Origin of the sequence: Candidatus Villigracilis vicinus (genome assembly GCF_016702885.1) — a bacterium.
Lineage (GTDB): Bacteria > Chloroflexota > Anaerolineae > Anaerolineales > Villigracilaceae > Villigracilis > Villigracilis vicinus.
This window is the reverse complement of the sequence record NZ_JADJDD010000013.1, coordinates 1-57,671: the sequence shown is the minus strand read 5'-3', so window position 1 is coordinate 57,671 and position 57,671 is coordinate 1. Positions and strand designations below refer to the sequence as shown.

The window sequence follows — 57,671 nt, the reverse complement described above, 5'->3', positions numbered from 1 at the left end:
GATGGGAAGGAGTGCGGGTCGGTGTTGCGGTAAATCCCGCCCCATTCGCCTTCAGGACGTTTGCGTTTGAAGAGGAACTTGACCGCCAGCACCACGACTGCCAAACCGGAGAGACCGAAGAACTCCACGGTTTCCCAGTGCCGCCATTCAGAGCTGCTGAAGAACCAGATGATGATGAGTGCCGCCGCCCAGAACCAAGAGTCGCCGGAGTGCGCGAAGAAGATGGCAAGGTTGCGCAAAAAACCCGGCTTTTCAGCAACGCGCATCTGACTGGAAAGTCGGGCATCGAGTTCGAGGATGGAACGCAGACTCATTTTTTCGCTGCCGCCCTTGCTTTGGCTTTTTCAGAACGGATCTGGCGGGTGAGGTCTTCGCGCATCAGTTCGAGTTGATGAGGTTTGTCCACATCCATACAGGGTTCGGCTTGCTGCCAGACAATGGCGCGACCTTTGATGCCGATGCGCTCTGAGGCACGCTCAACCAGACTTTCAAGGGTGAATTGACGGGTGGCAAGTTGAAAGAGGGTGTCGAAGCCGATAATACCAGCCTGGCGCATGGGACTTTTACGGTTGCCGATGAGGGCTTCCCAAACATCCATATGTTCTTTGATGATACTGATACGGGTGATGTTGATATCTGCGCCGCAAAGTTCAATGTCTTTGAGTTTGGTATATGTTCGTTTGGATTCGGGATAGCGTGCTTCCATCACTTCTTTGGGGCACACGCCGTAGTACAGGTCATCTTCGGTTTGCATGGCGGTTTTGACGAGCCAATCCACCATGCTGCCGCGCAAAGCGGGAATGTCTGCAGAGCAGACAAGCAGGTGATCGGTATTGGGTTTCAACTCAAACGATTTTTCAGAACCGGCAACAATATTCGCCAACATACGTCCTTGATTGGAAATATAGTGTAACGGTTTGGAGCAGGCTAACTCGCTTTTTTGTGAAAGACCGATGATAATGATCTGGTCCACCGATTTGGATTCAGCAAGCGCGTCCACGATCCACTGTACCATGGGCTTGCCTGCCACATCGATCAATGCTTTGGAGCCGCCTTGCGAGTAGCGATACAACGGCTCATTGGGTTGCGGGATGCCCCCAGCGAGGACAATGGCATTCATCTTCATACGTTAGTTTAACTCCTGCAATTGGGGTTCAAAACCAAGTTTGATCAGCATTTCATCCAGCTCTGCAAAGGAGAGCGGGCGGTTTTTACCTGAGATGGCAACCAATGCCGCTTCCATCATGTTCGTACCGAAGGAACGTCCTTCTAATACAGGCGTGGTGGTGATGAGGTATTTAATACCGCACTTCTTGAAAAATGCCACATCGTCAGGCGTGGTGGTGTTGGTGACAACCACTTTGCCTTCCATGTCGAGGGGCATATTGCGTTTGATGTAATGACAGTCACCGGCAATGACAGTTGCCCAGTGATAGTACTTCTCCCACTTGGGGGTATGTTTTTCCTGCTTCTCGCCGGTGGGATAGATCCAATCGAAGGGCAAACGTCCAGCGATCGGCATGAGCAAAGCGGCAACGGTCTTTAATTGGCTTATTTTATGAATGGCGATCGGAATATCCAACCCGAACATGAGGTCACCGAAGACGGTTTCATACCCGGCATCTGCAAATGACTGCGACATCCCCCAGCGATCCACACCAACCGTGACCAACACCTTACGCCCGCGCTGGCGGATGTATTCGCCGATCTTCGCATCCAAAAACGCCGGGGCTTTATTTTCCAACGTATTCTTTAATCCACCGCCATCTACAAGCGGCGTCTTCTTTACAAAACGCACCATCGGTTGTACAGAATATAAGGGATACCATTTGCCGTCTGCCAATGCCCCCAAGTCTGCACCACCAACACCGAATGCATCCACTTTTCCGTCCAGTTCCTGATATTTGAGTGCGGCAGCTTCCATATCCCCATCCGTGCCAATGCGTTCGATGCGTACGGTCTCGCCCAAGAGAGTAACTTCCACAGACTTATTTCGTTTCGATGATCCAATGCTGATGCTGACCGCATGTTTCATAAAAAATCCTCCAAGGAAATGTATTGTCAGGTCAGTTATATCACGATTCAGCTTTCGGGTTCGGCAGACGGCGCTTCAGCAGATGGCAGGGTAAAGTAGAAGGTAGACCCCTTTCCCGGTTCACTATTGACCCAGATCCTGCCATTATGGATCTCAATAATTCGTCGGACGAGAGCAAGTCCCACCCCGGTGCCTTCCGAATCGGCTTCCAATTTGTTAAATAACCCAAAGATGCGTTCATGATGAATCGATGGAATTCCAATTCCGTTATCGCGGATGTAGAAGATCAGCATACTGCCTTCCTGACCCAATTGACCGATCTCGATCCTTGGATTTTCGCTCACGAACTTTGAGGCATTATCGATCAAATTCTGTACAACCTCCACCATCCGCTGGCGATCCACATAAACAGCATCCATGTCTTCCTGGATATGCACCTGAACACGACTGGTTTGGATGCGTCCTTGCACTAAGTCAAGTGCGTCGTAAACGATCTCATTGAAGGGTACCAATTTCGGCGGGTTGACCAAACGCCCGATCCGCGAGAGGTCGAGCAGTTCATTCAACAGGGTTTGCATCTTATCCGTTGCATCTGAAATTCTTTTTACATCCCCACGCAGCCTTGGCAGGTTACCGGTGAGTGCATCCTGTTCAAGAAAACCAAGAAACCCGCGGATGGTGATGATCGGGGATTTGAGATCATGCGAAACGGTATAGGTAAAACGCTCCAATTCGGCGTTTTTTCCTTCAAGTTCCTGGATTAATCCCTTTCGAGCAACAAGCTCTTTTTGTACCTCGCTGAAAAGACGGGCATTTTCCAAAGCAATGGCGACCTGATTGGCATAGGTTACAGCCAATTCGGCATCTTTTTCGGAGAACTGACTAACACTATGCCCATCAAGGACGATGATGCCAATAACATTCCCCTTCACTTTTAACGGAATAGCAAGCCAGGATCGAATGTGCGGATTCGGTCGGTCCCCTTTTTTGAAGGTTGGCATGGAAACTTGAACATCCTCAACAAGGATGTAAGGCGCTTGCCCCACGATCAATGGATAGGATGGTTCATCCAAACTAACCTCGAATTTTCGTCCTATATGTTCTTCGGGCGGGTCCAACCTGCGGATACTGACGATCTCCAGCACATCTGCCCTGAGCAATTGAACGGAAGCACTATCGTAGGGAATTACTTTTTCAAGCTGTTCGAGGATCAGGCTGACTGCCCGAGTCTCATCAAGCGTTTCAACGATGATCGCCATGCTTTCGCGCAGAGTCTCTGATTCAGCATTCTTATCCTCCAGTTCCTTGATCAGTTTCTCGCGCTCGGTCTCCACCCATTTTCGCTGGCTGATATCACGCACCATGATAATGGCAGATTCAGAGGTGACTGGTGCCACACGCGCTTCAAAGAACTGGATCTCCTCCCCTGGCGGCATACCATACTCAAAGGCATGGACTTGTCCCGAAGAGAGGGCGCGCTCCAATGCGAACATGGTTTGCTGTAAGATACCCGCCGGGAACATATCCTTGATATTCCTGCCAATGAATTCGTGCGGTTCCATAATGGGCACCAGATCAGCAGACGCCATAAAATCCAGGAAGACACCGTCTTTTGATATCTCAAAGATCATATCCGGGATCGAGGCAATAATGGCGCGGGTACGCTCCTCGCTTTCCTTCAGATTACGCAGCGCCTGGCGTTTATCAGAGACATCATAGAACATGCAAAGAATACAGTTCTGATTCTTAATATTGATCAATTCATAGTAAGCAATGGAAGAACGGGTCTCGCCATCCTCGCCAGTGAATTCCACTTCGACGTTTTCAAGCGAACCATTCTCCAGCAAGTCTTTTATGAACTGTCCGCGGGCTTCTTCATTCTGCCAGAAATGCAGGTCAAGAGCAGATTGTCCCAGCGCTTTTTCAGGAATCAGGCTGGACAATTTCCAGAAAGCTTCGTTCGCTTCAAGAAAAACACCTTCATCCAAGGTCACAATGGAAATGGCGATGTTACCGTTGTTAAACACCTTACGGAAGCGGTTCTCACTCGAGCGTAATGCCTCTTCTGCAGCTTTCCTTTCGTTCAGTTCGCGCTGCGCTTCTTCATATAAACGAGCATTATCAATGGCAAGAGATGCCAGCGCCGCCAGTTTCTCGAGCGCAGAAACCTGCTCTAAATTAATGCGATGTTCATCTACTGTCGTGGCAACAAGCAGTACACCAAGGACTGTATCCCCAGTTTTTAGCGGAGCACCCGCTACAGATAATATTCTTTCATCAATGCCTTTAGGGTCTCTCCCCTCCCATGATTGGTATTCTTGCACCAAAACGGTTTCGCCGCGCTCCCAAACTTGGCCAGCGACGTCAACCCCTTTTTCAATAAGAACGCCATTTCGCTCTTCGTAAATCCCATTTCCCAACTCCTGCCTGAGGCTGGACCCATCCGGAAGGATAAGGTCAATACCAACATTGGGTGTACCAAGCAGGATACTAACCCGGACAAGAAGGGATTCGAGCAGCGGTTTTAATTCAAGGCGGTTAAGCAAGCCAAAGGTCGTTTCGTGAAGTGCAGTCAGGTAACTGGCTTGAACCTGCAGTTTTTCATCTGCGCGCAAACGCTCACGAAGTTCCAAACGCGCATCAGAAAGCGAACGGTTCAAACGCCGGATCAGAATATAGGTCAACACACAGGTGATGATAAAAACAGCGGAAAGATCGCGGGCATAGCTCAGCGGTGGGTCAATGCTGTATTGTCGAATCCCCATATATTCCTGGTACGCAAAGAACCAGATCACCCCCAGACTAAGCAACCCTGTAAAAAGTCCTTCCATCCACCCAAGCAACAACGCTGCCAACAACACAAGAATAGAGTAGGCAAAGACGGCTATATCCCGCAACCCGTCTGCTTCGACCGCCTGATAGGTAAGTGCTGACCAAATCAGAACGACCATAAAACTGCCAGCCGTACGCACATGCCCCTTGCGGATCAAGACCTGGGTAAAGAAAAGGATAAAAAGTAAAGCTGGAAAAAATAACCTGGAAGAGACGCTTAGCCACTCCCCCGAAACCATACGGGAGATTGTCAGCAGAAGAACCATAAAAAACGCAACCCACCCAAATGTATTCAAGGTTTGAGCTGTGCGAGTCTTTTCTTCGTCTTCAAAAATAGATGGCGCAAACAAACGCCGAAACATATTTCGCATCAAGGTCATTATAAAACAATAGGCATTAGTAAGAAACGATCAGATTAAATAAAGAGGCGGAATGCATGGCATTCCGCCTGGTCGTATTAGTAAGGCTTTTCCAGCAGTTGATCTAAAACTTTTCTGGAGGCTTCATCAATGACCGTATGCTGGCTGCCGCCATGCGAATCCATGGTGACGACAACCGGGAAGTCTTTGACCTCGATCAGCCACATGGCTTCGGGAACACCAAACTCCATTTTGAACACACTGTGGACCTTGGTCACCGTTTGCGCAAGAAAGGATGCCGCGCCGCCGATGGCATGGAAGTACACACTGGGTGTTTCCTGACAGCCTTTTAACGTTTTTGCGCCCATGCCGCCTTTGCCGATCACACCTTTGACGTTGAAGTGTTTCATGACATCTGCTTGATACGGCTCTTCACGGATGGATGTAGTTGGACCCGCAGCGATAAATTTATATTCTTTGGTATCCAGCCCGGCAACCACGGGACCGCAATGGTAGATAACGGCACCATTAAGCAGTTTCTTCAGTTCTTCATACACTTGCAGGTCATCACCCTGGGGTGGGCGGGTCTTTTTGATGAAGGTATCGATCATCCATTTATGCGCAGCGTCGCGCCCGGTAAGCATCATACCGGAGATAGCAACGGAGTCGCCAACCTTTAGGTCGCGGATGGCTTCATCACTAACAGGAGTGGTAATTTTTTTCATGATCCAAGCTCCTTACGCATCACGCAGTGAGTGATGCGTAAATGGAATTCATCAATCGTACACGATCTCGTCGCCCTTCACTGTCAACTTACGGCGGCGATATGCCCAGCACATATAAGATACAGAGACAAAGTAGGACGCCGGAAGGCGGCTTAAGCCGACGATCTTGGTATCGAGGACGGTAGTCTTGCCGCCAAATCCCATTGGACCGATGCCCATTTCATTGGCTTCCTTTGTCAGGCGTTCTTCCAGTTCGGCGAGTTTCGGGTCCGTATTACGGGTGTCCATTTCGCTGAACAACACTTCTTTCGACTTGATATAGGAAGAACCACGGTCACCGCCAATGGAGACTCCCAATACACCCGGCGCACACCCCTGACCTTGAGCCTTCTGCACCGCATCCAGCACCACCTTGCGGACACCAGCCAAGTCGCGCCCGGCACCGAGAGAATTCTCTGGCAAAGAATATTGGCGACCAACATTCTCACAACCGCCGCCTTTGAGCATCAACTCAATGACAAGTTCATTCCCTTCTGTCTCTTCAAAATGAATATAGGGGAAATCGTCGCCGCCCAGGTTGTTGCCGGTGTTCTTGTCGTAGATGGCATCCACTGCATTGGGACGCATAAAAGATCGCTTGGTCGCTTCTGCCATCGCCGCTCGGATCTGCTTCTTAAGCTGGATCGTAGACCAACCGACAGGGTAATGCACTTGAAAAATGGGCGTGCCCGTATCCTGGCAGATCGGCGTGGAATTGGCGCGAGACAGGTCGATATTCTTAAGAATGGTCTCCAAAGCACCGCGCGCCGCCGAACCCGGCTCTTCCTTTTCGATAGACTCTTTTAATCGTTTTTCCACATCAGGCGGCAGGGAACTGGATGTGCGCCGGATGAGTTCAAGGATTTCATTGGTTAGATCTCGCATGGGTACCTCCGATACAGGTATTTATCTTACTCCCGAAAAGGGGATTTTGCAAAACAAAAAGAGACCGTCGTTTTCAACGACGGTCTCTTTAGCAGGTCACTTGAGGATTAGTCTCGCCCGCATCACAAAGCGATTAACGCCCCCCAGGCGGTATTTGTAATCTTCGTCGCCACGCATAAAGTCGAACTCATGCCGATTGTTCTCACAACACCATTGAATGGTATTTGCCATTAAGACCCAACCGGGGGAAAGCTCCATGTGCGCTCGACTAACGCCGGAGTTGTACCCCCAGAATTTGCCGTTGTAATCGAAGTTTAATGAGGCGGCAGTTTTTACGCCATCGATCTCCAGAAAGCCAAGCCAGAGATAACCACCTTCATGTGCAGCACGTAAAAAGGCGGTCATTTGCTCACGCATGGCAGGATGCAGGAAGGTCGCTTTGTTGGAATCTTGCACCATCAGGTCGAAGAAGGCATTAAGTTCAGGCTCGATATCCGCCGATTGGTCGACGATCACGAAGCGCACATTCAAATCAGACTCGGCAGCACGGCGCATTTTGCGGCGGATCTCGTGGCGTTGTTTCTTTTCGATATTAGCAAGATAATCCTCAAAATTTCCATTGAGGGCAATGCGCGGCGTGGGGCGGTACATCTCTTCGAGGTGAGCCCAGCCGCGTTTCTCAGATTCCGCTTTGAGCGCGGCAAGAGTCGGAGAGTCGTCGGGGAGGTTATACCAATCGAGTTTGGACCAGTTTCCGGCCAGGGATGAAGCGAGAAAATCCAACAAGCCAGTGACGAATTGAGCATGGTCATCCTTGCGGACGATCAGGTCCAGATAGTCTGAAATTTCGATACTGCCATTGAGCAGCAGCGCGGGCTGACCTTCATATTCTGCGATGAAGAGCGGAGCGATGCCAACGAGCCGATCCCCCTCACGTGCAGAAACAAGGATCAGTTGAGCGTTCTTCCATTCGCCGCCGCCACGATGCTCCCACCAAAGGCGTTGATATTCATGACGAAGAAAGGGCGTATCGCTGATGGACTCTTTGAGAAGTGCATTCCATTCGTGCGCCTGTAATTGAGAGAAATCGTTGAGAAGGGTATAGTCCATAGCCGTCGAATTTTACCAGTTTGTATGTTTATCTTTATATGTTGACCCAGAAAAAAATTCACCCCTGAAATCAGGGGTTTTTCTGATGATAAATCTTTAAAAATCGGCACTCCCCAAATTTCGAGGGCGGAAATAGCAGGGACGTTACCAGTTATAATGAAGGCGACACAAGCGGTTATCTTACATGCCTCTCGACATCAATCTTTCACCTTTATACCGAATACAGGGTCAGGAACCCACAGAAATGCCCGGCGTGTTGGCAGTAAACCCGCCCAAAACCGCCGCGCGTGGACGCGAGCAGGATCGTCTGGTCGTTTACCTTGCCCTAACAGGCAATGCCACCATCACCACCACCGAATACCGCAAATTTGCTGAAGATATTGCCAATGTCTTTTATCAAACACCGCGTGCTGTAACCAGCGCCCTGCGCGCCGCTGCCGATTCGCTTAACCGCATCCTACTTGAGCGCAATATGGGCAGCACCAGCCGCGGACAATACACGCTGGCATGGCTGGCACTCGCCGCTTTACGTGAAAATCAATGTATCTTTTCACTCAGCGGACCCATGCACGCCTATTGGTTCGGCGCAAACGGGTCGCGCCATTTTTTTGAGCCATCGATCTCCGGCAAAGGCTTGGGTTCAAGCCAGACGATCAACATCCATTACGCGCAAACCGACCTCGTCACCAATGACCTGTTGCTTTTCTGCGGACGTGTACCCAACGCCTGGGTCACCCCGCTTGAAGACGCCCAGCCCTCCTCCTTTGATGCAATGCGCCGCCGCCTGACCTCACTCACCGGCGAAGATTTGAATGCTGTCCTGATCCAAACCACAGAAGGTACAGGCACGGTTAACCTCTTTCGCGGCGCAGCACCCACACCACAGATCGAGCCGGCAGAACAACCCGAACAACAACCCGTAGTCGAAGAAGAAAAGATACAGGATGAAGTGCCCGCGCCTCCTGTTCTGGAACCAGACCTGCCTGCCACCAATCAAGAAGTTGAATCTACGCCTGAAACAGGTGCCCATCTTCTTCAACCTTCGGCGTATGCAATACCGGTGCAGCATGAAGACATGCCGCCTGCTGTTTCAACACCGGCTGCCAGCCCGTTGGCGAGTCTCCCACAAAAGACCATACCGCGCGATTTTCCTGCATCCATTCCAAGAGCGAAACCAAAAACAGAAAACGACCCTATCCCTACACCTGCTCTTGTTTTGAATGAAACACAAGTTGCTCCGGCAGTGCAACAAGAGATCGCCGAACCCGAACCAACAAGTGAACCTGTTTCCGAGATCGCCAGCCAACCGGAAGTAAAGCCGCCGCCCGCTCCACGCGAGCCTTCACCACAAACGCGCCAGGCAGCAAAAGCCGTGGTCAACGTCATGCAAGCGATTCGCAATGGCGGTGCCTCGCTTGGGGAGCGCTTTCGAAACTTCCTGCCGCGCCTGCTACCTGCTGAATCGCCGGTATCAACGACTGTCTCATCGACCGCATTCATGGGCTTCATGGCGGTTCTAATTCCGCTGATCGTAGTCACGCTTTCCGTTGTGGTCTATTTACGCTATGGGCGCAACGAACAATACGATGTGTATTACAACCAGGCACTGCAAACAAAACAACAGGCACTCACCCTCACCAATCCCGTCGAACAACGCATTGCGTGGGAAAATGTCATTGCCAATGCGGAACGGGCGGAGGAACACCGTCAGACCAACGATACGATCAACCTGAAAAAAGAAGCGAACGCAAACCGCGATGTATTACTGGGCATCACCCGTTTACAATTCAACCCCGCGTTCAGCTCAAAACTCGGCGTAGACGTCAGCCGCATGGTGGCAAGCGAGAATGACCTGTACCTGCTCAATGCCGCCAATGGCGAGATCATGCGCGCCATCCCCTCTGGCAGCGGCGGCTTTGAATTGGACACCACCTTCGATTGCAAACCCGGCAGCAACAACAGCGCCGGACCTCTGGTGGATATCCTTGCCCTGCCCATTACGAATATTTATGGCGCAACCGTGCTCGGCATTGATGCGTCTGGAAACCTGCTCTACTGCAAACCCGGCGGACCTCCACAAACCGGTCTGTTGCCCGCTCCCGATACAAACTGGGGACGCATCACCAGTTTCATTCTGGATGGCGGTAATTTATACGTTCTTGATGCCCCCTCTCGCGCTGTATGGGTCTACACCGGCAAGGAAGCTGCTTTTGTAGACCGCCCGTATTTCTTCTTCGGTCAACAAACCCCCACACAAGATGTGATCGACTTCCTCGTCACCGGCGATGAGATGTACCTCCTACATGCAGATGGGCGCATCTCAAACTGCTTCTTCAGCCGGGTCGATACCGCCGCTTCAAAATGTCAGGATCCGCTTGTGCGCGTGAACCCCTTCCCTGCATATTCAGACATGGACCTGTTCAGCACGGCACATTTCACCCAGATCCTTTTTGCCGCCCCGCCAGATCCTTCCATGCTCCTTCTGGATTCGGATGGACAAAGCATTATGCGCTTCGCCCCGCGCTCGATGGAATTACAAAACCAATTTCTCCCCACATCAGATGGAAACCCCGTTCCACGCGGACCTGTAGGCGCCGTAGCGGTCAGCCCGGATCATGTGTTGTATATTGCAGTGAACGGTCAGGTATATTTCGCAGTCAACATGCCTTGAAACAAGGAGTGCTCCATGCCCACTGTATTGGATTCCATTTTTAACATTTTTCGCCCGGCAAGTTACCCTAAAGACAACACTACCGAACCCGCCCAGATCACCCGCAGTAAGGTATTGGTCATTGTCTACGACCCGATCATGGACAAAACCACCGGGGTGAAACTTTCCAAATACCTGAAGTGGTACGACCCCTCAGACCTGCTTGTTAATTTCATTTCCGATATTACCGAAGTCAGCAAGGGGCTGGTGCGGTATGAGATCGTTCAGCGCATAGACGTGAACGAATTCCCCGCCAAAACAGACGGCTTCCGTTACACACCGCAAACTTTTTTGGATGTCTGGAATCGCACTGCCGCTCCGCACACGCCACAGGAAGTCAACTATGCCGCCATCCTGACCCAATTCAACGTCCTTAATCGCATCGCCCGCAGCGAGATCGACGAAGTATGGATCTTTGGCTTTCCATATGCCGGGTTCTATGAATCCACCATGGGCGGACCAGGCGCCTTTTGGTGCAATGCCCCTCCACTGGCAAATACCGCCAATAGCAAACGCCGCTTTGTAGTGATGGGATTTTCGTACGAACGCGGCGTCGGCGAAATGCATGAATCATATGGGCATCGCGCCGAATCTATTTTGGAAAAAACCTTCAGCAAATTAACTGGTGACGCCAATTTGTGGCAGCGTTTCATTCGCTACGAAAAATCAGCACCGGGCAAAGCCGCCTGCGGCAACATCCACTTTGCGCCGAATAGCCAGGTCGATTATGAGTGGGGAAACATGACCCCGGTCAAGAGTGAATGCTATGATTGGTTACTAAACTTCCCCAACTTCAAAGGAGATACCCGCATTGTGGATGCCTCCGAATGGGGCGGCGGGGAAATCCGCGCCCATCACAAGTGGTGGTTCAGACATTTCCCGCGTGTGATGGGGCGTAAGAACGGCATCCACAACAACTGGTGGCAGTATGTGGCTGCGCCGCAACAAGTGATTTTATAATAGAATTGCGTTTCGTATCTTTTTATACGCGGGGCGCAATATTTTTGAGTCCACTAAAAGTATTGCAAATCTTCACATTGTTATCATGTAAAAAGCGCTGTAATAAAATTACAATGATATAAAGCAATGTTCAATTCTGGTTTTCTTATCCCATTCATTTATGTCCTGGCGGCGATTTTCTATGCGCTGCTGGGTTTGTATGCATGGAGGAAGCGGCCCGTCGTAGCGGTCATTCCATTTGCATGGGCAATGCTCTCCATATCCATATGGTCGTTTCTGTATGGATTGGAGATCTTTTCCCCATCCCTTAACACCAAAATCTTAATCATAAACCTTGAATATATTGGCATCATTGGATTGCCTGTCTTTTTATTTTTCTTCGCACTGGAATACACCGGCAGAAGCCACCTGATCACACTACAGGTACGTGTGTTGACATGGATAATACCCGTCATTGTATTGCTGCTAGTCTGGACAAATCCACTTCATCATTTTATGTGGGATAGTGAAACCGTTTCACACCAAAGCTCATTGTGGTTCTTCAAAGTTCATTACGGAGTTGGCTTTTGGATCCACATATTCTTTTCCTTTGGTCTGACCCTGGTAGCCAGCATTCTGATCCTGATAGATTTTCTGCAAAGCCCCCGTGCGCTGCGGCTGCAGGTCAGTCTGGTCATTTTTAGTATGCTGTTCTCAATATTGGGAACAGTGCTATTCGTTTTCGACATTAGTCCCATAAAAAACCTGGACTACACTCCGCTATTCTTTTTGCCTACTGCCAGCAGCCTCGCATGGGTGACATTGCGCTACCGCCTTTCGGATATCCTGTCGCTGGAACACATGACGGTTCTAAAGAATATGCAGGATAGTGTAATCGTGTTGAATGATCAAAAGCGCATTCTGTATATCAACCCGGTCACTGAAAAATTGATAAAACGCACAGAAAACGAAGCCATCGGTCAACCCTTCAATCATGTGGCAGGCGCGTTTGCGCAAATCTTGCACCCGCATTTGAGAGACAGCGACTACCGTGCCGAGATAGAGATCGACGATAACAACAATACAAAAACCTTCGAAGCCGCCATATCCACAGTCACAGCAACCTCACGAGGCACATCAAATATCGTTATCACGCTGCATGATGTCACCGAACGCAAGGAAAAAGAAGAGGAGTTAAGCCGCCGCAGTTCGATCATGTCTGCCGTCAGCCGGGCTGCCGAGAAATTCCTCAAGGCAGCAGATTGGCAACAAAACATAGAAGCCGTATTAATGGATCTTGGACTGGCAGCAGATGTAAGCCGGGTGCAGTTCATCTTAAATTCCACAAACAGCCAGCTCGCAGTCACATCCAGCCTGAAGTATGAATGGACAGCAAATGGAATTTTGCCTCAGATTGAAAACCCCGACCACCAGAATATCCCTCTCGAAGCAGCAGGACTTGGCAGATGGCTTGACGACCTGTCAAATGGATACCAGATCCATGGGCTGGTCAAAGATTTACCCATAGCGGAACAAAGACTGCTCAACCAGATGGGCAGCCTGTCCATTGCAGTGGTACCTATTTTTGTAGATAATGAGTGGTGGGCATTCATGCTATTCGATGAATGCAGGGCGGAACGTCAATGGACGGGCATGGAATTGGATGCATTCCAAACTGCTGCAAATATTCTAGGTGCAGCAGAATCGCGTACTCGAACCGCTCTGAAATTATCCCGCCGCCAACTTGCCATGGGGCTATTGCAAGATATCGTAACTGTATCTCTTCAGGCGGCAAACAAGAACGAAATGGCTGAGATTGTGGCAACGCATTTAGCAAAACTGATCACCGCAGATGGCTGTTTCTTAACCTTATGGGACGATGTCAATGAACAAACCATCCCATTTGCCGCTTACGGGAAGATGAAAGACACCTACCCAAAAACTGCGATCAAACCAGGCGAAAAGACCTTCACTCGGTCTGCCCTTGAGCTCGAACACACCTTAGTCATCGACGATGTAAACAACACCCCATATGCCACGTCGTCCGTTACCGGGTTATTTCCCTCAAAATCCATTCTTGTTCTCCCGCTCATCGCAAAGAAAAAAAAGCTGGGGGCTGTGTTGGTTTCCTTTGAACAATATCACCAATTCAATCCAGAAGAAGTGCAGGTTTGCGAACAAGCCGCCTCTCTGATCGCGTTGGCGCTTGAAAAATTCCAGGCAATGGAAGATGCCAACCGCAGGGCAGACACTTCCGAATCCCTGCGCAAAGCTGGTATCGCCATTTCTGAACAAATGGAGCTTAAACGCGCAGTCAACCGGGTACTCGAACAGCTAAAGCAAATGCTGCCATATGATAGCGCCTCAGTACAGCTGCTGGAAAACAATGAGCTGCACATCATTGGCGGCAATGGCTGGGAAAACGAAGAAGACATTCAGGGGCTGCGCTTCTCTGTTCCGGGAGACAATCCAAACACGGTCGTACTCGAAAGAGGTACTTCCTACTACCTCCCCGACGCAGCACTGGTATACAAACAATTCCTTAATCCTCCGCACAACCACATCCGTTCCTGGCTTGGAATCCCCCTGATTGTGCAAGAGAAAGTGATTGGGCTCCTGGCAATCGATAGCGCAAAACCGAACGACTTCAGCGAACAGGAGATCATGATCGCCACTGAATTCGCGAACCAAGTCGCTATTACCCTCGAAAATGCCCGAATTTTGGAAGAGACTCAAAATCTTGCCATCACCGATGCACTTACCAATATTCACAACCGCCGCGGGTTGTTCCAATTGGGCGAATATGAATTCCAGCGCTCGCGCCGTATCAACCGCCCCTTCAGCGCCATCATGTTCGACATTGACCACTTCAAACAGGTCAATGACCGTTATGGTCACGCCGCGGGAGACCAGATTCTCTATCAAATTGCTCAACTTTGTTTGAGGTCATCACGGACTACAGACCTGGTTGGCAGGTACGGTGGCGAGGAATTTATTATCCTGCTCACAGAAACGAATCTCGAAGCAGCCAGATTTATCGGTGAGCGCCTGCGTCAATCCGTCATGAATACACAGTTTCATACAGAGGTGGGTGCGATCACGATCACATCCAGCATTGGCATCGCTCAGGCAAAAAATGCCGATACGCTCAACTCTCTAATCAAGCGAGCAGACGCCGCACTATATCAGGCAAAGAACGCCGGGCGCAATATTGTTATTGTAGACGACTGATCAAGCGTTCACCCAAACCTGATACAACCCCAACCTGCCATTTTCCCCATCGGAAAAAAAAGACGCTTCAACCTGCATTTGAACCTGCTCTGCCAACTCATACAGTTCCTTAGCTGAAAACTGATGCGCATACCGCAAGCCCACGCCGCCACTGCGCCAGTCGAGCAAACAATCTCCTTCATCCACATCTGAATCTGAAAGCCCCGCCTTCTCCCACGGCTGGACTCTGGCTTTTAACTTTTCACTGTTTAAGAACTGCCAATTAGAGAGATAAAATTTTCCACCTGGCTTCAACACCTTTTTCACTGTTTGCAAAATATCCAAACGCATTTCTTTTGATGGAATGTGATGCATGGTCGCAAACATCGTGATGACATCCCAGCCGCCTGCTACTGAAAGCTGATCGCTAAATCTCGAAAGCTGCATGAGATCCAGTTCTCTGAACTCAACTCCCGGCGTGGATTCGGCTTCTTGCAGCAGAGGCAGGCTAAAGTCTGCGCCGAGAAGCGTGGCTCGGTGAGCCCGGTCATGCAGCTCGCGCAGAAAAAATCCATTGCCACAACCCAAGTCCAGCACGGATTCATCCGCATTAATTGATTCGAGAATCTTTTTTACACCCGGCTGCAAACGTTGACGGGTGGCAGAAAAAGAACCGCCGAACTGGTCATAGAACTTGCGATTCAATTCGATCAATTGCATGGCAACATTGGAATTCATAATGCGATTATAACGTCGGACTGGGTATAATCTTTTCATGCTTTCTGCACTTGAGATCGCCAAACTTTCTGAAGAATTTGAAACGAAGACACCGCAAGAGATCATCCACTGGGCAGTGAAAGAGTATTTTCCTGCTGTGGCAATGAGTTCATCCTTTCAAACCCAGTCCATGCCGCTTTTACACATGGCAAGCCAGTTGGAACACCGCGTGACCGTATTTTTCATCGATACCGGTTATCACTTTTGGGAGACGCTGATGTTCCGCGAACAACTCGCCGCTGAGTGGAATCTCGATGTCGTTGACTTGCATCGCGACCCACGCTGGGATGTATTTGTGTTGCAAAACCTACGCAGGCTGCCACTCGAAGACCCCAACCTGTGCTGCTACCTTCATAAAGTTCAGCCAATGCAAAAGGCTTTGACCGGCACTAAAGCATGGGTATCGGGCATCCGGCGCGACCAAACCTCCGTGCGCTCACAGGCTCAGATACTGGAACTACAAGACGATGGCTTGTTGAAGATCAATCCACTATTGAATTGGACAAAGTCTGATGTGCAAAAATACGCCCAGGAGCACAACCTGCCCTCACACCCGCTGTTGGAAAAGGGTTACCGCAGCGTAGGCTGCGCGCCCTGCACCATTGCCATCGGCGCGAATGAGGATGAACGTTCCGGTCGTTGGGCTGGACGCGGCAAAACTGAATGCGGGCTGCATACTGAAATGTTCGAAAAGAAGAAATTAACGGAAGTAAAGCAGGAATTTAATTTAGAGATAAAATAAGATGTGCTGGTTACTTTATAGGCTGTAGATGGAATTCGCTGAAAAACGACAACTCTGGAAGAAGATCAACGCGCTAACCCCAAAGAAAATGGAGTTGGCGCATTTTCTGCTTAATAAAATCCGCGAGGGTGAAGATGTGATGACGCTCATCCGGCGGCATCCGCTTGAGGGCGGTGGATATTTGAACAAGGCGGCTCTTGTGGCTGCTTATGAGCAGTTGATCGCAGCAGGCAGCATGGAAGCGGATACCGCCCTGCTGGAGCGCATCCGCATGAAACCGATGCGCACGCTCTCTGGTGTGACCACGGTGACGGTGCTGACCAAGCCCTATCCCTGCCCGGGCAAGTGCATCTTCTGCCCTACCGATGTACGCATGCCCAAGAGCTATTTACCCGACGAGCCCGGCGCGATGCGTGCGCTCGAACATAAATTTGACCCGTATGAGCAGGTGACGAACCGCATCCGCGCCTTGAAAAATTTAGGACACCCGACTGATAAGGTCGAGTTGCTGATTTTAGGCGGCACGTGGTCTTCGTATCGCCGTGATTATCAGGAGTGGTTCATTGGCAGATGTTTCGACGCCATGAATGAACTCGAAAGCCTTCCGGCTGTGGAACCACAACGGCAGGAGATGTTGGACTCTTCCAAACTTCCTGGTATCCATTCGATTAATGAAAGCGCTCCGCACCGTAACGTGGGACTAGTCATCGAAACGCGACCCGATGAGATAAATCCTGATGAATTGCGCTGGCTGCGTCACCTTGGCGTGACCAAAGTACAGATGGGTGCACAAAGTTTCAACGATCATATTTTAGAAATCAACAAACGCGGGCATGATGTGGAAAGCACCCGTCAAGCGACGGCATTACTGCGCGCTGCCGGGTTCAAGATCGTTTTGCATTGGATGCCGAATCTGTTGGGTGCTACGCCTGAGTCAGACCGTGAAGATTTCGCAAAACTATGGAATGACTTCTGCCCCGATGAAATAAAAATTTACCCAAATCAACTTCTTGCCAATGCCGAGTTATACGAATACTGGCAGCGCGGCGAATTCAACCCTTACACCACCGATGACCTCGTCGAACTCATCGCGGACATCAAACCGTCCATTCCAAAGTATTGCCGCGTGAACCGCGTCATCCGCGATATTCCGAGCACCAACGTGGTGGAAGGCAACCGTCGCACCAGTCTGCGTCAGGATATTCAGGCAATCATGAAGAAGCGCGGCACGAAATGTCAGTGCATTCGCTGTCGTGAAGTGAAAGGCAAGGTCGTCGAGTTATCGTCCCTGCAATTGGATGACCATGTCTATCAGGCTGGCAGTGCTGAGGAACATTTCATTTCCTTCGTCACGCCCGAAGATGGGCTGGCGGGATTCATTCGCCTCTCTCTGCCTTCCAATGCATCTCCCGCTACGGGCATGGATGATCTGACTGGCGCGGCGCTCATCCGTGAAGTGCATGTCTATGGACAGTCGCTTGGCGTAGGCGTAGAAAAAACAGGCGCGGCTCAGCACGTTGGGCTGGGCACACGCCTGCTTGAAGAAGCAGAACGAGTTGCAAAAGAAAAAGGTTTTGAGAAACTTGCCGTCATTGCGGCGGTGGGCACACGCCAGTATTATCTGGATCGCGGCTTTGAACGTGGGGAATATTATTTGGTGAAGGATGTCATTGCGAGGAGCGCACTTGGGCTTCGCGACGAAGCAATCTCATAATTCAAGAGATTGCTTCGGGCGGAAAACACCGCCCTCGCAATGACATTAACTTAACTCTTTCATCCGCTTCATTCTTTCAGCTTCATTCGCCATCATCCACTCATCCTGACTCAACAACTCATACGCCTTGGCAAAATAAGGCTTGGCTTCGCTTTCGCGCTTCAAAAGCAACAAACATTCCCCGATCTCTTCGTCTACATAACCATCGCTGCCGCCAATAGAATCAAACTCGGCTTTCAATGCCATCTGTTTGGAGAAAGCTTCTTCGATGCGATTCATCGAACGCAGACAGCGTGCCACTGTCCATTTGGCGATACGCAGCCGGTCTTCGCGTCTCACTTCGCCGAAATAGGATTCGGCTTTCTGGAAAATTTCCAACGCTGATTCATACTCGCCCATGTCGTGATATGACCAGCCGGTGTTGTTGTAAAGCGAGCCAAGCCAGCCGCGGGCTTTTTCGTCAGCGGAGGATTCAGCCATTTGGATGGCACGCAGATTCCAGTTTAGAGAAGAGGCGGGGTCAGCGATGATCGCCAGCATGTGAGCCGCATCCACGGCGTAGAAATCCTCGTTCAATTCCTGTGCCATGGTCATTGCTTGTTCAAAGAACGGACGGGCTTCTTCGGGATGCTTGGATGAATTGAAGACGCGCCCGCGTTCCAGCAAATAACGAACTCGCGCACGTGAAGACTCGATGCTCAGTTGATTTTCCACCTGGTCGAGGGTGAGATGCGCATCATTGAATTCTCTTTGTAATCCTTGTGCGCGCGCGATTTGAGTCAATAGCTCCAAACGGGCGGGGTCTTCTTCGGGAAACTGCGGAAGAAGCTCAAGGAATTTTGTTTCGGTCTGATCAGGATGTGAATAATCCCAGAGCGAGTCAAAATCAGGCAGGTTCGGTTGTGACATGGCACATCTCCTTTTTTACGATCATTCCACTATAAGAAACACGATGATAACGGCGAGATACAAAACGTACAACCTTCCGCGGTGGGGTTGACATCTCTTGAAAGGACAGTGATACACTCTCGCCTTCCATAAAACAAGCAAGAATCGGGTAGGAAAACAAAAGCCTGCCAGCTACAATGTTTGGCAGTTAAACAAAGGAGTTAAATTGAAAACAAAACATTGGGTGATCTTTATCACCCTCGGCTTGATCTGGAGTTCATCCTTTTTATGGGTCGAACTTGCTTTGCGTGAAGTAGGTCCGATTACGTTAGTCGCTTTCCGTGCTTTCTTTGGTTTCTTGTTCGGTGTGGCAGTTGTGGTGACTCAGCGCATCCCCCTGCCGCGCACATGGAAAGAATGGGCTCCACTCATCGTGCTCGGGCTGACCAATATCGCCATTCCCTTCTTCCTCATTTCCTGGGGACAAAAATCCATCGACTCAGGTGTGGCTTCCATTCTTGATGCCACCGTGCCGCTCTTCACCATTCTTGTGGCGCACTTCATGTTGCACGACGATAAGATGACAACGCCCAAAGTATTGGGCTTGCTGACCGGTTTTGCCGGTGTGGTCATTCTGATGAGTAAAGATCTTGGCGCTTCCGCCAGCTCTTTGCTTGGGCAATTGGCGGTCATCTTGGCTTGTATCTTTTATGCAGCAAGCTCCATTATTGCACGCGTATATACAGAAGGCACATCCGCGACCATGCGCGGATTGGGTCCGCTTGTTTCTGCGTCGGCTGTCATGATTACATCCGCTTTCATCTTTTGAAGCGCCGATCAAGATTCCCACTCTGCCCATTACCTGGGTCGCCTTGTTGTGGATGGGTATCCTCGGTTCGGGATTGGCGTTCATTATGTTGTTCTATCTCATCCATGAAATTGGTCCCACCCGCACCACCATGGTTACCTATCTTTTCCCGCTGGGCGGCGTTACACTTGGTGTGATCTTCCTCAACGAAGCACTGACCTGGCAGATCATTACCGGCGCGGTGCTGATCATCAGCAGCCTCGCCATAGCAAACTGGAGTCCCAAACAAGCATGACCCATCGTTCCGGCTTTATCGCCATCATCGGACGCCCCAATGTGGGCAAGTCCACCCTGATCAATGCGATCCTCGGGCAGAAGATCGCCGCCGTTTCGCCCCGTCCGCAGACCACGCGCAAAAAACAGCTCGGCATTTTCACGGTCGAGAATGCACAGCTCATCTTCGTCGATACGCCCGGCATTCACAATGCCAAACACAAACTCGGTGAGTTCCTAAACTCCGAAGCCGAAGAAGCTCTCACAGGCGTGGATCTGATTCTCTGGCTGGTGGATGTTTCCTCCTCCCCAACCGAAGAGGACAAGAATATCTCGACTCTCCTCCACGGAGTCTCGCCTCGGACTCCCCGCATGCTGGTCCTCAACAAAACAGACCTGGTGCAACCCGACGAATTATCTGCCCGCGAAAAAGAGTATGCCGCGTTGGTGAACAATGCCAGCATTGTGAAAGTCTCTGCGGCGCGCAGGCATGGGGTTGGCGAACTGATCGAAACGCTGATTCAAGCCGTCCCTGAGAGAGAGGCGGAGTATCCCGATGAGCAGATCACGGACTTGTATGAAAAAGAAATTGCGGGAGATTTAATCCGCGAAGCCTGTCTCATCAAATTACGCGACGAAGTTCCGCATGGCATGGCGGTGCGCATTGACGAGTTCAAGGAACGCGAGAACGGCATGGCATACATCGCCGCGACGATCTATGTGGAACGCGAGTCGCAAAAAGGGATCGTGATCGGCGAAGGCGGCAAGATGCTGAAGTCGATCGGTTCGGCGGCAAGGAAAGAGATCGAAGACATGGGCGGGCACCCCGTCTATTTAGAACTACGCGTGAAGGTCTCAAAGGACTGGCGCAATGATGCGAATATGTTGAAGCAATTGGGGTATGGGAAGAAGAAGTAAGAGTTCGTCATTGCGAGGGCGCTCTTGTTCTTCGCCCGAAGCAATCTTCAAGGAAGAATATAAGATTGCTTCGCCGCAAAGAACGCGGCTCGCAATGACGGGATTATCTGCCTTTGAGCGGCTTGAACCCCTCACCCCAAGCCTCATGTGCCACACCAATGACGAGAAATGATTCGGGGTCACTTTCATGGACAATGGCTTTGAGGGTCGCCACTTCGGCGCGACTGACCACACAATATAGAACGGGGCGCGAGTTGCCCGTATAGGCGCCACGACCTTCGAGCCAGGTCACACCGCGTTCCATTTCTTCCATGATGCGGTTCGACACATCGTCAGGCTTGCCCGTCACGATCATCGCCGTGCGGACGGTTCCGCCGCCTTCGAGCACCGTCTCTGCAACCAAGCCGCTGATGTAGAGTGTGATCATGGCATACAAGGCTGCCTTCCAACCAAAGACAAATCCCGCCGAGAGGATCACCACTGTATCAACCATGAGATAACTTTGGGTCATGGGAATCCCGCGCCAGTTGTTGAGGATACGTGCGAGAATATCCGAGCCGCCGCTGGTACCGCGCGCGCGATAGACCAACCCATACCCTACACCGCTGACGATGGCGCCATATAACGAGTTAAGAAAAATATCGCCTTGCAAGTCGTTGATGAGCAGTTGGGTGTATTCCACAAAGGCAGGGATCTTCATCAGCAAGTCTGTAAACAGCGAATACGTCACAATGGCAACAGCCGTGCGCATGGCAAATTTAAATCCGCCCAAAAAACGCCAGCCTAATAGAAAGAGTGGGACATTTCCAATCAGCACCATTAAACCAATGGGCCAGCCGGTGAAATGATTGATCAACTGCGAAATACCGCTCACCCCACCCGAAGCCAGGTTGGCAGGAATAAAGAACAGGCGTAAGCTGACCGCCTGAAGCAAGCTGGATGCGATAATGAGGGAATAGTCTCGAATAGTGGGGAAATATTTTTTCATGCACGTTCCTTTCAGGGCTGGAATTATAAGCGAGCCGTCAGGTGACAGTCACTTTTAAAGTGACTGTCACCTTTCATTTTGGTACAATCGCCCCACTATGCAAATGAAGAAATGGCAATTCTGGCTCGGTGTGCTGATCAGCATCCTATTTTTATGGCTCGCCCTGCGGGGTTTGAAGCTGGGTGATTTCTGGGGCGCCATGCAAAAGGCGAATTACGTCTGGCTCGTCCCTGCAATTTTGGTGTATTTCGTTGGGGTGTGGGTACGAGCCTGGCGCTGGCATTATTTACTGGGCCCCATTAAGAAGATTCCCACCAGCACCATGTTCCCCATTACCACTATCGGATATATGGGCAATAACATTTACCCGGCACGTGCTGGTGAAGTTCTGCGCGCCGTCATTCTGAAACGCAAAGAAGGTGTGCCTGTTTCGGCTTCGTTGGCGACCATCATCGTGGAGCGCATCTTCGACGGCGTGGTGATGCTGGCGTTCGTATTCGTGAACTTGTCTGAGTTGGCAAAACTGACCGGAGCATCGGGTTTCGTTGGGAACATCCAACAAGTGGCAGTGATCGGAACCGGGGTCTTCCTCGGCGCTTTGTTCGTTTTCTTGCTGGCAGCCATGTTCCCGCAAGCCACTGCAAGAATCGGCGCGTGGATGATCGAACGCCTGACTCCCAAACGCCTGCATGAAAAGATTAATGGCATTATGAACAAGTTTTTGGAAGGTCTTGCTTCTCTGCGCTCGCCTTTCAACGTCTTGATGGTCTTCTTTACCTCGGTCATCATCTGGTTATTGGAAACCGCCAAATATTGGCTGGTGATGCACGCCTTCGATTTCACCGTCTCGTTCTTCGCGTTGATGCTGATGAACGGGATCGTCAACCTTGCCACCACCATTCCATCCGCGCCGGGCTATATCGGCACATTCGATGCGCCCGGCATCGCCGTGCTCACCGCCTATGGTGTGGACCAGGCAACAGCAGCAGGGTACACCCTCGTGTTACATGTGGCGTTGTGGGTACCCATCACGCTTTTGGGCGCCTACTACCTTACCCGTGAGGGCATCAAATGGAGCGATTCTCTGCGGGCAGAGGCGGAATGAACAGGCGTTATACTTAAGCCAGAATTGAACATTGCTCTATCGAAAAGGCAGGATACCATGCAGCCGAAGCTCAAAAAGAAAAAAGTGCTCATTGCAGATGACGCACACGAAACCCGCCGCAGCACACGCCTCATGCTCTCGATGGTTGAAGAGGTGGAAGTGGTAGCCATTGCGTTGGACGGCACACAAGCCATTGAAATGGCTCAACAACGCAAACCGGATATTGTCATCCTTGACCTAAACATGCCGCGCGTCAACGGGCTGGCAGCCTACAAAAAGATAGTCGCTGAAAATCCGCACACAGCCTGTATCATCATCTCTGCAGAAAAAGACCCCAAATCCGTACAGACCGCGCTGGACATGGGTATTGAACATTACCTCATCAAACCCTTCACTGCAGACGAGTTGGAAAATGCAGTGAGAGCAATCGTCCACAAACTTGGGCGGGAAGAGGTCAACGACCCTGCGCCGATAGACAATACAGCCGAACTAAGAAAGCTTGCAGATGAATACATTCAAACCAAAAGAACGGACGAAGAAGCTGTACGCGTCTTTGAAGAACTACTTCCCCTGCCTGATTGCGAATTACGCTGGGTGCAAACACTCGCCATGATCTACGTCGTTCGTCAGCGCTGGAGCAAGCTAAAAGCACTTACTGAATTAATGCAGCAAAGAACAAAATAGAACGGAGATATCTTTTGAAAATCGCAATTCTTGGAGCAGGGTACGGCGGCATGTCCGCCGCATGGGACCTGAAAAAAGCAGGACACGACGTTACCATTTTCGAATCGGCAGGCTATGCAGGCGGGCTGGCAAGCGGCTTCAAAGAGCCGCATTGGAATTGGTCGGTGGAGAAGTTCTATCATCACTGGTTCCAATCGGATAGCGAAATGCTCGGCATCATCCGCGAGCTGGGGCTGGAAGATAAGGTCATCTTTCCGCGCCCGTTGACAGTGATGTATCACAACAAGAAGTGGTATCCCTTCGACTCGATTCTCAACGCGCTTCGTTTCCCCGGACTTGGGTTTGGTCTGAACAAAATCAGATTTGGTTTCGTTGGGCTTTTTCTGCGCATCACCAAAAACTGGCAAGCCCTTGAGAAAGTCACCGCCCATGAGTGGATGTTGAAGTACGCGGGCAAACAAGTCTACGAGCAGATGTGGCAGCCGCTTCTCATTGGGAAGTTCGCTTCGTTCTATAAAGATGTCAACATGGCTTGGCTGTGGGCGCGTATGCACGCCCGCACGACTCGACTCGGCACCTTCGAAGGCGGATTTCAGAAGTTCGCTGACTTATTTGCAGAGAAACTGCGCGAAAAGGGAGTGGAGATTCGGCTTGGGATGAGTATCAAGTCGATCAAGAAGGATCAAGCCTCGGGTCGTTTGAGCGTGGACGGTGAGCTGTTCGACAAAGTCCTTGTGACCACGTCTCCGAATCTGATGGCGAAGCTATGCCCTGAGTTGCCCGAATCTTATTTGAAGGGCTTACTCGAATTGAAGTCGATGGGCGCGGTGGTGATGACGCTCTCGCTCAAGCATTCGCTTTCAAAGGATGGCTATTACTGGTTCAACGTGCCGAAGGAACAGGGCTATCCTTTCCTCGCGCTGGTGGAACACACCAACTTTGTCTCGAAAGAAAATTTCGGCGGCGACCATATCGTCTATGCCGGTGACTACCTTGAATTGGGGCACGAATATTTTGATATGACCGATGAGCAATTGCTGGAGCGCTTTATTCCCGCCTTCGAAAAATTCAACCCCGAGTTCAAACGTGATTGGGTCAAGAAGATTTGGGTTCACAAAACAAACTATGCTCAACCCGTGCCTCTGGTTGGGCATTCCAAAAACATCCCTGCCATTCAAACGCCCATCGAAGGCTTGTACTTCGCCTCGATGAGCCAAGTCTATCCGTGGGATAGGGGCACGAATTTCGCGGTAGAGATCGGCAGAAAAGCCGCGAGGCTGATGAAGTAAGTACCCCAAAACAGCATGAAGAAAAACTTCATGCTGTTTTTTTATCAGGAATATATCAAGCCATTCACTTTGCGTTTCGTGGGACATGCCGCAGCGCATCCCAGCCTGAGTAGATCAAAGTAAAAGCAAGGGACAGAAGGATTCCAAGCAGGACGAACAGCCGCCAATCAAGGAGAGTCCGCAAGGTAACTTGTCCTCCTTTGCTGTTCCCGGAAATCGTAGTCGTTGATTTCGTACTGGGTAGCAGGCTTGGTGTTGTGGCATTATTATTTTTCCACGGCGGGCCACCTCCGCCTGGGCGTGTAATGGTGGCAACCTCAGGCGCGGTCGGCTCCCATTGGCGGATGAAACCCACAATGGCTTGAATATCTGAATCCGTCATACGGTCACCCCAGGTGGGCATGGCTGTGCCGGGAACGCCCAGTGTGATGATCTGCTGAATAGCTTGGTCGCTCGTATCGGTGAGAAACGATTTGACGTTGAGCGATGGCGCGCGCGGTGTGCCCTGTCCCTCAGGTCCGTGACAGCGTGAGCAGTTTGCCGCATAAAGTTGAGTTCCCAAGGCAAGACTCTCTTCAGTAACAGGAATGGGAACATCCGGCGCGGGGATGGTTCCGAGCGGAATTTCATCCCAACGTTGGACGAGACTCACAAGCGCAGTGATATCTTCTGGAGCAAGGATATTGCTCCAACCTGCCATGAGTGTGCCTGTGTTGCCAAAGGTGATGACACGGGTAATCTCTTCTACGGTCTTTTCACGGACAGCAGCATCATTCAATGCGGGGGCAATGCCTGTGCCGAGACCATCGGCTCCGTGACAAGAGACGCAATTGGCGGCAAAGAGTGTGACCGCAGTTTGTAATGTTGCGCCATCGGATAAATTACCAACCTCGGCAAGCAAAGCAGGGTCTACTTCGGTGGTGAAAGGAATTAATGGCGCCAGCCCGAGGTTGACGACACGATCTCCTGTTGTGCCCCAATCGCCGCGCAAGATCAGCAGAACCAGTTCGTCGATCTGATAATCGCTGAGCGCCCCGCCGTCCTCGATTGCCCAGGCGGGCATTGCAGTTTGGTAACGTCCACGCGCAATGGTTTTGTAGAGGTCTTCGTAAGGCATGGTCAGCAAGGCAGGATTGTTTAATGGAGGTGTTGCGCCCATACCTTCGCCGCTCAAACCGTGGCAGACAGCACAGTTTTCGGCGTAGAGGGTCATGGCTTCATCCAATTGAAGTGCAAGCACTTCATCCTGCGCCTGCACAATGCGGATAGGTTCATTGAGAATGTAATAGCCAAGGGCAGAGACGATGAGCAGCAAAGAGCCCAAGCCGATAAGGGATTCAGTGAGAAAGGAATGTTTGGTATTCATGGCGGCTCCTGTTATGGGTAAACTACCTGCGCGGTTTCGTACGTTTGGCGTTGAGTGATATTCCCCGTATCCACTTTGACTTCGCCATTTTCGATGGTGAGCGCAAACAAGTCGAGTGGACGCGGCGCGGGCGGATTCTCTACGATGCCTTGTTGGTCAAACTGAGAGTTGTGACACGGACAGATGAATTTCTGTGCGGTGGAGTCCCACGGAACGGTGCAGCCAAGATGGGTGCAGCGATGATAGACAGCCAAAAAGCCGCCATCTCCGATGCGGACGATATAGAATCGTCCGTTTGGGATGTGGGTGACAGAGTTGGGCGGGAAGTCATCCACCAAGCCTGCGGTGATGACGGAGCCGAATTCACCTTCGGCTAAACGCGGTTGGAGATAGGCAAGGAAAACGCCCGCTGTTTCGAGAGCAGCAACTCCGCCAAGGAATGCCCAGGCGATTTTGAGAAAGTCGCGGCGGGAGAGATTGTTTGGGGTGATTGTTTCAGTCATATCAGTATCCAGTAATCAGTAATGATGGGTAGATGGCGACTATTTAACTAATCAACTACCCAACTATTCAACTAATGAACCACAACAGGCATATTCCATGGGAGGTAAAGGCTCATGCCAGGTCCGCGGAAGAAGATGCCGATGAGAGTGAGGACGATGAATGCCGTGAAGATGAATGTGGTTATGAACAGCACACGTTCTTCGGTATCGGCTTGGTATTTTTTGCTCATCCATTCATCGAGGAGAATGAGCGGAAGCAGGATGACCACAAGCGGGATCAGTCCGTTTGAAAGCAGGGTGTTCCAGGTTGGGAGCCATTCCGTCCAGTTGAGAGCGTATTCATCGAGCAGTACCCAAATGGGAGTGGCGATCAATGCCAGCCCAGCCGCAAGCAAGGTGAGGGCACGTCCGCGATTCGAGCGGAAGTAGATGCCTACACTTGCGAGGTTCAGGTCAAAGAATGGGAGGAGGAAGATGCCGATTACCACGATACTTGGAATGACGATCGCGCCAACCAGCGGGTGGAAGTGCAGCAAAAGTTCCTGCAAGCCCATGAAGTACCACGGCGCTTTGGCAGGGTTGGGAGATAAGGCTGGGTTGGCGATTCCCTCCAATGGAGCTGGAACAAGCATGGAGAAGAGCAGAAGCGCGGAAGTCCATGCGAGGGCGAAGATCAATTCCTTATGCACAAGATTCGGGATGGTGGTCACGCGTTCGACTTTTTCCACTTCAATTTGATTCGCAGATTTCGGGCGCGTCAGACCGCCATCTTTGCGGACGCGCCAAAAGTGGTAGGACATTAGCCCGAAGATGGCAAGCGGAATAAATGAAATATGCATCGAGTAGAAATTAAGCAGGGTGTTCGCACCTACTTCAGGTCCGCCGAGGATGAGTTGAGTGAGCCAACTGCCGACGAGCGGGACATAACTGATGATGCTTGTGCCAACCGTGATCGCCCAAAATGCGAGTTGATCCCAAGGGAGCAGATACCCCGTAAAGTTTGCGCCGAGCACCAGCAAAAGCATGGCAACGCCGATCAGCCAGTTCAACTCGCGCGGCGGACGATATGCGCCCGTTACAAAGACGCGGATAAGGTGAAGCACTGCCACAACAATGAGTAGGTTCGCACTCCAATGGTGCAGGTTGCGGATCAACTCGCCAAACCAGACGTTGGAGTTGATCTCAAGAATATCGAAATACGCTTGTGGCGCGGCGGGTGTGTAATTGTTGAGCAGAACAATCCCCGTGAGACCGAGGATGGTCATGAGCAGGGCAGAGAGTCCGCCCAAGCCCCAGGTATATGTCCACTTGAGGGTGGAGACTTCCACTTTGGATGGGTGGATGTGGAGGATGAGGCTGTCCACCACCATGCGGATGCGTCCGCGATCATCTTCGGGGATGCCTTCAGGCACGAGTTTTTCGCGCATACGCTGGAAGATGGAAGGTTCGGGTTGAGGTGTTTGTTCGTCCATGATGGGTTCCTGATAGTTGCAGTTGAAATTGATTGCCTCATTTTTAGCAAGTGGACTTAATGGATGAAAAAAGGATCTGTGAAGGTTTGGTAAAGAAGTTATCCCTCAAAATCGTTTCAAAATCTTGAACTGCTCTTTACGGTCTCTTTACATTGAAAAATTACCATGCTGTCATCGTTGCGAAACGCAATGAAATCAAACTAACAAACAACCTCTGAAAACAAGGAGAACCTCATGTTAAATAACTTCAAAAATATTCTGATTGGCGTCCTGTCGGCGGTCATTGTGATCGCCATCGGCGCAAGCGCGTATACGGCTTTTGCATCTAATGCAACAGCGCCTATTTCAACCCCTGATGCCTCTGTCGTGGTCAGCAATGGCTATGGAAACGGCAACGGCGATGGGACAGGCACAGACCTCACCACCATTCCAGTTTCGGATCTGAATGCGGAGGAAACCGCCGCCTTGCTCTATATGCGTGAAGAAGAAAAACTTGCGCGCGATGTGTACAATGCGCTCTTTACCGTCTGGGGACAACCCACCTTCTCGAACATTGCTTCCAGCGAGCAGCAGCACATGGATCAGATCAAACTTCTACTGGACCGTTACGGTCTGGCTGACCCCGCGCTTGATCCTGGTAAATTCACCGATCCTACATTGCAAGCGTTGTACGATCAGCTCGTCGCTCAGGGTTCTGTGTCACTGGCAGACGCTCTCAAAGTGGGCGCTGCCATCGAAGAGATCGATATTCTGGATCTGCAAACCCGCCTCGCTCTCACCGATAATGCAGACTTGCAACTGGTCTTCAATAACCTGATGAAAGGTTCATACAGTCACTTGAATGCCTTCGCGGGTGTCTTGACCCAGCAAACGGGCGAGGTCTATCAGCCGCAGTATCTCACTGCGGAAGCGTATCAAGCCATTGTTACAGGTGCAATGGGGAATGGTAACCAGGGCGGCAATGGCAGCCAGGGTGCGAATGGAAAAGGTAACAGCGGAGGAAATGGTCAGGGTGGGCAGTCCGCTCAAGGTCAGGCAGGAAGCGGTGTTCCGCAGGCAAATATTGCGGGTACGGTCAACGTCCACGGCGTCATCAATTCCTATGACGGCATGGGAATCAACATCACCGCCGACGATGGCCAAGCTCTGTATGTGGACACGGGCAATATGCGCTACAGTCAGTCGCTCGGATTTGCGCCGCAGATCGGCGAAGGCGTAACAGTGCTGATGTTCATGAGTGACCAGGGTACGAATAGCGCGATCTCAGTCACGATGGATGCAACTGGAATGACCTACACCTTCCGCAGTGAAACGGGGCAGCCGCTTTGGGCTGGCGGGAATGGCAAAGGTAATGGAAGAGGGAACACACCCTAAACGGCTTCCCACATTTTTTTAGCGATTACAATCAGCATGAAGTTTAACTTCATGCTGATTGTTTATTAGAAAGAAACCATGCACCCATCTTTTATAAAACCCCGTTATGACTCCGGCGGCTTTGCCGGAACGCCACAGCGCATTCAAGAAGCATTTGCTTCCAAAAAATATGATGCAGTTGTGCTCTTCTTTGTAGATGCCTTCGGCTGGCGTTTCTTTGAACGTTTTCAAGAAGCGTCCTTCATCAAACGCATTGCAAAACATGGCAAGGTTGAAAAGATAACCTCACAATTCCCTTCCACCACGGCGGCGCATGTGACCACCATGCACACAGGGCTGAACGTCGGGCAGAGCGGCGTGCATGAGTGGTATTACTACGAACCGCTCGTAGATCGCGTCATCGCGCCGCTGTTGTTCTCGTATGCCGCAGATGGGAAAGGTCGCGACTCGCTCGGGAACAAGATCAAACCAGATGCCCTATACCCAAAAGGAGTGTTCTATCCCGCATTAAGCGCCATGGGAGTCGAGTCGCTTAATTATGGCATCCGCGATTACACACCCTCCTCCTACTCCAAAGTTGTCATGCGCGGCTCCGAGATCATCTCGTTCAAAACACTTTCCGAAGCGTTGATCAACCTTGGTCTGCGTCTTGAGAAACAAACCAAGCCAACCTTCGTCCACCTTTATTTCGACAAGATCGACGCCATCGCCCACGAATACGGACCCGCCTCGCCACAGACCGAAGCCGAGATCGAGACCTTTTTATTGATGATGGAGAACTACTTCGATAGAGTCTTCGGCAGCGGAAAACGCATCCTCTTCCTCATGACCGCGGATCATGGCATGTGTGAAGTGGATCCACAAACCACGACCTATCTCAACACTGACAGAGAGTTCGCGGGGGTCGAACGTTTCATCCGCTCCAACAAACGCGGACATCTCATTGTCCCGGCTGGGTCGGCAAGGGACATGTTCATGTATATCAAACCCGATATGCTCGACGAAGCGCAGGACTTTTTCCTAAAACGTCTCGAAGGCAAGGCAGATGTGGTCAAGACCGAAACGTTGATCGAGGCAGGCTATTTTGGTGCGTCTGTTTCTGAACGTTTCACGGAACGAGCTGGGAACCTGATCCTTTTGCCGTACCGTTATGAGTCAGTGTGGTGGTATGAAAAAGACAGGTTTGAAATGAAATTCCTTGGGCACCATGGCGGGCTGACTCCGCAAGAGATGGAAACGGTGCTTTATTCATTGGAAGTCGGGTAATAGAAAAAAGGAACGAGCCGTCCAAAAGATATGATATCTTCCGACATCCTCAACCCGCTCATTACTTCGGCGTTCACCAAACAGACCACCTGGCTGAAAGCATCTGAACAGCACTCGCTTGACGATTTCATTGAAACCTTCCATCACACCCGCGAGCGCACCCAGGAATTACTGGATGGGTTGAGTGATACCCAGGTTGCTTTTGCCTCCGAGGTGCATCCGTTCTGGTCCATCAGCGAATCTATCACGCACTTGATCTATTCACAGGGCTTTTATCTCAACACCTTGTTGGATATTGCCACCAGTCAAATGCCGCATGTCGTGGAAGCCGCCCGCGGGTTCGGCGAAGGCGCAAAGCATAACATTCCTGCAGAGGCGTTACGCAAAAACCTGCGCGAAGCGACCGACCAGATCCGGGCGGCGATCGAAGCGACCCGTCATGCACACGATCCGCAGAAGACCGAGACAAATCCATTTTTTGGAACCTGCACATATAGAACATGGATATTGCTCCTGCTCGCCCACGAAGTCGATCATCTGCGCCAGATCGCGGCCATGCGTAGTGTAGCGAAAATGAATGCCTAGTTCATAAAAGGCACAACCAAAAAACAGCCCTCGAAAATTCGAGGGCTGTTTTTTGGTTGCTTTGGCGGGCTGTCGCCCTCCTCGCAATGACAACTAAAACTAGATGTCCAAATTCCTCACGCTCTTGGCATGGGTCTGGATAAACTTCTTGCGCGGGTCCACCGCATCACCCATGAGCATATCGAAGGTGCGGTCTGCTTCGGCGGCATCGTCCACCGTTACAAGCAGCAAGGTGCGGTTTGTGGGATTCATGGTCGTGTCCCACAACTGGTCTGGGTTCATTTCACCAAGACCTTTGTAGCGCTGGAGGTTGGCTTTGTCGCCTATCTCTTTAATGGCTTTGTCCTTTTCCTTGTCGCTATACACATACTTAACTGTGTTCTTGTATGCAATACGATACAAGGGCGGCTGGGCGATGTAAAGATGACCATCCTCGATCAAGGTCGGCATGTAGCGGAAGAAGAAGGTCAATAACAGCGTACGGATGTGGCTGCCGTCCACGTCGGCATCGGTCATGATGATAACGCGTCCGTAGCGCAGACCTTCGAGACTGAAGTTATCACCAATGCCGGTTCCCAAGGCCGAGATGAGCGCCTTGACTTCGTTATTGCCGAGGATCTTATCGAGGCGGGCGCGCTCGGTATTAAGGATCTTACCGCGCAACGGCAGAATCGCCTGGAAGTGACGGTCACGTCCTTGTTTGGCGGAACCACCCGCCGAGTCACCTTCCACGATGTAAAGTTCGGTCTTGGAAGTGTCACGTTCGGAGCAGTCTGCCAGTTTGCCGGGCAAGGTCAGCGACTCGAGCGCAGACTTGCGGATGACGAGGTCACGCGCCTTGCGAGCCGCATCGCGCGCACGAGCAGAGGTGAGACATTTCGCAATGATGGCTTTCGCCGCCTGCGGATTCTCTTCGAGGAAGGTCATGAACGATTCGCCCACCACTTGAGCGACATACGTCTGCACTTCGGGGTTCATCAGCTTGACCTTGGTTTGCGATTCGAACTGCGGACCGGGGTGCTTGACCGACACGATGGCGGTCAGACCTTCGCGGGTATCGTCACCAGAGAAATTCGGGTCTGCGTCTTTGAGCAAGCCGCTCTTGCGGGCGTAATCATTGATCACACGAGTGAGCGAGGAGCGTAGACCGGTCAGGTGCGTACCACCGTCAATGGTATTGATAGTGTTTGCAAACGAGTAAACCGACTCGGTGTAGGCATCGGTGTATTGGATGGCAGCTTCAATGCCGATATTCTCAACTTCTTTTTCAACATGCACAACAGAGTGCAGGTTTTCGCGGTTGCGATTCAAATAGCGGACGAAAGACGTAATGCCGCCTTCGAAGTAGAAGGTCATTTCGCGGTCGGCGCGTTCATCCACGAACTTAAGGGTGATGCCGCGTGTCACAAAGGACATTTCGCGGAAGCGCTGCACGAGCGTATCGAAACGGTAATCAATATCTTCGGTAAAAATGACCTTGTCAAACTTAAAGGTCTGTGTGGTACCGGTATCTTCCTTATCCACTTTGCCGATCTGCTTGATCGCGCCCTGCGGGACACCGCGTTTGTATTCCTGTTTCCAGAGTTTACCGTCGCGCTTGATCTCAGTCGTCGTCCATTCAGAGAGGGCGTTCACGGCACTGATACCCACACCATGCAAACCACCAGAGACTTTGTATCCGCCGCCGCCGAACTTACCACCGGCACCGATCACGGTCATAACCACATCCACGGTTTCCATGGGCTTGCCATTGGCATCTTTTTTGGAAGGATGCGGACCGACCGGGATACCGCGTCCGTTATCTTGCACACTAACGCTGCTATCTTTATGGATGGTAATGTCAATGCGTGTACAGAAACCCGCCAACGCTTCATCGATGGCGTTATCCACCACTTCATAAACAAGGTGATGCAACGCCTTGATGTCGGTACCGCCCACATACATACCCGGGCGTTTGCGAACGTGTTCAATGCCTTCCAGCGCTTGAATTGAACTTACATCATATTTTTGTTCAGCCATAAAATCCTCCAATACCTGCGATACTCGGGGAATGCCCCGTTATCATGCTTGTTTTATCACTTTATTCGGGCGAAGCCTATCCAATACAGCCTGCACCCAGATCGTCATCTCGTGGTAATAAATGAAACTAGCCGACAATAAAGCCGTAGTCACAAAAGAGTGACCAAAAATACCCAGCAAAGTCATCCACGAATCCTGCGAAGGCAGACGCCACAGAAAGTTCAATCCGTACGAGAGCAGGAAAACCGTCATAACGAAGAGGCTGCTCGTTGGGAGTGTAAAACGCGTCAACTGGATGCTGCTCAACGCCGAGGTCAACACGTTCTGGCGGTTGAGAAAAACACCGTGCGCCCAAAAAAAGATCGGGACGATCACCCACACCGACCCCAGGGCGATCAAAAGCACCACCAGGTTTGCCAGCACAACGCTGAGCTGCATAGCCACAAAAATGATCAACAGGATTGGCATGGTGAGTGCAAACAGGAACATGTTGCTGGCAATGGAGATCAAAACCGTTTGCAAGGCTGCCTGAAACGTGCTCACGGAAGTTATCTTCTCCGCCAAAGAAGCCCCAGCCACGCTGCGGAAGTAAAACGCGCCGCCGATCCAGCCGACCAGAGTCAACAAGATCAGCGAAAGTGGGAAGGTCACACCGGTCACCTGCCAGATGCCGGGTTGCCCCAATGGTGTGGCAAGAACTCCGTCGCTCGGCAGAAACAGGCTCGAGATCCCGATCGGCAGCGTGCGTACCACCCCGAACAAATTGACCGACTTCGTCATCTGGTCGTACATTTCCAGCATATTCTGGATCTCATCCGCGGGGATCTGGCTCGCCTGCCAGAACCGCACCATGTCACCTTCAATGGATTTGAACAACGTGTCCATCTGCAAACGCGGACCCAGCCACAAAAGCAGGTTTAAAAGCAACGGCATCAGAATGGCAGTGACATGTGAAGCAATAGCGTCAAAACCAGCCTTGATGGAATTAATGATGCCGGGCGGCGGGGGAAGGTTTTCGATCCGTGAAACTTCCATAACTGGTTGATTCTACCATACCGCCGCGCCCGAAAGTTCGTGCCCGTTACATAAGAAAATTCAAATTAATCAGCACCCCACGAGAAACCTTCCGGCACGAAGCCTCTCTTCTTGGTACAATGCGCCCATGCAGGAAACCCACTCTCAACTGCCTTCCACAGACCGTATGGGGATGTTGATCGCTTCTGTCTTGTTGACCTTTGCCCTCTCGCACTTTATTAAATCACCGGGACTGACCCTCAGCCTCAGCCTGCCCGGTTTCTACTACGCCTTTCCGCTCACCCTTAGTTCGTTTCTAACTCTCTTTGCCGCGGCTCTAACCGCCGCCGGAATGGATTGGCTCACCCGTGACCACCCCTCCGCTGAAAGCCGACTCTCCAACCGTGAGCACCTGCTCCTGCCCACTCTAACTGCCTTTGTAATGGGAACTCCGTTGGCGATCTTGTCTGATAGCCCGGCATGGTGGTGGGGCTTTGTGGTTGGGGCGATCCTGCTGGCAGCAGTTTGCAGCGCCGAATACATTTCCATGGACCTATCCGCCCCTGCCTACGGATTCGCCCGCGCCGGTTTGACCGCGGTAGCCTATGCATTATTCCTCATCCTTGTCACCTCTCTGAGATTTTCAGGTGCACGCATGGTGCTGGTAACCCCATCCATCCTAATCGTTGCCGGGCTGATCAGTTTACGCATTCTGCACCTGGATGGCACCGATCGTTGGGATTTCCCCTGGGCGGTTGGCATTGGCTTGGTCTGTGCTCAGATCGGTGCAGGGTTGCATTACTGGCCGCTCTCGCCGGTGCAATTTGGGCTGGCAGTCACCGGTCCGTTGTATGCACTATCCATGCTCTCCACCAACCTGACCGAGAATATTCCATTGCGCCGTGCAGTAGTGGGACCAATATTGGTGGCAGGAATTGCGTGGATCGCCGCAATTTTTTCGTAAGTCATGCGCACCCTTTCCCTTACACAAGAACAGATACAACAAATGATCGCACACGTGGACGCGCACCTGCCCTACGAGGCATGTGGTCTTTTGGCAGGGAGAGGCTCCAGTGTGGAAAATGTTTTGATGGTGACGAATCAGGCACAAAGTCCGGTGCGATACCTGATGGATCCCATCGAGCAGCTCCATGCCTTTGAGTGGATCGAAGCCCAAGGGCTGGACCTTCTCGGTATCTTTCACTCGCATCCCACCGGACCTGAAACTGTCTCGCCAACTGATATCGCTGAAGCCGCCTACGATGTTGTGTATGTGATCGTTTCCCGATCGAATGGCATATGGCACACCCGCGGGTTCTGGATTCAAGATGCCGCATATAATGAAGTCACCTTGCAGATCGATTCAACTAGCAACCAACCCTAGTCTTTTGTGTTTTTATTCTTGTTCGTTTCATGATGAAAAGCCCTGAAAACCAACTCTTGGAGGAGTTTTAATGCAAATCGTCTTAGCCATTCTGGCAGTTGCGCTGGCATATGTGATCGGATCCATTCCGGTTGGGTTGCTGGTGGTCAAGATCGCAACCGGAAAGGACATCCGCGAAGTGGAAAGTGGGCGCACAGGCGGCACCAATGCCATGCGCGCTGCGGGGTTCTGGGCGGGCTTCGCAACCGCCATGCTCGATATTGTGAAAGGTGCGGCAGGTGTGTGGGTGGCAAGATTTCTGACCCCGGGCATGCCCATCATTCACATGATCGCACCGCTCGCCGCGATCCTTGGGCATAACCACTCGATCTTTTTGCCGGAACGTGACGAGACCGGAAAGATCATCCGCTTGCGTGGCGGGGCAGGCGGCGCGCCTTCAGTGGGCGGCGCAATGGGGTTATACCTGCCATCCATTTTGATCGTACTGCCGCTCGGCATGCTGACCTTCTTCACGATCGGCATTGCATCTGTCACTACCATGGCGGTCGCTTTATTCTCCACACTGGCATTTGCATACTACGCTTCACAAGGCATCATCCCCTGGGCGTACGTCTGGTATGGTATCGGCGCGGAAGTACTGCTAGTGTTGGCATTGCAGCCCAATATCAAGCGCCTCTTTGAAGGAAACGAACGCGTTGTGAAATACAGCCTGAATGGCTGGTTGAGAGCACGGAAAGAAAAAAAAGCGGAATAGAAAAATAGAACTCCGAAGCCTTGAAAGCTTCGGAGTTTTTTAACCTTGACGAATTAGAGTATTTACTCTAAAATCTTAGAGTAAATACTCTAGGAGATATCCATGTCCACCCGTGAAAAGATACTCGACACTGCCCTGACCCTCTTCAACACCGAAGGGACGGGATCCGTCAGCACCAATCATATTGCCGAAGCAGCAGGCATCAGCCCGGGCAATCTGTATTATCACTTCCGCAACAAGGATGAGATCATCCGCGGCTTGTTCGAGCGTTTGTTCGCAGCGAATGACGCCGCCTTCGCACTGCCAGGCGATCAACTACCCAGGCTGGATGACCTGCAAAAAATGGTGAAGACCAACTACAAGATCCTCTGGCAGTATCGTTTTGCACACCGTGAACTTGCCGCCCTTCTGCGTGCAGATGCAGAACTGCGCGGGCGCTTCCTCACCGTCCGCAAGCGCGGCTTTGAGGGGTTTCATCAACTCTTCCAGGCATTTGCCGCAGCGGGAGTCTTACACATGCCGGAAGACTCCAAGTCCATTGAGAACCTTGCAGAGATCGTCTGGCTCATCACTGAATCATGGCTGAACAGTATTGAGGTCAGCGGCAGGAACGTCAACGAAGCGCAAATGGAACGCGGCGTGGAATTGATGATGCAAGTATTGGAACCGTATATCAAACCGCAATCAAACACACAGAAGGAATCACATGTCTCAAACAAACTTTAGAAAACTCGCTGGCATCTTTTTCATCGTTGGTGCAGTGCTTGTCAATATTCCCTACACCCTGCTGATCATGAACTTTGATTACCCCGACATCCTGCGCCTGCCTACTGCTGAGATCCTCACCCGCTTCCATGCAGGCGGGGACGTGCTCATTTACACCTGGCTGGCTTTTGCATGGGTCGGGCTGCCAATGCTCTTCGGCGCAATGATGCTCAAGCGAATCCTTGCCGAGGAAAACGCCCCATTTTTAGATTCAGCGACAACGCTCGGAGTGATCGGTTTCATTGTCCAAGTGGTTGGACTCTTGCGCTGGGTCTTTGTCGTCCCCGTGCTTGCCCGCCTCTACACCGCTCCGGGAACGGACGCCGCCACCCAAGCTGCCATCGCCGCTGTTTTCAGTGCTGTTCACCAATATGGCGGTGTTGTCCTTGGCGAGCATCTGGGGCAGTTCCTCATCATCCTGTGGATGTCCATGCTGAGCGGCATTATGTATAGATCGAAGATGTTCAGCAAATGGGTTGCGTGGTTGGGCTGGTTCGCCTCTGCCGTTTACCTCCTCGCACAAACGGAGCTCTTTGCCACCGCCATCCCCACCTTTCCTGTGGTTGATTGGGCTGGTCTTGTTGGAAGTTTGCTCTGGCTGGTATGGATGATCGTGATCGGAATTTATTTGTTGAAATACAAAGAAACAAAATAATAAAAGAGGCGGCTGTCTAAAATTAGACAGCCGCCTCTTTTATTCCCAACACGATCATTTTCCAAGCCATTCCAACGCAGCCGCGCGGTCAAAGAAAACCGAAATGGCATAGCCATTATTATGGCAGACCGTTTCGTAGAATTTTAAATTATCCATAAACCGAGCGGGCACCACCAGCGCCATTCGAAGGTCACGGGGGACGCCAAGTTCCCTGTACATTTTGGGGAGATCATAAATATCCATGGTGGTGAGGGCATCGCCGACCAACTCGCTATGATCTAGTAAAACAAGTAAACAGCCATGTTTACGGATCAAAGCAATACCTTCATCGCGCATGACCGAAGCATCTGAAATATTTAGCACGCCGGTCGTTTTGGTGTAGACGATCTTTTCTTTTTCATCGTAATACATTTGCCACTGCATGTTTTCCTCAATGAGAGCGCTGTCAGGGGGTTTTATAATGAATACATAAATTATATTATCAGCTCCCATCGTTGGGAATATTAAACAACCCAGGCAGGAATCAGCGTATGCCAACCCTTCCACAATCCTTCATAAACACCATCCACGGCTCATACCAGGAAGCTGGCAGGAAATTTCTTGCCGACCTGCCAGAGTTGATCGAAGAAGCATCCAAGCGTTGGGGGTTGCGCGAGGTCCAACCCGTGCCCAATCTATCGTATAACTTTGTGGCATTCGCAAACCAGGATGCAAATGAGGTCATCCTCAAACTTGGCATTCCCAACCCCGAATTAACCAGTGAGATGCATGCCTTGAAGCTGTTCGATGGCGGGGGGATCTGCCAATTACTGGATTGCGATGAAGACAAAGGATTCCTATTGATCGAACGACTCAAGCCCGGCTCGATGCTGGTTGAATTAATGAACGATGACGAACGCACCCACATTGCCGTGGATGTGATGCAAAAGCTTTGGCGGACTGCTCCACAAAACGAAGGTTTCATAAGGCTTACAGATTGGTTCGATGGATTAAAAAATATCCGTCCCCTGTTCAATGGTGGAACGGGACCCATCCCGAAAGAATTGCTTGAGAAGGTCGAATCTATGTTGCCAGATCTTTTCGCGGACGAAGAAATATACTTAATCCACGGCGATTTCCATCATTACAATATTTTGTCATCAGAACGCGGCTGGCTGGCGATCGATCCAAAGGGAGTTATTGGACCAGCAGGCTACGAGATCGGTCCGCTTATGATCAACCCACGTCTCAAGCCAATGGACAGGACACAGTTCAAGGTTCAGGCAGAGAGGCGGGTGAGTATTCTGCACGAGCGATTTGGTTGGGCGCGGGAGAAGATCATTGGCTGGGCATTGGCACATTCAGTCTTATCTGCTTATTGGGATCTGGATCTTGAACCGGAATCTTCCATTGAAGCGGCAAGGATATTTGCCAAAATATCTTAAACAAAAATATGACCTCCCAATTGGGAGGTCATATTTTGAATTCGGCTTTATTTGCCAAGTAATGAAAAAATAGCATAGCCCAAGGCAAGCACGCCGCTGATCGTAGCCGCCATGGGGAGGGCAACAAAGGCGCTTATTCCTGTCCAGAGGAAAAACAACCACATACACCAACCGGAAATCGTTTTAGGCAAAGACATTTCACACACTCCTTTTATTTTTCATTCGGCAGAATTACCGAACTTAATTATGACAACACTTATCCGAATAAAGAGTTACAGAGGAGGATTTTTCAAAAATGTTACAATTACAAAATGACTTCCCTCAGTGTTCCAGCAGAATTTACATTACATAGAAAAAATAAATACGACCATTCCTCCGCTTTACGGTGGATCGGCTCACACATGATGCCGTATTGGTTAATCATGGTCATGCTTGTGACGGGGGCGATCGGGAATGCCGTGTTGGCAGTGGTGGTGCCCATTCTGACGGGCGATGCCTTCAATGCCATGCTCAAACCGCAACCGGATACGTCGGTATTGCTGCCTCTGGCGATCACTATCGGTGTTTCACAGATCATCCGTGGTGTACTGCAATTGGGGCGCAACTTTGGCGCGGAACTGATGGCTCAAAAAATGGAGCGTGACATCCGCGACGAGTTATATCTTTCCCTGCTCGGCAAAAGCATGACCTTCCACAATCTACAACCCGTTGGCGATACGATGGCACGCGCCACCAATGACGTGCGTGAAGTGAACTATATGTTCAGCCCGGGCGTGAACCTGGTGGTCGGTTCGTTCATGTTCATTTTGATGCCTCTGTTCTTTGGTCCGCGCTATCACCCATCACTAGTGTTAACTCCGCTGGTCTTCACCATTGTGTACTTTGCAGCCTTGGTTCGATACCTAAAAACGCTCTCCCCCGTCACCGACTCAGCCCGCGCCACCTTTGGGCAGATGAATACGCACTTATCCGAGTCACTCGATGGCGTGGAGATCATGAAAGGCGCCGCGCAGGAAGAAGCCGAAGTGGACCGCTTCGTAACCAACGCCCGTAAAGTACGCGATACATTCGTCAAACAGGGTGATCTCGAAGCGCGGTACATTGCCATGCTTCTGCTGGGGCTTGCCTTCGCGAGCGGATTGGTGCATGCACTCTTCCTGTTACGCGCCGGTCTCATTAACGTTGGGGCAGTGATCGGTTATTTTGGCATGCTGCAACTGCTTGGCTTCCCCACATTCACCTCCACCTTCGCATATTCCCAGATCTCTTTGGGGCTTTCCTCTGCTCGTCGTGTGCTCGAACTCATCCAACGGGAAACCAAGCTTGACCAAAATGCCTCGGGTACGGATGCACAGATCCACGGCGAGATCGAATTTCGCAATGTTTCGTTTCACTACCCCACTCCTGCAGAAGGCGGGGCTGGCGGCGATAACGTGCTCGAGAATATTTCCTTCAAAGTTAAACCCGGGCAAACGGTGGCATTAGTGGGTCAGACCGGTGCCGGTAAAACCACCTTAGCCAAACTGATCAACCGCATCTATGATGTGACGGAAGGTCAGGTACTGGTGGATGGCGTGGATGTGCGTGATTGGAATCTCGCCGCGCTGCGTTCACAGATCTCCATCATTGAGCAGGATATCTTCCTCTTCTCGCGCTCGCTTGGCGATAACATTGCTTTTGGCAAACCCGGCGCGACCAAGGAAGAGATCATCGCTTCTTCAATGGCAGCTCAGGCGCATGACTTCATCCTCGACTTTGAGGAGACCTATGGAACAGTGGTTGGCGAACGCGGCGTGACCCTCTCCGGCGGACAGCGCCAGCGCATCGCACTCGCCCGTGCCTTTCTCACCGACCCGCGCGTCCTCGTCCTCGACGACTCCACTTCCGCCATCGACTCGGCAACCGAAGACAAGATCCAGCGCGCCATTTCCAACGCGGCTCGCGGACGAACAACCTTCATCATCACCCACCGCCTCTCGCAGATCCGCTGGGCAGACCTGATCATTGTCTTCCGCAAGGGCAAAGTGGCGGCAATGGGCTCGCATGATGAATTAATGAAAACCTCAGAAGCATATTCGAGGATCTTTAAAGAATAACGATATTCGCTTGTCACCATCCAAATATCGAGTATCGAACAACGAGGTTTTATGGGTTTCTTTGCAGGACTAAACGACGAAAAATACGACCGCCAGTATAAGGACAATGAACTTGCCTGGCGTATGGTTAATTATTTTGATACACAAAAATCACGACTGATCTTCGCGTCTGTAGTCATCATCGTGATCGCGGTCATCGGAGCGGCACTGCCCGTCATCGTCAGCCGTATGGTGGATCTCATCAAAGACCAGCCAACGGTTAGGGACATTCTTTTGGTCGGGCTGGCACTTGTCGGCGTGGCATTCGGTCAATGGGGATTGAACTGGCTAAGGCGCGGTCTGATCGTGCGCGCCGTTGGGGATGTGGTGCTGGACATGCGCTCACGCGCCTTCCGCGCTGCCGCCGAGCATGACCTCTCTTTCTACGACCAGTTCTCCTCGGGACGTATCGTCTCGCGCATCACGTCAGACACCAACGACTTTGGACAGCTCGTGGTCATCGTCACCGATGTAGTTGCGCAATTCATTCAGGCATTCCTGATCGCCGTGGTGCTCTTTCGCACCGAATGGCGGCTGGCATCACTGCTCATCGCTTTTCTGCCGGTCATCTTCGGCATTGCTTCGGGCTTCCGCGCCTGGGCACGCACCGTCACCAAGCGCGGCATGAAAGCCATGGCAGATGTCAATGCTGCCATCAAGGAAACCATCAGCGGCATCTCCATTGCCAAGAACTTCCGGCAGGAAGAGAGCATCTTCAAATCGTTCGATGAATCGAACCAGCAATCCTATGGAGTGAATGTACAGCGCGGCTTTGTGCTTTCGCTGGTCTTCCCCACTCTGAATGCGTTGGGCGGCATCTTCGTTGGTGTACTGGTATATGTGGGCGGGAACAGTGCGGCGCAGGGCTTGGTCAGTATTGGGGCATGGTATCTTTTCATCATGAGCCTTGACCAGTTCTTCTTCCCGGTCTTGAACCTCACTTCGTTCTGGGCACAGATCCAAAGCGGACTCTCTGCCGCGGAACGCGTCTTTGCCTTGATCGACGCTGACCCGAATGTGGTTCAGGAAGAAAAACAGGATGTGCCGCGCCTCAAAGGCGAGATCCATTTCGATCACATGCATTTCCGTTATGCGGATAAAGAACCGGTCCTCAACGACTTCAGTCTGCTCATCCAACCTGGAGAGACACTTGCACTGGTAGGGCATACCGGCGCCGGAAAATCATCCATTGCAAAATTGATCGCGCGTTTTTATGAATTTCAACAAGGGCGTCTGCTGATCGACGGGCGCGACATTCGCACTTTTGACCTTACCCAATATCGCCGCCAACTGGGCATTGTTTCGCAGGTTCCATTTCTTTTCTCTGGAACCATCGCGGAAAACATTCGCTACGCTGCACCCGGCGCACCGGAAAGTGAAATGCTGCGCCTCGCCAAACGCATTGGCGACGGTGAATGGCTGGATGCGCTCCCAAATGGACTGTACACGGAAGTCGGTGAACGCGGCAACCGACTTTCGATGGGACAGCGTCAACTCGTGGCATTGATGCGCGTACTGGTGCAAAACCCCGCCATCTTTATCCTAGACGAAGCCACCGCCAGCATTGACCCATTCACCGAATGGCAGATCCAACAAGCATTGAATTTGATCCTGAAAAATTCAACCAGCATCCTGATCGCGCACCGCCTTTCCACGGTCAAAGCCGCAGACCGGATCGTAGTCATGCGCAAGGGCACCATCATTGAAGAAGGAAATCATCAAGGGTTGCTGGACCAAAGCGGTCACTATGCCGAGTTATATAACACCTACTTCAGGCATCAATCCCTGGCGTATATTGAGCAGATGAAAGAAATGATCTCAAAGTAGCCGGTTTTCTTATAAAAAATCTCCCGATGATGTATCATCGGGAGATTTTTATTTTAGAGAATGGAGCGATCCGGCGGTTCGAGAAGCAGGGCAAGTTGTTTAGCACCCTCATCGTCTGTGATGGCAAGGACCTCATCATAGGCTTCAAGAGTTATGGTTCCGCTCGGCAGGGTGACCTGTCCCTTGCGGATGATGGCAGCGATGACGCATTGCTCAGGCAAGCCAAGGTCTTTGATCTGCACACCAATGGCTTTTGCTCCAGGGGGAACCTTCTCCTCCACCAGAGCATAACGTCCACGACGCAGCTTGAGCAGGGTCATCATATCGCCAAGAGACATTTCCTCCTGGATCAGATGCGCCATCACTTCGGCTTGATTAATGGTTTCATCCACATGGAAGTTCTTATCGAAGAGCCAGGCATTACGGGGGTTATTGATGCGTCCCACCGTGCGGCGAACCTTGAACATGGTCCGCGCCAGATAACAAAGCACGAGGTTGGCTTCATCTTCACTGGTGCAGGCAACCATGACATTTGCGCGTTCCAGACCGGCTTCTTTTAAGACATTCGGGTCGGTGGCGCGCCCTTCGTAGATCACCTCGGTGGGAAGTTCATGATGAAGGCGTGCAAGCAATTCCTTGCGATGCTCCACCAACCGGACTTCATAGTTCTGTTCAATCAATTGAGCGGCAAGTTGAGCGCCTGTGCGTCCGCCGCCAGCAATAAATACAAACATGTTAAGCCTCCTTGCCTTCCTGCAATTTTGCGCGCAGGGATTTGACACCCTCCAGCGTAGCACTGACGGTCAGCACATCACCGCTGTGTAGTTTGGATGCAGGCGTGGGGAGTTCAGCACGCCCGGCTCGCGTAAGCGCCGAGCAGACGATACCGTCGCAGCCAGCCAGCAGATCGGAAACGGTCAACCCATTCCATTTTTCAGAAATGTACATTTCATACATTTCCACTTCGCCATTGCCAGCCGAGAACACAGCGCGGAAGGACGGGTCGATCATCAGTTCCTGCACGCGTTCGGCACCCCAAGCCGTGGAGCTGACGATCTGCAACCCAAAGGCTTCAAGCATATCGCGCATGGCAGGATCGTAATTGCGGACGATAACCTGCTTCACGTTCGGGTAATGCACACGGATGGTATGCCCGATAACGGCGTTCATCGTATCGGAATTGGTGACGATGGCAACGCCCTCGGCTTTGTCCATGGCAGAGCGGGAGAGGGTATCGGCGGAGAGAGAATCTCCCTCGACGGTACGCCCGCGAAAATCGGGGTGGAGGCGGTTGAAGGCTTGCTGGTTTGAATCCACCACCACGACTTGATGTCCATTTTTGTAGAGGCGGTAGGAAAGTTCCGCCCCAAATCTTCCACAGCCTATGACTATGAAATTCATATTGGTCACTCCTTAATGTTCGCTTTCGGTTTCGTGAACGTGATAGGGCACATTGGTGATCACGATACCGTGTTGGTTTTTCAATTGACTGCGCAAAATATTTGCAGTGTTGGTATGCAGGGCGTCGGTCAGACGATTATCGGAAACAAACTCCGGTACGACGACAGTGATAGTCTCGCCGGGCTGGCGGTTCTCTGCCAGGTCGGCGATATATTCAAGCAGCGGTTCGATGAAGAGGCGGTACGGCGAATCCAACATGACCAGGCGCACGCCGTCACCCCAGGTTTCCCATTTCTTGCGGGTTTTCTCAGCCTCATCCGGCTCAATGACGATATGAACGCCAGTTACATCATCTGAAAGCATACGGGCATATCGCAATGCCGCAAGCGTTCCCTGATGCACGCCACTGACCGGCATGATAACGCGATGGCGGTGGGTATGCGGCGGGATCACGCCGAAATTTTCGAGTGATAGATTTCTGGCGAGGTTATTGTAGTGACGGTGGATCATCCAGAAAACACCCACGAGGATCGGGATGAGAATCAACACCAGATACGCCCCATCCTTGAATTTCGTGATCGCAAAGACCATCATCACAACGGCGGTACAAATTGCGCCAAAACCGTTGACAAACATTTTGAGCACCCAATTCTTCTCAAAATGAATGGTGGAACCACGTTCCGTTTTCTCCTCACCGGGTTTAAGCCTGCCGCTCTTCCACCAGCGCAGCGCCATGCCGCCCTGCGAAAGAGTAAAGGAAAGGAATACCCCAATGGCGTATAGCGGGATCAAGCGGGTGACACTTGCACTAAAAAGCACCATCAACACGGATGCAATGATCGCAAGGGTGACGATACCGCGTGAGTACACCAAACGGCTGCCGCGGTAGGCAAGCTGGCGCGGAATGAAACCGTCTTTAGCGATCAACGCACCAAGGCGCGGGAAATCTGCAAATGCGGTATTGGCTGCCATGATCAGAATGACCGTGGTGGCGGAGATGACCATCAGATACATGGTGTCATGCCCGTCAAAAATGGTCCGAGCGATCTGAGAGATGACCGTTTCAGTTTCAGACGGCACCGCATGGATGGTATTGGTAATGAAAGAGATGCCCAAAAAGAATGAGCTAAGGATGATCGACATCCAAACCAGGGTAATGCCTGCGTTCTTACTGCGTGGTTCTTTGAAGGCGGTGATGCCATTCGAGATGGCTTCGATACCAGTCAGCGCTGCCGTACCGCTGGAGAAGGCATGCAGTAACAGGAATGGCGTAATGGCTGTAAGCGCGTCCCCGTGAAATTCAATTTCTGGCGGGTCAACGACCATCCCAAGTGAACCGGTGATGATGCGCCATAAACCGATCAAGATCATAATGAGGACAACAAGGATAAAAAAGTAGGTCGGAACCGCGAATGCCGTCCCGGACTCTTTCACACCGCGCAGGTTGATCAGCATGATGAACATGATGAACACAACCGCCAACGGAACGCGCAGGTCGTATAAATTGGGAAAGGCAGATACCAACTGCGCCACACCCGACGCGATCGACACCGACACCGTCAGGATGTAATCAGTGAGCAGCGCGGCAGCAGCGATCAATGCCGGAAATTCGCCCAGATTATCGCGCGCCACAATATAAGCGCCGCCGCCATCCGGATAGGCATGAATGGTCTGCTCATACGAGATCGACACGATCGCAAGCAGTACTACGATCGCAATGGAGATCGTAAAGACATACCCGAACGCCATCGTACCTGCCGCCGCTAAAATGACAAGGATCTCCTGCGTGGCATACGCCGTGGAAGAGAGCGCGTCAGACGCGAAGACAGCCAGACCGACACGTTTCCCGATGGTCTGATGGGGCGCATCCGCCGTGGAAAGCGGACGACCGATCAGCCAGGAACGCCAGTTACGCGGCGGCTTGTATTCCGTTTTTCTTTCAATAATAGGGGATTGTTTATTTTCTTGATTTATCATACGTACCTATGGCAAAAATTAAGCCCTTCCCGCGGAAGGACAAAGTCGGATTATAGTACGAATCCTTTTTTCAGGTATCACCTTCTAGGGGGATCATATGGATCAGGAAGCATTTAATACACATCATCACCTCAGTTAAGCAACAGGGTGATGTACGTGTATTACGATGTTTTGGTTTCTTTGGGTTGAACAAGCGGGATCTGCAAATAGAACGTGCTGCCCTTGCCCGCCGCACTTTCCACCCAGACGCGCCCACGATGGTTTTCGGCAATGGAATGCACAATGGCAAGCCCCAACCCGGAGCCGGGCTGTGCGCGCGCCTCGCGCTGTTTACCGCGATAGAACTTCTCGAACAAATGCGGGATATCATCCGGCGGGATGCCAATCCCCGAGTCTTCGATGGCAAAGATCAGATATTCCGGCTGAGATACAGTTCGGATCGTCACTTTCCCGGATTGGGGAGTGTACTTGATGGCGTTCTCCACCAGGTTATAAACCGCTTGATGCAAAAGCGCCTGATCGGCTTCCACGGCATGCGGCATGTCCTTGGGAAGCTCCACTGTGAGATGAATGTTCTTTTGCATAGCCTGTAACTGCAAGGCGCTGGTCACGCGTTCAATGATATCCAGCACCGGCACATTTTCCACCTGCAAACCAACACCGAACTCGATGCGCCCAAGGTCGAGCAGGTTATTCACCAAACGAGACATATTCTCCACGCCGGTGACGATCTTCTTGACATAGCCCTGCTGCTGTTCGTTCAATTCCCCCACTGTATCGAGCATGGTGGCGTACCCGCGCATGAGGGTCAGCGGTGAACGCAGGTCATGGCTGACGGTTGCCACGAATTCGGATTTCATCGTATCCAATTCTTTAAAGTGGGTCACATCACGCATGATGCATATACGCCCGATCTGACGTCCTTCCACCATCACTGGGGAAGCGGTGGCAAAGTAAGTACGGCTATCCGGCAGCACCATTTCGGTGGATTGTTTTTCAGAGACCGTACTCTGCAACAACGCCAACAGCGGGCGCAGTTTGATCGCCTTCTCGGTTTCCATGCCGCTGCGAGTATCATCCGCGCCCAGCCCAAGAGCAGACGTGGACGCATGATTGGCGAGCAGCAAGCGGTTGCGATGATCCGTCACGATGACAGGGTCAGGCGAAGAATTAATGATGGCTTCCAACTGACGGCGGGAGGCTTCCACATTCAAATACAAGTGGGCATTCGCCACCGCCAACGCCGCCTGCCCCGCCAGAGTAGTAATAAAGCGAACATCCGAATCAGAGAATTTACGCGGCTGTTCATAGCCAGCCCAGACCACGCCATAATAACGATTCTCGTGGCGCAGCGCCACAGCCAGCATCGCCAGCGGATGAGTTTTGTTCGCATCGAACAGCAGCTCGCGCGAACGCGTTAAATTCGGCAGGACGATCTTCTCCTGACTTTGCGCCAGGTCGAGGATCTGGTCATCGAGATGAGCGTACACATCCTGTGAGGTGCCCAAGGCAAAACGCGAGGGCAGTTCAATGAACGTATCGGGAAGAACACTCGGCGAGATTATCACACTGACAGAATTCGCACCCGTGGAAAGGATCGCCTCCAACACCGGCTTGACCGCATCCTGCATCTCCAAACTGGATGCCACACCCTGACTGACCTGCAAGAGACGGTTAAGCTCTTCCAATCGTGCCTGCAACCCAATACGCATCTGCTCGAACGCGCGCCGCAATTGGGCAACTTCATCTTCACCGGTCACCGAAAGCGGATTATCCAGATTCCCTTGGGCAATACGGTTGGCTTCGGCAGCCAAGCCTTTCAATGACCCCGTCACCACACGCAAACCGAGTCGGAGAGATGCCAACGCAATGACCGCAAGTACAACGATCATGGATGCCAGCGGTGTGGCAATATTCAATGCCAACTGCTGGGCGATCTGGGCAGGGACGGTCAACACGATCGCCCACGGACGCCCAACCACTGGATGGTAATACACCAACTCGCGCGTACCATCAGCGGCGGTATTATCGTAGAAGAACGGCTCAGGCGCCTGCTGCCCTTCATACGTGGTCAACACATGGCTTTCATCCGAGTTGTATATGATGTGATTCGAATCATCCACCAACATGCCTGATCCGTTCAAGTCGCGCATATTATCGAGACTCTTGATCAACGGCAATGTCAGCGGATTTGCAGCGACGGTCGTCCGCCCGATCAGAACCCGGCGCACTTGTGCGCCATCACGGATCGCCGCCAAAAACGAAATACGCGCCGACCCATCTTCAGAGATCGGCGGAATGGGATAGACCTGAGTCAGGACTCCTTGAGTCGATAAAAGAATGCCCATATCTTCATCGGGATATAACCGGAAACCCGGACGTGTATCTTCAGGGTAGATCGCCAGCACATCCCGCGTGACGGCATCCAATACAATAAGTTGGTCGAAGTATGGAACCGATTTGATGCGCGAAGCGATAACCGCTGTCAGATCTGAACCATTCGCTTCCAGCAGGCTCGGCTCATTTGCCAGTTGCACCGCCAGGTTTTGCCCCGTCTCAAGGAAGAAAGGTACGGTCTGCGCCGCAGATTCGCCGGCACTCGACAAGCGATCTTCAAGCATCTCACGCGCGGCTTTGCCTGCCACCACCCAGCCCCCTACAAGCAGGGTTAACAGCAATAGCAAAATGAAGGTACCCACCGCAAAAATAAAACGAGATTCGAGACTCTTCTCACCAGGTGAAGGCTGCAAGGGCTGCTTGCTGCCCCAACCGGCAGGAAATGCCATCGAAATAACCTGAGCCACCAACCCGCCGATCAACATCTCACCGCCAAAGGCGATGGTGACCACAAGCGCATTGCTGATCGCAAAATCCAGCCGCGCCGTGGTGGGCACATCCGCGCCCCATTGGGTGTAGAGTGCGCTCAAGGTATAGAACAAAGTGTGCAACGGCACCAGCAACAACGCCCCCACCAACGGCTGACGCAGCAACCGATAAGCAGGCGTACGATACCGCTGACGAGTGTTCCCGGAAAACCAAACACCCAGCAAAGCAAATTCAAGGATCGGGAAAAGAGAGTACAGGTCCCATGTGCCGCGGATCAGACCGGCAAACGCCCCCAAAAACGCAGCCGCCAATGGACCAATAAAACCGCCGCCCAACAGCCAGGGAATGGCAGAGAAAACCATCAGTGCAGAACCCGGCGCATCGGCGGGCAGCCCAGGCAAAGGGCGGACAGAGCCGAAGGTCAGTCGTACACCAACGAATAAATTAAGAACCGGAACCAGTAGAAAGAAGAAAAGAAACAGCCCCCAATTCTTGCCGCCCCACGCCAAACCTTCCGCACGGTATTGATATAGAAGAACGATCAACACCACCAATAGAGACACCCATACAAACCATCCTGCAAGAGTGGGCGGGGCGGGGAACGCAATGCCTGCAAGGAGCGTAAGGATAAAATCCATTTTTGTAAATTATAGCCCAAAGGGCGTTCTTCGGTTCACAGGGCAGTTTGCAATTTTGGAATTTTGGACCTATTCCCCGCGAATTTTTTCCGGCAACAGGTCTGCCAGCGCCGCCATGATCTGACGTGTCCCCGCATCCAACGCCTCGCGCCGCGCCGACGCCTGCCCGGTCAGCCTGAACATTTTTCCAACCCGAATGTGAACCGGTGCGCGCCGGAATTTTTTCATGTACCCATACACCAACGCATTGCCTGTGCCGGTCAGGATGATCGGCAGCACCGGCGCACCGGAACGATACGCCAAAAACGCCGCACCGCCCGTGCCCTCCTCCAATGCCCCGGTCAGAGAATAACGTCCCTCTGGCGCAATGATAATGATGCGACCTTCTGCCAATCCATCCAGGGCGGCGCGCAAAGCGCGTTTATCAGGCTTGCCGCGATGCAGCCAGATGACCCCATACCAATCCATAAGCCTGCCAAGGATGGGCAGATCGTACAACTCGATTTTGCCGAGAGCATCTGGCGTGAAAGGCAGGGAGGCGATCAATGCGGGGGTATCGGCATCGCCAAGATGATTGATGACCACCAAAAGCGGACCGCCCTTGGGCAGGTTTTCCATGCCCTCGGTCGTGACCCGCAAACATAGCCGCGCTACGAACTTCAACAAGCCGTGTGAAAATTTTCGGAAGGCACGCCGCGCAAGAGTCAGCTTGGGCAGGCGCACCAGGTTTGGCTTCCATACCTCAGTGACCGGTTTCGGCGCGGACAGCGGCTCTTCTGACATATTTTTATTTACACATCTCAAGGATGTGAGTGTAAACCTGCTCTTCATTCATGGTATCGGTATCAAGAATGACCGCATCATCAGCGGGACGCAAAGGCGCCACAGCACGAGTGGAATCGAGCCGGTCACGTTCGATCATCTTCTTGAGGATCTCATCATAATCAGCAGCTTCACCACGGTCGACGATCTCTTTATAGCGGCGGCGGGCACGTTCCTCGGCGCTGGCATCCATGTAAAGCTTTAGGTCGGCTTCCGGCAAAACAACGGTGCCGATATCCCTGCCGACCATGACAACCCTGCCGCGCATCCCGATGCGGCGCTGCTGTTCGGAGAGTGCTTTGCGCACCCCCGCATACGCCGAAACAACGGAGACATTCGCATCCACATTGCCGGAACGCATATCCCAGGTGACGTCTTTACCGCCAATGACCACATCACAGGCGCGCCCGTCGTTTTGGGTGGGCTGGCGGATATCGATCTGGGCGTTCTGCGCCAGTTCGGTAATGGCAGTTTCGTCGTGCAGGTTCATATCATGTTCCAGCGCGATCCAGGTGACGGCGCGGTACATGATGCCTGTGTCAAAGAATAGAAAGCCCAGGCTATCGGCGAGTCTTCTTCCAACGGTGGATTTGCCAGAGGCGGCGGGACCGTCGAGAGCAATAATAGAAGGAGGAGTATTTTTCATAGTGACCCCATTTTACAACATACAGCTTGTCTCAACGCCTTGCAAAGGTCTTTATTCTGTTACCTTTTTAAATAAAAAGAACGCACAGAGACGATCTCCATGCGTTCTTTGTTATCTGTTTGGGGAAGAGTTATTTATCGAGGAAAAGGTCGCTGTTTGCCCAGAGGATGATGATCTCTTTTTCAGTGGGCATCTGGCGTAACGGTACCCAGCGGAACCAGCTCGCCACATCGGCAAAAACCCATGAGGGAGTCTGCCGCCAGACAAAGTCTTGCCCGCGATAGGAGGATGCAAGCTGCGGGTCTGTTTCGTAGGTGGTGATGACGAAATCGCCGGGGTTGATCGGGTCTAATGTGTCTACCACCTGGACGGGGTTCTCGCGCAACGCCCATTCCAGCGCCGGGGACTGAACTCCAAAAATAGTGACGGATGCGGTGTAGTCGTTACCGGTGCCGCTTTCAGAAACCTGGCTGACCGTATCGCGGACCAAATCTGCCTGCATGGGAATGCCGGACTGCCACCATAATTCAGGGAAGTCCATGCCGCGCAAGCCCATGGAGCCAAACAAGCCGCCAAGGCTTAAGACTCCCAAAGCGACTGCCATGCCCCATACGCCGCCCAGCCGCGCAACGCGAATGGACCAGCCCGCCGCGATCAATACCAGGCTGACCATCAGCAGGAAGATCGAGCCGATCAACATTCCGGCACGTAGTCTGTAGTCAGGCGTATCGATGACCAGCCAGTTGATCCCTGCCATGCCAAGCCAGGCGAACACCCAAATGAAAACCGTCAGCCCGACCACACCGGCAACTTCGCGGCGCTCCTCAGGGAGAATAGTGAAGTGACGCACCAGTTCCAGAGAAGCGAGTGCGTTGAGCGGAATCAACACCCACGCCAGGTCTGCCATTTGGCGGGCAGGGAAAAAGACAACAAGCAGGAGCGCAACCAACAACCAGATGCTCAGGAAAATAATGCGGCGCAATCCGCCTGCCCAGCCGCGGACGAGGGACATGATGGTCAGTAGAAGCGCGAAGGGCTGGTAGATCAAAACAGAGACAAGCAGCATGCTGCGCAAGACGGGACTGGGCATCGTCCACATTTTGATGAAGGCGGGAATGGAAGAGAAGGCGGCGCCCAACCCGGCGGGAGATGTGAAGAAGAGCGTTCCGGCGATGAGGAAGGCGGCAATGAAAGTGATGAATGCAGAAGGAGGAATGACAAATGAGGCGCGCTGAACTTCTGGCGCTGGCTGTCCTTCGGCGCTGGTTGATCGGTCAACTTTGGATATGAAGGGTTGGAAGATGGCAAAGGCGATGGCAATACCGAGCAAGCCCAGCCAAACGGACGGTCCGCCAAGGAGGGCGAGGGCGGCGGTAACGGCTGCCCAATGAAATTTATTCTTGTTAATGAACCCGGCGGTGAAGGCGAGGCAGGTGATGGCAAGGATGGGGCTCGCGGCTTGACGGGAGATGGCGACCAAGCCGGGGTCGAGGGCAAGGAAGAAGGCGAGGATCAGGCTCGGGCGGGGTTTGAAGCGGTCGTCCAGGAGCAGGGGCGCTAGAACGAGGAGACTGCCAATCAGGGCGGGGACGAGTCGGGCGAGGAAATTTGTGCCGCCGCCATACATTAAGAAGAAGACAGAGGTTAAGAGGATGTACAGCGGATGGGGGTCGAGGGCGGGGTTGGCGCTTTGCGAAACATGCAGGGCTTGCAGGGCAGGCGCGGCTTCGGCGTCGGTGAGGGGCATGGCGCCGAGGGCGATCAGGCGCACGGCAAGGGCGATAAAAAATGCCAGCGCATACAACCAACCTTCGTATTTGAAATGGCGATAAGTCATGGGCGCTATTGTAATCTGTTCTGCTTGCGCCGGAAGATTACGCTCAATTGTTTTTAATCAAAGGATGCCACTCCCAATCGCGGACACGAGTCCCGCCACAGTGCCCCATCGCATCCCCACTTGGTAGTTCGCCAGCATGGACGCTATCCCACCGAGGAAGAATATGATAACAAGTGTGAGTAGCATCACACCCGCCTCGTAGTAACGACTAAGAAAAATAATAGTAAATTCTTTTGCATTTCACCAACCTTTAATTTATTCCACAAAAAACTGATCCTCATAAAAACATCTCTTGTTTTCTTTCATGAATAAATTATAGATTCCTTGGGTATCAAGCTTTTGGCTTTCGCGATAAGCATCCAATGTTGAAGAAGAGAAATTCTTTACCTTAGTACTAAGGAAAAAATAAGGCATATCATCAATTGATGGGGCAGCTACTATGAGCATAAAACCGCCCACTTGCCCATCGCCTATTGAGGGGCAAAGCTCATATATTCCATTCTTATCTAATTTTGCAATCCCCGAATACATACCCATGATTTGCGAATGGTTGTAAATCACGTCAATCCCATACGCGGCAATCGTATCTTGTGTATGCGGAGGGGTGATGTATATTTCGTCAGGAATTCCGTGACGGCGAAAGAGGTCTAGTATCCCATAACGTTCTAAATGCCTGTCGGTCAAATCTTCGCGCCGATTTTTATCCACATCATATCTTACTGGGGCATGAAAACCAACAATTACACCTTGCACAATACCGGAAGAAGCCATTAAATCTAGTGAAAAATCCAAGGTGGTGTCTTTGCTGGTATCAACAAAAATTGAGTACCCATCTATCGGTGGCATCCCCCAAAATGTGAATGGGAGAATTGATCCCCTTTTATAGGGTTCAAAAATATCAAAAGCACCTTGAATACTGGTTTTCCCAGGTTGGACTCCTAAAAAGCAAGGAAGTTCACATCCGCCATTTGTTTGTAACGCATCATAAAGTTGGTCTTGTATCTCAAAAGCAAGCGTTGGTGGGGAAGGCGGAAAGGTTGGAGTTACAAACTGGGTAGGTGTTAGAGTCGCCTTTACAATTGGGAACTGTGTACTTGTCGCTGCCGGAACCATATTCAAGGGCGGCTCTGAGCGTAGTTCGCAGGAGAAAAGTGTCAGGCACAATAGTACATACGAAAAAAAAGCGCGAAATTTGGGCGTGTTCATTTTCCAAATACCTGATATAAAATCTTTAGCATTTCCTCGCGTCTTGCATCGCCAGCTGCGTTGGGTGAAAAACCATAAGTATCATTTCCTGTACCATCGTAAATGAAGTTCAAAAACATATCGGCAGACTGTTCTACTTTGGCGTTGCCGCTGAAAGTATCACCATTGGGCTTGTGTTCCCAAGAATCCTCGCTACGCAAGAATCCTTCAGGCTGTCGAAACCAATAATTTCCTTCTGTGTCATAGTCCAAATAAGTTCCATCACCCATGGGGATTTTGTTAACCGTTCCTATCATATTTACACCTTTTGCAACTTGATTGACCCAAAAGATATGCCCGAATTCATGAATAAGATTTGCTTCAGTTGGAAGGGTGTTACAAGTTATTTTATTTACTTCTACGATACAGTTTTCATCATTATCGCCAATTGGATAGTCTGGATCAAGAATAATTTGTATTCTTCCTCCGTGTATGTACGCAAAAGCGAGATGAGGATATTTCAAATCTGGGGAAATAGTTAAGAGTTTGTTAGCTGTCAAGTTTGCCGCATTTAGTACTACTTGCCGTCCAACGGCATCGAAACCTATAGTCTCAATGCCGTAATCAAATAAAGTAGGTAAAAACGTCGGTGTCGGTAAAGGTGTCCTCGTTGGTAAGGGTGTGTTTGCTGTCTCGTTAGCAATGATAGTGGCTACATCTGGATGTAATGTCTTTGTCGGGGTCTGAGTCATCGGCACTGGTGTTAGTGTCAGTGTTGGGGTTGCCATAAGGCTCGTTGAACCATGTTCCCAAATTATCCCAAGCCGTCAACCGTATTTCGTGCATGACATGCTAAATCAAACGGTTTGCAGTCTTCATAGTCCAGTGGGTTTGGTTCTTGAGGAAAAGGCATAGCAAGCACCTTGCCTCCAGCACTTTGCCTGGCTTGCTCTTGCGCTTTATACTCCTCCGCAATGGACACCGCATTCCGCTCTCCTGCCCGTTGAGCTTCAATTGCTTTCTGGCGTTCATACTCCTGGCATTACTCTCCTGCCGCGCAATGTATCCGCCGTCTGCTTATATCAATGCGGACGGCTTCTTCCTGTCTTGGCCTGTGCAACTTTGCCATGGCAGCCTGTGCTTTCGCATTCTGTTCTGCCTGTAAGGCCCCACAATGCGCTTCTCCTGCATCATGGCTTGGTACGCCTTGCGTCCCGCATTCGTCCTGCCGCCGCCATCTCCTCTCCTCTTTTGAACCCACTCACTATCTTTAAGCTAATACCTTCAATAACCATTACATGTCCACTAAAGTATCAAAGCAGATTGTTATTATTTTAATTCACATAACCAAGTTCTTTACCTTCTAATATTTCCCATAGCTCTAATTGCCGAATCTCGCCTATGTTTTGAGCTATTGCAGAGATAAAAGCAATACCCAAGTAGATAAGAACAAGTCCAACTAAGTTAAATACGTTTGTCTTTCCTAATATATCCGCAAGGACACTCCCTATAGCAGGTATCACATAATGAAGTTTGTCTAAAACCCTCAATCTTCTCAATCGATCTCGTTCCAGCACAGGTCCATCATAATCCACAAACGCAGAAATGTCCCAAATCCAGTTTTTTTCGTCAAGTTTTTTATTCAGCCATCCTTTTAAGCGGGCTACTTCCATCTTTTTCATAGTTTTTTTCGAGACACCGAACATCATCCATATCGAAATGCTGATTGATAAAATATAAATTATCATCACGGATTGCTCTCTTCCTATCAAAGCATTTCGCAGTCCAACATCAAATAGAACAAGCGCCATAATGAAAGAGCCACACAATCTATACTTAAGGTATCGAATCACATTAAATCTTTTTAATACCCGTGACCAAAACCCAGCAATATATATATGTACGCGGCTACAAGGAGTATTGTTTCAGGCCATTCAAATAAAATGGGGTCTCAAAACGAAAAGAAATATTACAAACAATTCCGGATGAAGACAAGAACAATCCATAGAATTGGGTTCAAAAGCTATGTTTCAAAAACTAGGTTTCATTAGTCCTTTATTTTCATCGCTTAGCATAGTTCTTCCTTTGGGTTGTGGTGTTCCTGAGTTAATGATGACTGAGGAGAAGGTGTTTCAGCAAGATTTGGATATCTGTTGATATACCTGCTTCATTTCCTTCGTAAGGGAACAGGTGTCTCTTGCCCAATAGTGTTCTCAGTATCAAATGAAGGTGTCGGTTTATGAACAGGAGCTATATTACTCGGCTTAGGCGTTAAGTATTCTTCCAGCACTTCACGAACATTATTTGAATCGATAAAGGTATCATATGCAACACTAGTAACTATATCCGCCCCTATTTTAGATACCCCAGCAATATATATATTGCCAGTAAATGCAGCTACCAAAAGCCCAACTCCAATCCCAACAGCTTCACTGAGCACAAAGCCAAAAGTATCAATCATAATATCTGCCGTTATACGTGCAGGGCTCCGAAGATTTTTGATATTATCAATAAGATTGGGTGCTATCGTCAAGCCTAGTCCAAATCCTAGCGTTACAGGAGCAGTGACATCACCAATAGTTCTTCCCAATGCTCGGATAGTCCGCTTATCCATCAAAATTGTTTACAATGGACCCGAGACATCGTCAATATAAGGTGTTATACCCCTGATAACTGGCAAATATAATGGGACATCGTCTGCATTTTTTAAAATCGTTACAGTCTCATCTTCTGTGGCAACACCGGGGTCAATAAAGTTGCCGGGCT

At 51.2% G+C, this 57,671-nt stretch carries 50 protein-coding genes (1 of these 50 running past the window's edge); 22 read left to right on the top strand and 28 right to left on the bottom strand.

What is annotated here, in order from left to right:
- From IPG80_RS12455 to IPG80_RS12425, 7 genes are all read right to left on the bottom strand, one after another.
- A protein-coding gene (locus IPG80_RS12455) for a phosphatase PAP2 family protein (RefSeq protein ID WP_345107206.1) crosses the window boundary here: on the bottom strand, window positions 1-314 show its 5' portion. It extends 247 nt beyond the left edge of the window; only the first 314 of its 561 coding nucleotides appear in the window; the start codon lies at window positions 312-314; its stop codon lies off the left edge, out of view.
- Window positions 311-1,126 (bottom strand): nucleotidyltransferase family protein, encoded by an 816-nt coding sequence (locus IPG80_RS12450; RefSeq protein ID WP_345107204.1) that lies wholly within the window; start codon window positions 1,124-1,126, stop codon window positions 311-313. The genes IPG80_RS12455 and IPG80_RS12450 overlap by 4 nt, the downstream gene beginning before the upstream one ends.
- Window positions 1,127-1,129: 3 nt before the next feature.
- Window positions 1,130-2,035: a quinate 5-dehydrogenase gene (locus IPG80_RS12445; protein WP_345107201.1), complete on the bottom strand. Its 906-nt coding sequence runs from the start codon at window positions 2,033-2,035 to the stop codon at window positions 1,130-1,132.
- A gap of 47 nt (window positions 2,036-2,082) precedes the next feature.
- Window positions 2,083-5,238, bottom strand: coding sequence for an ATP-binding protein (locus IPG80_RS12440; protein ID WP_345107198.1), 3,156 nt, complete (start codon window positions 5,236-5,238; stop codon window positions 2,083-2,085).
- Window positions 5,239-5,324: 86 nt separating this feature from the next.
- Window positions 5,325-5,951: a FumA C-terminus/TtdB family hydratase beta subunit gene (locus tag IPG80_RS12435; RefSeq protein WP_345107195.1), complete on the bottom strand. Its 627-nt coding sequence runs from the start codon at window positions 5,949-5,951 to the stop codon at window positions 5,325-5,327.
- Between the two features lie 51 nt (window positions 5,952-6,002).
- A complete protein-coding gene (locus IPG80_RS12430) occupies window positions 6,003-6,875 on the bottom strand; it encodes a fumarate hydratase (protein ID WP_345107192.1) in 873 nt (290 codons plus the stop codon).
- Window positions 6,876-6,971: 96 nt separating this feature from the next.
- A complete protein-coding gene (locus IPG80_RS12425; protein ID WP_345107189.1) occupies window positions 6,972-7,985 on the bottom strand; it encodes a GNAT family N-acetyltransferase in 1,014 nt (337 codons plus the stop codon).
- A 184-nt stretch (window positions 7,986-8,169) separates the two neighbouring features.
- Here IPG80_RS12425 and IPG80_RS12420 point away from each other — a divergent pair, with 184 nt between their 5' ends.
- The 3 genes from IPG80_RS12420 (at window position 8,170) to IPG80_RS12410 (ending at window position 14,865) form a co-directional block, all read left to right on the top strand.
- Window positions 8,170-10,656, top strand: a complete 2,487-nt coding sequence (locus IPG80_RS12420) for a hypothetical protein (protein WP_345107186.1) — start codon at window positions 8,170-8,172, stop codon at window positions 10,654-10,656.
- Window positions 10,657-10,671: 15 nt separating this feature from the next.
- Complete coding sequence (locus IPG80_RS12415; RefSeq protein ID WP_345107184.1) at window positions 10,672-11,655, top strand: hypothetical protein; 984 nt, start codon at window positions 10,672-10,674, stop codon at window positions 11,653-11,655.
- A gap of 126 nt (window positions 11,656-11,781) precedes the next feature.
- On the top strand, window positions 11,782-14,865 hold the full coding sequence (locus IPG80_RS12410; RefSeq protein WP_345107181.1) for a histidine kinase N-terminal 7TM domain-containing protein: 3,084 nt from the start codon (window positions 11,782-11,784) through the stop codon (window positions 14,863-14,865).
- Here the strand turns inward: IPG80_RS12410 and IPG80_RS12405 are convergent, their stop codons facing one another.
- A complete protein-coding gene (locus tag IPG80_RS12405) occupies window positions 14,866-15,582 on the bottom strand; it encodes a class I SAM-dependent methyltransferase (protein WP_345107178.1) in 717 nt (238 codons plus the stop codon).
- Between the two features lie 37 nt (window positions 15,583-15,619).
- On the opposite strand from IPG80_RS12405, the gene IPG80_RS12400 reads away from it, so the two are divergent.
- Window positions 15,620-16,363: a phosphoadenylyl-sulfate reductase gene (locus IPG80_RS12400; RefSeq protein ID WP_345107176.1), complete on the top strand. Its 744-nt coding sequence runs from the start codon at window positions 15,620-15,622 to the stop codon at window positions 16,361-16,363.
- Window positions 16,364-16,391: 28 nt separating this feature from the next.
- Window positions 16,392-18,077, top strand: a complete 1,686-nt coding sequence (locus tag IPG80_RS12395) for a tRNA uridine(34) 5-carboxymethylaminomethyl modification radical SAM/GNAT enzyme Elp3 (RefSeq protein ID WP_345107173.1) — start codon at window positions 16,392-16,394, stop codon at window positions 18,075-18,077.
- A 45-nt stretch (window positions 18,078-18,122) separates the two neighbouring features.
- On the opposite strand, the gene IPG80_RS12390 is transcribed toward IPG80_RS12395, so the two are convergent.
- On the bottom strand, window positions 18,123-18,986 hold the full coding sequence (locus IPG80_RS12390) for a tetratricopeptide repeat protein (RefSeq protein WP_345107170.1): 864 nt from the start codon (window positions 18,984-18,986) through the stop codon (window positions 18,123-18,125).
- A gap of 205 nt (window positions 18,987-19,191) precedes the next feature.
- On the opposite strand from IPG80_RS12390, the gene IPG80_RS12385 reads away from it, so the two are divergent.
- Genes IPG80_RS12385 through era form a run of 3 tightly spaced genes read left to right on the top strand, consistent with a single transcriptional unit; the run spans window position 19,192 to window position 20,964 of the window.
- Window positions 19,192-19,794 carry a DMT family transporter gene (locus tag IPG80_RS12385; protein ID WP_345107167.1) on the top strand — a complete coding sequence of 201 codons (603 nt, stop codon included), beginning with the start codon at window positions 19,192-19,194 and terminating at the stop codon, window positions 19,792-19,794.
- 7 nt (window positions 19,795-19,801) lie between these two features.
- Window positions 19,802-20,068: a DMT family transporter gene (locus tag IPG80_RS12380; protein WP_345107239.1), complete on the top strand. Its 267-nt coding sequence runs from the start codon at window positions 19,802-19,804 to the stop codon at window positions 20,066-20,068.
- A complete protein-coding gene (gene era, locus IPG80_RS12375; protein WP_345107165.1) occupies window positions 20,065-20,964 on the top strand; it encodes a GTPase Era in 900 nt (299 codons plus the stop codon). Before IPG80_RS12380 ends, era begins: the two co-directional genes overlap by 4 nt.
- 103 nt (window positions 20,965-21,067) lie before the next feature.
- Here the strand turns inward: era and IPG80_RS12370 are convergent, their stop codons facing one another.
- A complete protein-coding gene (locus tag IPG80_RS12370) occupies window positions 21,068-21,952 on the bottom strand; it encodes a YitT family protein (protein WP_345107162.1) in 885 nt (294 codons plus the stop codon).
- A 97-nt stretch (window positions 21,953-22,049) separates the two neighbouring features.
- On the opposite strand from IPG80_RS12370, the gene IPG80_RS12365 reads away from it, so the two are divergent.
- Genes IPG80_RS12365 through IPG80_RS12355 form a run of 3 tightly spaced genes read left to right on the top strand, consistent with a single transcriptional unit; the run spans window position 22,050 to window position 25,030 of the window.
- A complete protein-coding gene (locus IPG80_RS12365) occupies window positions 22,050-23,057 on the top strand; it encodes a lysylphosphatidylglycerol synthase transmembrane domain-containing protein (RefSeq protein ID WP_345107159.1) in 1,008 nt (335 codons plus the stop codon).
- A 24-nt stretch (window positions 23,058-23,081) separates the two neighbouring features.
- Window positions 23,082-23,741, top strand: a complete 660-nt coding sequence (locus IPG80_RS12360) for a response regulator transcription factor (RefSeq protein WP_345107154.1) — start codon at window positions 23,082-23,084, stop codon at window positions 23,739-23,741.
- A gap of 14 nt (window positions 23,742-23,755) precedes the next feature.
- Entirely contained in the window at window positions 23,756-25,030 is a 1,275-nt protein-coding gene (locus IPG80_RS12355) for an NAD(P)/FAD-dependent oxidoreductase (protein WP_345107151.1), read from the top strand.
- 64 nt (window positions 25,031-25,094) lie between these two features.
- Here the strand turns inward: IPG80_RS12355 and IPG80_RS12350 are convergent, their stop codons facing one another.
- The 3 genes from IPG80_RS12350 to IPG80_RS12340 form a co-directional block, all read right to left on the bottom strand.
- On the bottom strand, window positions 25,095-26,396 hold the full coding sequence (locus tag IPG80_RS12350) for a c-type cytochrome (RefSeq protein ID WP_345107149.1): 1,302 nt from the start codon (window positions 26,394-26,396) through the stop codon (window positions 25,095-25,097).
- A gap of 11 nt (window positions 26,397-26,407) precedes the next feature.
- Window positions 26,408-26,899: a Rieske 2Fe-2S domain-containing protein gene (locus IPG80_RS12345; protein WP_345107147.1), complete on the bottom strand. Its 492-nt coding sequence runs from the start codon at window positions 26,897-26,899 to the stop codon at window positions 26,408-26,410.
- A 71-nt stretch (window positions 26,900-26,970) separates the two neighbouring features.
- Complete coding sequence (locus IPG80_RS12340; RefSeq protein WP_345107144.1) at window positions 26,971-28,371, bottom strand: cytochrome b N-terminal domain-containing protein; 1,401 nt, start codon at window positions 28,369-28,371, stop codon at window positions 26,971-26,973.
- Between the two features lie 234 nt (window positions 28,372-28,605).
- Here IPG80_RS12340 and IPG80_RS12335 point away from each other — a divergent pair, with 234 nt between their 5' ends.
- The 3 genes from IPG80_RS12335 (at window position 28,606) to IPG80_RS12325 (ending at window position 31,596) form a co-directional block, all read left to right on the top strand.
- On the top strand, window positions 28,606-29,745 hold the full coding sequence (locus IPG80_RS12335; protein WP_345107139.1) for a DUF2202 domain-containing protein: 1,140 nt from the start codon (window positions 28,606-28,608) through the stop codon (window positions 29,743-29,745).
- Between the two features lie 78 nt (window positions 29,746-29,823).
- On the top strand, window positions 29,824-31,011 hold the full coding sequence (locus IPG80_RS12330; protein ID WP_345107137.1) for an alkaline phosphatase family protein: 1,188 nt from the start codon (window positions 29,824-29,826) through the stop codon (window positions 31,009-31,011).
- Window positions 31,012-31,041: 30 nt separating this feature from the next.
- Window positions 31,042-31,596: a DinB family protein gene (locus tag IPG80_RS12325; RefSeq protein ID WP_345107134.1), complete on the top strand. Its 555-nt coding sequence runs from the start codon at window positions 31,042-31,044 to the stop codon at window positions 31,594-31,596.
- 99 nt (window positions 31,597-31,695) lie between these two features.
- On the opposite strand, the gene gyrB is transcribed toward IPG80_RS12325, so the two are convergent.
- Complete coding sequence (gene gyrB / locus IPG80_RS12320; RefSeq protein WP_345107131.1) at window positions 31,696-33,615, bottom strand: DNA topoisomerase (ATP-hydrolyzing) subunit B; 1,920 nt, start codon at window positions 33,613-33,615, stop codon at window positions 31,696-31,698.
- A 42-nt stretch (window positions 33,616-33,657) separates the two neighbouring features.
- A complete protein-coding gene (locus tag IPG80_RS12315; RefSeq protein ID WP_345107128.1) occupies window positions 33,658-34,650 on the bottom strand; it encodes a hypothetical protein in 993 nt (330 codons plus the stop codon).
- A 127-nt stretch (window positions 34,651-34,777) separates the two neighbouring features.
- On the opposite strand from IPG80_RS12315, the gene IPG80_RS12310 reads away from it, so the two are divergent.
- The 5 genes from IPG80_RS12310 to IPG80_RS12290 all read left to right on the top strand — a co-directional run bounded on the left by IPG80_RS12310 (window position 34,778) and on the right by IPG80_RS12290 (window position 38,187).
- Window positions 34,778-35,593: a hypothetical protein gene (locus IPG80_RS12310; RefSeq protein WP_345107125.1), complete on the top strand. Its 816-nt coding sequence runs from the start codon at window positions 34,778-34,780 to the stop codon at window positions 35,591-35,593.
- A 3-nt stretch (window positions 35,594-35,596) separates the two neighbouring features.
- The gene (locus IPG80_RS12305; protein ID WP_345107122.1) at window positions 35,597-36,013 is read left to right on the top strand and encodes a M67 family metallopeptidase; all 417 of its coding nucleotides are present in this window, start codon (window positions 35,597-35,599) and stop codon (window positions 36,011-36,013) included.
- Between the two features lie 70 nt (window positions 36,014-36,083).
- Window positions 36,084-36,767, top strand: a complete 684-nt coding sequence (locus IPG80_RS12300) for a glycerol-3-phosphate acyltransferase (RefSeq protein WP_345107118.1) — start codon at window positions 36,084-36,086, stop codon at window positions 36,765-36,767.
- A 102-nt stretch (window positions 36,768-36,869) separates the two neighbouring features.
- On the top strand, window positions 36,870-37,493 hold the full coding sequence (locus IPG80_RS12295; RefSeq protein WP_345107116.1) for a TetR/AcrR family transcriptional regulator: 624 nt from the start codon (window positions 36,870-36,872) through the stop codon (window positions 37,491-37,493).
- Window positions 37,474-38,187 (top strand): DUF4386 domain-containing protein, encoded by a 714-nt coding sequence (locus IPG80_RS12290; RefSeq protein WP_345107113.1) that lies wholly within the window; start codon window positions 37,474-37,476, stop codon window positions 38,185-38,187. Before IPG80_RS12295 ends, IPG80_RS12290 begins: the two co-directional genes overlap by 20 nt.
- Before the next feature lie 54 nt (window positions 38,188-38,241).
- Here IPG80_RS12290 and IPG80_RS12285 read toward each other — a convergent pair whose 3' ends face one another.
- Entirely contained in the window at window positions 38,242-38,610 is a 369-nt protein-coding gene (locus IPG80_RS12285; RefSeq protein WP_345107111.1) for a hypothetical protein, read from the bottom strand.
- A gap of 107 nt (window positions 38,611-38,717) precedes the next feature.
- On the opposite strand from IPG80_RS12285, the gene IPG80_RS12280 reads away from it, so the two are divergent.
- Window positions 38,718-39,611: an aminoglycoside phosphotransferase family protein gene (locus IPG80_RS12280; protein ID WP_345107109.1), complete on the top strand. Its 894-nt coding sequence runs from the start codon at window positions 38,718-38,720 to the stop codon at window positions 39,609-39,611.
- 47 nt (window positions 39,612-39,658) lie between these two features.
- Here IPG80_RS12280 and IPG80_RS12275 read toward each other — a convergent pair whose 3' ends face one another.
- Window positions 39,659-39,808 carry a hypothetical protein gene (locus IPG80_RS12275; RefSeq protein ID WP_345107106.1) on the bottom strand — a complete coding sequence of 50 codons (150 nt, stop codon included), beginning with the start codon at window positions 39,806-39,808 and terminating at the stop codon, window positions 39,659-39,661.
- Window positions 39,809-39,922: 114 nt separating this feature from the next.
- Between IPG80_RS12275 and IPG80_RS12270 the strand changes: the two genes are divergently transcribed.
- Both IPG80_RS12270 and IPG80_RS12265 read left to right on the top strand, forming a co-directional pair.
- Window positions 39,923-41,707, top strand: a complete 1,785-nt coding sequence (locus IPG80_RS12270) for an ABC transporter ATP-binding protein (RefSeq protein WP_345107103.1) — start codon at window positions 39,923-39,925, stop codon at window positions 41,705-41,707.
- Between the two features lie 51 nt (window positions 41,708-41,758).
- Window positions 41,759-43,573 carry an ABC transporter ATP-binding protein gene (locus IPG80_RS12265; RefSeq protein WP_345107100.1) on the top strand — a complete coding sequence of 605 codons (1,815 nt, stop codon included), beginning with the start codon at window positions 41,759-41,761 and terminating at the stop codon, window positions 43,571-43,573.
- Window positions 43,574-43,626: 53 nt separating this feature from the next.
- On the opposite strand, the gene IPG80_RS12260 is transcribed toward IPG80_RS12265, so the two are convergent.
- The 11 genes from IPG80_RS12260 to IPG80_RS12210 all read right to left on the bottom strand — a co-directional run bounded on the left by IPG80_RS12260 (window position 43,627) and on the right by IPG80_RS12210 (window position 57,519).
- Window positions 43,627-44,307: an NAD-binding protein gene (locus IPG80_RS12260; RefSeq protein WP_345107097.1), complete on the bottom strand. Its 681-nt coding sequence runs from the start codon at window positions 44,305-44,307 to the stop codon at window positions 43,627-43,629.
- Window position 44,308: 1 nt separating this feature from the next.
- A complete protein-coding gene (locus IPG80_RS12255; RefSeq protein ID WP_345107094.1) occupies window positions 44,309-44,974 on the bottom strand; it encodes a TrkA family potassium uptake protein in 666 nt (221 codons plus the stop codon).
- Window positions 44,975-44,986: 12 nt separating this feature from the next.
- Entirely contained in the window at window positions 44,987-46,951 is a 1,965-nt protein-coding gene (locus tag IPG80_RS12250) for an APC family permease (RefSeq protein WP_345107092.1), read from the bottom strand.
- Between the two features lie 161 nt (window positions 46,952-47,112).
- Complete coding sequence (locus IPG80_RS12245; RefSeq protein ID WP_345107088.1) at window positions 47,113-50,415, bottom strand: ATP-binding protein; 3,303 nt, start codon at window positions 50,413-50,415, stop codon at window positions 47,113-47,115.
- Between the two features lie 69 nt (window positions 50,416-50,484).
- The gene (locus IPG80_RS12240; protein ID WP_345107085.1) at window positions 50,485-51,198 is read right to left on the bottom strand and encodes a lysophospholipid acyltransferase family protein; all 714 of its coding nucleotides are present in this window, start codon (window positions 51,196-51,198) and stop codon (window positions 50,485-50,487) included.
- Between the two features lie 4 nt (window positions 51,199-51,202).
- Window positions 51,203-51,883: a (d)CMP kinase gene (gene cmk, locus IPG80_RS12235; protein WP_345107082.1), complete on the bottom strand. Its 681-nt coding sequence runs from the start codon at window positions 51,881-51,883 to the stop codon at window positions 51,203-51,205.
- Window positions 51,884-52,013: 130 nt separating this feature from the next.
- Complete coding sequence (locus tag IPG80_RS12230; RefSeq protein ID WP_345107079.1) at window positions 52,014-53,720, bottom strand: hypothetical protein; 1,707 nt, start codon at window positions 53,718-53,720, stop codon at window positions 52,014-52,016.
- 255 nt (window positions 53,721-53,975) lie between these two features.
- Window positions 53,976-54,926 (bottom strand): hypothetical protein, encoded by a 951-nt coding sequence (locus tag IPG80_RS12225; RefSeq protein WP_345107076.1) that lies wholly within the window; start codon window positions 54,924-54,926, stop codon window positions 53,976-53,978.
- Window positions 54,923-55,693, bottom strand: coding sequence for a hypothetical protein (locus IPG80_RS12220; RefSeq protein WP_345107073.1), 771 nt, complete (start codon window positions 55,691-55,693; stop codon window positions 54,923-54,925). The genes IPG80_RS12225 and IPG80_RS12220 overlap by 4 nt, the downstream gene beginning before the upstream one ends.
- A gap of 546 nt (window positions 55,694-56,239) precedes the next feature.
- Window positions 56,240-56,716, bottom strand: a complete 477-nt coding sequence (locus IPG80_RS12215; RefSeq protein WP_345107071.1) for a hypothetical protein — start codon at window positions 56,714-56,716, stop codon at window positions 56,240-56,242.
- A gap of 356 nt (window positions 56,717-57,072) precedes the next feature.
- The gene (locus IPG80_RS12210) at window positions 57,073-57,519 is read right to left on the bottom strand and encodes a hypothetical protein (RefSeq protein WP_345107069.1); all 447 of its coding nucleotides are present in this window, start codon (window positions 57,517-57,519) and stop codon (window positions 57,073-57,075) included.
- Window positions 57,520-57,671 lie beyond the last annotated feature (152 nt).

What these genes read in the sequence shown, in the direction of transcription:
- IPG80_RS12450 (WP_345107204.1), bottom strand. Translation starts at nt 1,126, where the DNA reads ATGAAGATGAATGCCATTGTCCTCGCTGGGGGCATCCCGCAACCCAAT.
- IPG80_RS12445 (WP_345107201.1), bottom strand. Translation starts at nt 2,035, where the DNA reads ATGAAACATGCGGTCAGCATCAGCATTGGATCATCGAAACGAAATAAG.
- IPG80_RS12440 (WP_345107198.1), bottom strand. Translation starts at nt 5,238, where the DNA reads ATGCGAAATATGTTTCGGCGTTTGTTTGCGCCATCTATTTTTGAAGAC.
- IPG80_RS12435 (WP_345107195.1), bottom strand. Translation starts at nt 5,951, where the DNA reads ATGAAAAAAATTACCACTCCTGTTAGTGATGAAGCCATCCGCGACCTA.
- IPG80_RS12430 (WP_345107192.1), bottom strand. Translation starts at nt 6,875, where the DNA reads ATGCGAGATCTAACCAATGAAATCCTTGAACTCATCCGGCGCACATCC.
- IPG80_RS12425 (WP_345107189.1), bottom strand. Translation starts at nt 7,985, where the DNA reads ATGGACTATACCCTTCTCAACGATTTCTCTCAATTACAGGCGCACGAA.
- IPG80_RS12420 (WP_345107186.1), top strand. Translation starts at nt 8,170, where the DNA reads ATGCCTCTCGACATCAATCTTTCACCTTTATACCGAATACAGGGTCAG.
- IPG80_RS12415 (WP_345107184.1), top strand. Translation starts at nt 10,672, where the DNA reads ATGCCCACTGTATTGGATTCCATTTTTAACATTTTTCGCCCGGCAAGT.
- IPG80_RS12410 (WP_345107181.1), top strand. Translation starts at nt 11,782, where the DNA reads ATGTTCAATTCTGGTTTTCTTATCCCATTCATTTATGTCCTGGCGGCG.
- IPG80_RS12405 (WP_345107178.1), bottom strand. Translation starts at nt 15,582, where the DNA reads ATGAATTCCAATGTTGCCATGCAATTGATCGAATTGAATCGCAAGTTC.
- IPG80_RS12400 (WP_345107176.1), top strand. Translation starts at nt 15,620, where the DNA reads ATGCTTTCTGCACTTGAGATCGCCAAACTTTCTGAAGAATTTGAAACG.
- IPG80_RS12395 (WP_345107173.1), top strand. Translation starts at nt 16,392, where the DNA reads ATGGAATTCGCTGAAAAACGACAACTCTGGAAGAAGATCAACGCGCTA.
- IPG80_RS12390 (WP_345107170.1), bottom strand. Translation starts at nt 18,986, where the DNA reads ATGTCACAACCGAACCTGCCTGATTTTGACTCGCTCTGGGATTATTCA.
- era (WP_345107165.1), top strand. Translation starts at nt 20,065, where the DNA reads ATGACCCATCGTTCCGGCTTTATCGCCATCATCGGACGCCCCAATGTG.
- IPG80_RS12370 (WP_345107162.1), bottom strand. Translation starts at nt 21,952, where the DNA reads ATGAAAAAATATTTCCCCACTATTCGAGACTATTCCCTCATTATCGCA.
- IPG80_RS12365 (WP_345107159.1), top strand. Translation starts at nt 22,050, where the DNA reads ATGCAAATGAAGAAATGGCAATTCTGGCTCGGTGTGCTGATCAGCATC.
- IPG80_RS12350 (WP_345107149.1), bottom strand. Translation starts at nt 26,396, where the DNA reads ATGAATACCAAACATTCCTTTCTCACTGAATCCCTTATCGGCTTGGGC.
- IPG80_RS12345 (WP_345107147.1), bottom strand. Translation starts at nt 26,899, where the DNA reads ATGACTGAAACAATCACCCCAAACAATCTCTCCCGCCGCGACTTTCTC.
- IPG80_RS12340 (WP_345107144.1), bottom strand. Translation starts at nt 28,371, where the DNA reads ATGGACGAACAAACACCTCAACCCGAACCTTCCATCTTCCAGCGTATG.
- IPG80_RS12335 (WP_345107139.1), top strand. Translation starts at nt 28,606, where the DNA reads ATGTTAAATAACTTCAAAAATATTCTGATTGGCGTCCTGTCGGCGGTC.
- IPG80_RS12330 (WP_345107137.1), top strand. Translation starts at nt 29,824, where the DNA reads ATGCACCCATCTTTTATAAAACCCCGTTATGACTCCGGCGGCTTTGCC.
- IPG80_RS12325 (WP_345107134.1), top strand. Translation starts at nt 31,042, where the DNA reads ATGATATCTTCCGACATCCTCAACCCGCTCATTACTTCGGCGTTCACC.
- gyrB (WP_345107131.1), bottom strand. Translation starts at nt 33,615, where the DNA reads ATGGCTGAACAAAAATATGATGTAAGTTCAATTCAAGCGCTGGAAGGC.
- IPG80_RS12315 (WP_345107128.1), bottom strand. Translation starts at nt 34,650, where the DNA reads ATGGAAGTTTCACGGATCGAAAACCTTCCCCCGCCGCCCGGCATCATT.
- IPG80_RS12310 (WP_345107125.1), top strand. Translation starts at nt 34,778, where the DNA reads ATGCAGGAAACCCACTCTCAACTGCCTTCCACAGACCGTATGGGGATG.
- IPG80_RS12305 (WP_345107122.1), top strand. Translation starts at nt 35,597, where the DNA reads ATGCGCACCCTTTCCCTTACACAAGAACAGATACAACAAATGATCGCA.
- IPG80_RS12300 (WP_345107118.1), top strand. Translation starts at nt 36,084, where the DNA reads ATGCAAATCGTCTTAGCCATTCTGGCAGTTGCGCTGGCATATGTGATC.
- IPG80_RS12295 (WP_345107116.1), top strand. Translation starts at nt 36,870, where the DNA reads ATGTCCACCCGTGAAAAGATACTCGACACTGCCCTGACCCTCTTCAAC.
- IPG80_RS12290 (WP_345107113.1), top strand. Translation starts at nt 37,474, where the DNA reads ATGTCTCAAACAAACTTTAGAAAACTCGCTGGCATCTTTTTCATCGTT.
- IPG80_RS12285 (WP_345107111.1), bottom strand. Translation starts at nt 38,610, where the DNA reads ATGCAGTGGCAAATGTATTACGATGAAAAAGAAAAGATCGTCTACACC.
- IPG80_RS12280 (WP_345107109.1), top strand. Translation starts at nt 38,718, where the DNA reads ATGCCAACCCTTCCACAATCCTTCATAAACACCATCCACGGCTCATAC.
- IPG80_RS12275 (WP_345107106.1), bottom strand. Translation starts at nt 39,808, where the DNA reads ATGTCTTTGCCTAAAACGATTTCCGGTTGGTGTATGTGGTTGTTTTTC.
- IPG80_RS12270 (WP_345107103.1), top strand. Translation starts at nt 39,923, where the DNA reads ATGACTTCCCTCAGTGTTCCAGCAGAATTTACATTACATAGAAAAAAT.
- IPG80_RS12265 (WP_345107100.1), top strand. Translation starts at nt 41,759, where the DNA reads ATGGGTTTCTTTGCAGGACTAAACGACGAAAAATACGACCGCCAGTAT.
- IPG80_RS12260 (WP_345107097.1), bottom strand. Translation starts at nt 44,307, where the DNA reads ATGTTTGTATTTATTGCTGGCGGCGGACGCACAGGCGCTCAACTTGCC.
- IPG80_RS12255 (WP_345107094.1), bottom strand. Translation starts at nt 44,974, where the DNA reads ATGAATTTCATAGTCATAGGCTGTGGAAGATTTGGGGCGGAACTTTCC.
- IPG80_RS12250 (WP_345107092.1), bottom strand. Translation starts at nt 46,951, where the DNA reads ATGATAAATCAAGAAAATAAACAATCCCCTATTATTGAAAGAAAAACG.
- IPG80_RS12245 (WP_345107088.1), bottom strand. Translation starts at nt 50,415, where the DNA reads ATGGATTTTATCCTTACGCTCCTTGCAGGCATTGCGTTCCCCGCCCCG.
- IPG80_RS12240 (WP_345107085.1), bottom strand. Translation starts at nt 51,198, where the DNA reads ATGTCAGAAGAGCCGCTGTCCGCGCCGAAACCGGTCACTGAGGTATGG.
- cmk (WP_345107082.1), bottom strand. Translation starts at nt 51,883, where the DNA reads ATGAAAAATACTCCTCCTTCTATTATTGCTCTCGACGGTCCCGCCGCC.
- IPG80_RS12230 (WP_345107079.1), bottom strand. Translation starts at nt 53,720, where the DNA reads ATGACTTATCGCCATTTCAAATACGAAGGTTGGTTGTATGCGCTGGCA.
- IPG80_RS12225 (WP_345107076.1), bottom strand. Translation starts at nt 54,926, where the DNA reads ATGAACACGCCCAAATTTCGCGCTTTTTTTTCGTATGTACTATTGTGC.
- IPG80_RS12220 (WP_345107073.1), bottom strand. Translation starts at nt 55,693, where the DNA reads ATGGCAACCCCAACACTGACACTAACACCAGTGCCGATGACTCAGACC.
- IPG80_RS12215 (WP_345107071.1), bottom strand. Translation starts at nt 56,716, where the DNA reads ATGGCGCTTGTTCTATTTGATGTTGGACTGCGAAATGCTTTGATAGGA.
- IPG80_RS12210 (WP_345107069.1), bottom strand. Translation starts at nt 57,519, where the DNA reads ATGGATAAGCGGACTATCCGAGCATTGGGAAGAACTATTGGTGATGTC.